The organism is Methanocaldococcus vulcanius M7, from assembly GCF_000024625.1.
GTDB lineage: Archaea > AGJL01 > Methanococci > Methanococcales > Methanocaldococcaceae > Methanocaldococcus > Methanocaldococcus vulcanius.
Genome location: NC_013407.1, coordinates 574,143 through 631,813 on the forward strand (window position 1 = coordinate 574,143; position 57,671 = coordinate 631,813).

The window sequence follows — 57,671 nt, forward strand, 5'->3', positions numbered from 1 at the left end:
TTAGTATATTTCCTCCAAAATACGTAAGAATTGCCCTTCTATGTGGAATTGTATATGATACGAAACACTTAAAACTTGCCAATCAAAAAACCTTTGATATAATAAGTTATCTGATAAAAGGAATTAGTTTTCAAAAAATACTATATCTCCTCTCTCAAGAGAGCGATTCCAGCAAAAGAACAGCCCACTTAAAAGCATGTAGTAGAATGGAGATCAGAGAAGTTGATGGAATAAAAGTAGCATTATCATACGTGAGTTCTCACGAGGCCTCCTGTGCAAAAACGATTGTAAGTATTGGGGCGGATGTTTCTTTTGTTGTGGCAGTTAGGAAGAAAGAGAAGGAGATAAGAGTAAGTGCAAGATGTAGAAAGCACGTTTCAAAGTATGTCCACATGGGAGATCTTATGGAAGAATTGGGAAAAGAGCTTAAAGGAAGCGGAGGGGGACATAGTGAAGCAGGGGGTTTAAATGCTCCTTATGATAGATCTAAGAGTAAAGATGAGATTATAAAGGAAGTGCTGGATCTCTGTTATAGAAGATTTGTGGAGAAGTATAAAACAGCAAAAACAAGAGATAATAAGATGTATAATAAGATGTAATTATAATAGGGATGTAATAAAAATATTTGAAAATGAAAAAATCAAATATATAATTTAGAATCTAAAATGTGATGACATTATCACTTTCCTTTACAAAGGCAATTAAATCATGCATTGTAGCTAATTTAGCCCCTTCAATTAAATCCTCTTCTTTTAGTCCTCTTGCCTTACAACATGGTCCACAAACTTTAACAACAGCTCCTAAGTCGATTGCATTTTTCAACAACTCTAAATAGTTAGGAACATCGGAAGGATTTTGTTCAGTTTTCGCAACATAAACACCATTTTCAAGTAAAAAAATGTTTACATCAACACCTTCCAATAAGGCAGTTAACGCAAATCTTAACGCTGAATAAGCTCTCTCTTTTCCATAAGGTGCCTCTGTGATAATTACAGTAAACTTCATCCCCTCACCTGATTTTTCTTTTTTTATTTATTTTTTGATTTAATTTCTTTTTTATTTTGTTTATTTCCTTTATTTTTTAATTACAATTCTGAATCCATCTTCGGTTTCTTCTGCTAATACAACAGTGTATCCGTTATTCTCAACGAATCTTTTTATATTCTCCAAAGCAGGTTTGTAATCACCTATCACTTCTAACTCCTCTCCTTCTTCTAACTCTTCTAACGCTTTTTTTGTTTTTAAAACTGGAACTGGACAAACATCTCCTTTAACATCAAGGGTTTTCATAAATCTCACCTTTCATTGAACAGCAATTAGTTGATTACATTCAATTTAAATATTCACATATATGTTTTGAATTATGACGTATAAATTCTATTAAATCAAGTTTAGTCAATAATCAATAGTTTTAATAAAAATATTTCTTATAAAAAATTAATCTGAAAAAAAATTAATCGCATATAGGTTATTTAATTTTTTAATATGATAGTTTTATAAGAAGGTAAAAATAAAAGATAAAAATATTAGAATACCCCATCGATCTTTTCACCACACACCTTGCATCTTCCAGTAGCAATATCTAACTCTATAATTTGAGTGTCAAATATATCTCTCTTTATCAGCAAAGCCCCACAGTTTGGGCAGTAGGTATTTTCCCCATCATGCCCGGGAACATTACCTATGTAAACGTATTTTAACCCCTCCTCGATAGCTAAATTTCTCGCTATCTCTAAGGTTTTTATAGGGGTTGGGGGAACGTTGGTTAATTTATAATCGGGATGAAATCTTGAAAAGTGAAGAGGAGTTTCTTTTCCTAATTCATCTCTTACAAAATGTATAATAAATAATAAATCATCTAAGTTATCATTATAACCCGGAACTACCAAATTGGTTATTTCTACCCAAATTCCCAATTTTTTTGCCAACTTGCATGTTTCTAAGACAGGATCTAATGTGGCTTTGCATATCTTTTTATAGAATTCAGCATTTCCTTTAATGTCGATATTCATTCCATCTATAGGGAGAGCTTTTAATGGATCTTTTTCAATATATCCGTTAGTGATCATAACATTAAATAATCCTTCCTCTCTTGCTATACTTGCAGTATCGTACATAAATTCATAGTAAACCGTTGGTTCTGTGTAAGTGTATGCTAAACCAGGACATTCATATTTTAGGGTAAGATCTACGATCTCTTCGGGAGTGGTTTCTCTATGTGGGATCTTATCTGGTGGAAATTGTGATATACTCCAATTTTGACAGTGCAAGCATCTAAAATTACAGCCACCAATTGCTAATGATAAAACACGACTTGTTGGATAGAAATGAAATAGGGGCTTTTTTTCTATGGGGTCTATTGCCAATGAACAGACCTTTCCATATCCAACAGCATATAATACCTCATTTATATTCTCTTTATTCCAGCAGAACCCCCTTTCTCCATTTTTTATAATACAATGCCTTGGGCAGATATTACATCTAACCTTATTTTCATCGATAACTTCATAAAACATTGCTTCTCTCATAGTTCTCCCTCTTAAAAATATTAAAGTTAAAAGAGTTAATTTGCATTGATTATTAAACAATTTAGTTAAAATTTTTTAATTTTATTTAATTATTTAATTTTACAACTTTCCTCGAATTGCAAATACTTCTGTTATTTCCATCAATATTTTATTTTTGTAAATTATATTATATGTCCTTTTTGGTAATCTGTTATGGCTGGTTTTTAGGATTTTTTTTAGGTCGCTATTTATTTCAGCGATCCCAATCTTGATTATCTCTCTTCTTGTTTCTAAGTTGTGTTTTCTTATAATCTTTCCAATGGGAATATCGGCAGAGAGAAGGTCTTTTTTTATCTCCTCTCTAAGATTTTCCTCCTCGATATTTTTAAATGGTGTTTTTGAAATTGCATAAACAAGAGGGATCTCATTAACTTTAAGAACCACTTCTCTATAATTTGTATTGTTAAGAATTACTTGCTTTATCGTCTCAACTGAACAAGCATCTTCAAATAATATCTCTAAAATGTTTGTTATGCTTCCATCAGTTCCTAATAGTATTTTTTCTTCGTTTAAGAGAGGAAATATTCTGTTTAATTTGGCAATCTCCTTATATACGATCATGATTATCTACCTTAAATGTGGTGAGATAATGAATAATAGAATCAGCAGATTTTTAAAGTATATGGAAAATGAGGGTATAAAAAAGGTAGTAGTTTTAAAGAAGGAAAACATTAACTATTTTTTAGGTAAGTATTTTACAAGCTTTTCAGCCCTGGTTTTTGAAGATCAGGCATATCTTTATGTTGGAAATCTTGATAAGGATTATGCAGAAGAACTCTTCAACTTTTTAGAGGTTAGAGAATTTAAGAGTTGGAGGGATCTGTTTAACGGATGTGATGGTGTTGAAGAGTACCTTCCTATTACATATTTAAAATACCTTAAAAAAGATTATAAAATAATATCTAAGAAAATAAAAGAGATGAGAATGATAAAAGACAGTGAAGAAGTAAAAAATATTGAAAAAGCTGCCAAGATTAGCGATAAAGCGATAGAGTGGATTTATAAAAATTTAGACGAAGTAAGAAAAATGACAGAAATAGATGTTGTGGCAGAGATCGAGTATATTATGAAAAAACATGGATCAATAAAGCCAGCATTTGATTCAATAGTAATATCTGGAAGAAAAACATCGTTTCCTCATGCATTACCAACAAACGATCGTATAAATGATATTTTATTAGTGGATATAGGGGCAGTTTATAATGGCTACTGTTCTGATATAACAAGAACATTTTTACTTGAAAATAAAAATACTGAATATAAAAATAGAGATTCTAACCTGAATATTGAAAAAACATATGAATTAGTTTACGAAGCGAAAAGATATGCAGAAGAGCATTTAAAAGATGGAATTTCAGCGAGATCTCTTGATTGTATGGTTAGGGAGTTTTTTGGAGAATATAAAGATCTGTTTATACATTCGTTAGGACATGGAGTTGGTTTAGAAGTCCACGAGGAGCCGAGAATATCTTGTAGGGTTAGCGATAAGGAAGATGTAATTTTAAAAGAAGGGATGATAATAACAATAGAGCCGGGATTGTATTTAAAAGATCATTTTGGTGTTAGGATAGAAGATCTCTACTTGGTAAAAAAACAGGGATTTAAAAAATTGTCCTCTGCCAAAATTCCAAAGTATTAAATTGAATCTAAATAAAAAAACATTAAAAAATTTTTTCAGTTTTTATAAGTTTTTAGTAAATCAAACACGCTTAACGTTCCAACAACCTCATCTTTATCATTAACTACTGGATAAGCAACATCTTCGTTTTTTATCATCTCATTTATAAGATCATCAGTTATCTCATCCTCCTCTTTCAAAACTTTTACCTCATCAATCAATAGCATTAAATCCTCTATCTTTGAGTGCTTACAACCCATAAGCAGATCAAGAGCAGTTATCCAGCCAACTAATTTCCCATCCTCAATAACTGGGGCGTAGTTTTTATGTTCCTCATATAAAAGTTGAACAACCTCTCCACCAATATCGTTCGGAGAGACGTTTATAAAGTTCTTATTCATAACCTCTTTAATTTTCATAATTTCACCAAATTTTTCTTTTATCTATTTTATTTTATTTCATTTTATTTCTTAGTATTTCTTATTTTACTTGCTTTACTCTTTTATCTTCTTATATATTTATTGAATATCTATTTACTCATTAAATTAAATTAGCAAATATGATGTGAATATCGTTTTTTCTAAATTTTATTAAGACGATTTCCAAACCGTTAAAGTTATTTATTCGTTCCTATATTAATGATTATCGAAAAAAATGTGTTCAAAAAAATAATAAAATAACATAATAAAACATCATGGTGATAGGTATGAAAAACTGCATTGCCAATATCCCAGAAGTTAGAGAGATGGTTGAAAAGGCAAAGTTGAAAGGCATTGAGACACCACACACAAGATTTCCAAACCAATTCCCAAAGTGTCCTTATGGGTTAAAGGGTGTTTACTGTATATTATGTGCTAACGGACCCTGTAGAATAACAGAAAAAACTCCTTACGGTGTTTGTGGAGCAACAGCAGATGTTATTGTAGCAAGAAACCTCTGTAGAGCAGTTGCTGCTGGAACATCATGTTATGTTCACTGTGCTGAAAACGCTGCAAGAGCTTTATTATCAGCTGGAAAAGGAGAAGGAAGCTATGAAATAAGAAATGAGAAAAAATTAAAGTTTTTAGCGAAAAAACTTGGATTTGATGCAAATAAAGACGCTAAGCAGTTAGCTGTTGAAGTAGCAGAGTTTGTATTAGATGATATGTACAAACCAAGATGGGAGAAGAGTGAATTAGTCCCAAAACTCTGTCCAGAGAAGAGATTGGAGGTATTTAAAAAATTAGATATTCTTCCAGGAGGAGCTAAGGGAGAGATTGTCGATGCATTAACAAAAACCTCAACAAACTTAAACAGCAATCCAATGGATTTATTGGTTCACTGCCTTAGATTAGGATTACATGCTGGCTTTACAGGGCTTTTAATGACTTGTTGGCTAAATGACATCTTATTTGGATCACCAAAGATTACAGTAGTTGAGAATGGGTTTAGCTCAGTTAAGCCAAACAACGTAAATATTATGATAACAGGGCATCAACATGCATTAATTCAGCCATTATGTGAGGTAGCGATGGAAGAGGACTTAATAAAAATGGCAAAAGAGGCAGGAGCTGATGAGATTAAAATCATTGGAGCTACATGTAACGGTCAGGATATGGAGACAAGAATTGCTCACTTACCAGAGAGTTTCGTTGGTTATATAGCAAACAACTTCACAACAGAGCCATTAGTTGCAACTGGATTAATTGATGCCGTTGTCTCAGAATTTAACTGCACATTCCATGGATTGAAGTTTGTTGCTGAAAAGACAAAGACAAAATTAATCTGTATTGATGATGTGGCTTATGTTGAAGGAGCAGAGTTTATAGAGTGGAAACCAGAAGATGCAAAAGAAAAGGCAAGAGAGATTATTAAGAAAGCAATTGAGGCATTTAAAGAGAGAAAAGGAATGCAAAAAGATTACTACGATGAGAAAGTTAAATCAGTTGTTGGAGTTGGAGAAGAATCATTAGTTGAGTTCTTAGGAGGAAGTGTCAAGCCGTTAATTGAATTGATTGCAAGTGGTAAAATCAAAGGGGTTGTTGGAGTCGTTGGATGTTCAAACTTGGCAAGTGGAGGACATGATAACATAATTGTTACATTAACAAAAGAACTCATAAAAAGAGATATTTTGGTCTTAGCAGGAGGTTGTGTAAATAGCCCATTGAAACACGCTGGTCTCTTTGATCCTGCAAGTGCTGAGTTAGCTGGAGAGAACTTAAAAGAGGTTTGTAAGAGTTTAGGAATTCCACCTGTCTTAAACTTTGGAGCATGTTTAAGTATTGCGAGAATTGAGCAGGTTGCAGTTGCAATCGCTGAAGAGTTAGGAGTTGATATTCCTGATCTGCCTGTCGCTGCCTCAGCACCACAGTGGTTAGAAGAGCAGGCATTGGCAGATGCAACCTATGCAGTTGATATGGGCTTTACTGTCCATGTTTCACCAGTTCCATTCGTTACTGGCAGTGAGTTGGTGACAAAGGTTTTAACTGAGGCAGTTGAGGGCTTAACGGGAGGTAAATTAATTCCAGAACCAAATCCATACAAAGCAGCTGATTTATTGGAAAAAACAATTATGGAGAAGAGGAAAAAACTTGGAATCTAATTGAATCTTTTTTAAATCTTTAATCTTTAAACATTCTTTAAATTAACTTTAAATTAAAACATTTTAAAAGGTGGAATTATGAGAATTAGGGGATTTGAGACCTCAATGATGGGGAGAGATATTGATTTTATTCCCCCAGCAATGTCAAGGTTATGCTGTTTAAATGAAATCTCCCATGCATTGGCAGGAGTTATGGCTGTTGAGAAAGCTCACAATATAACAGTTCCAAATGAGGGGCAGTATTTGAGAGAGATTGCACGATTGGGAGAGATTGTTGAGGTAGATGCAATTAAGTTGAGAGAATTTAAAAATACAGATGAGTTGGCAGATATTGGAAGCAAAATAAAATCAGTTTTGGGAAAGAAGGCAAAATATTTGACTGTTGGAGGGGTTTTAGAAAATATAAGCGACAAAAGAAAAGAAAAATTAATTAATTTAGCAAAAGAGGGATTAAACTTAGTTGATAAGGACTTTGTTAAATTGGTTGATGAGAGAAAGGCAAAGATTCCATTGCCAGATGTTGAGTTAATTGAGGCATATAACTTTGATGTTAATAAGGTAGAGATAAACGGCTTGCCAAAAACATCTTTTTATGATGGAAAGGTAGTTTATAGTGGGTCTTTGGCAAGAATGTATAAGGAGGGCTTAATAAATTCAAAAAACTTGTGGGATGTGTTATCTGCAAGAATGATTGAGATTGAAGTTTGCCTAAATAAGATTATAGAACTTTTAAACAAGTTAAAATTAACACAGCCATATATGGAGCCAATTATAAAGGATGGAAAGGCAGTTGGAGAGGTAGTTATAGAAGGAGGGGAAGGAATTGTTTATCACAAAGTTGAATTACTCGGAAGGGAGATTTTGGACTATACAATATTAACAAGTGAGAACTTTAACAAAGCAGTTTTGGATAATACAAATGAAGAAGAAGCAAAAAGAATCATCCAACTTTGTGAAAGATGCTACTATCTATAATCTAATTAATAACTATGAAAATGTATGGGGCTGAAAGCCCTTTAACTTAATGGACACGTTTTGATCAAGCTTTTACTAAAAAGGTTGAAGGTGATTTCTATGACCGGATGCGGTTCTTGTGGCAAGATTATCAAAAACATTGAAAAGAAGTATTATGACAAATTAAAAGAAAAGGGCATTGCACTGGTTGGAGGGGCTGTAAATTTAGATGATGAAAAAGAAGTAGAAAAAATAATGGAAATTAGAGAAAACTCAAAAATATTGATAGCAGTGGGTAGCTGTGCTGTAAGTGGTGGTTTCCAAAGAATGCTTATTGGTTTAGAAAACGGCTTTCCACAGAGATTCGTTAGGATTGGAGATGTTGTTAAGGTAGATTATGCAATAATCGGCTGTCCTCCTGATGAGAAGGAAGTTGAGAGAGTAGTTAAGGCAGTTATTGAAAAAGACAAAAACGTTGTTGATTCATACTTAATATTGAAACCTTATGAAGTTATTGCTGGAAAGCCAATTATTGAGGCATATATGAAAGTTAATGATGTTTTACTAACTTCAAATAAAGAACTCTGTTTAGGATGTGATGATAAACCAATAAATGATGAGTTCTGCACTGGTTGTGGGACTTGTGTAGCTAAATGTCCAGCAAACGCTCTAACAATAGATGAAAAACCAAAAGTCAATATAAGTAAGTGTATCAAATGCGGAACTTGTTTCTTCAACTGTATAAGAGTAAGAGAGGCATCATTACCATAAATTTAAAATTTTAAGAGGCATTGCCGAGCGAAGCGAGGCAATGCATCCCGGGTATACCAATAGGGCGGAGCCCTATGGTTATTAAAAGTTTCGAGGTGAGATGTATGAAATACCTTTCAGCAAAATCAAAATTAAACATCGAATCCCAAGATGGAGGATTTACCACGACATTTTTGGGCTACTGCTTGGAGAGAGAAATATTAGATGCAGTTGTGGTTGTTAAAAGTAAAAATTGGAAACCAATTGCTTATTTAGCAACAAACACAGTTGAGTTGTTAGAATCTCCAAAGAGTAAATACTCTATCTCTCCAAATAACAAGTTGTTAGAGTATGCAACAGAAAACTACGATAAAGTTGGTTTAGTTGGCTTGCCTTGCCATATATTGGGAGGATTGCAGTTTGATTTGACTTTAAAGGTTGGTTTATTCTGCACTAAAAACTTCTACTATGATACAATAAAGAGCATTATAAAAGAGAGATTTGGAGTAAATATTGATGAAGTGTATAAAATGAACATTACAAAAGGTAAGTTTGTTGTTGAAACATTAAAAAGAGAAGGATTTGCAAAAACTGAAAAAGTTGTTTATGAAATTCCAATAAAGGAGATTGAAAAACTCTGCAACTTAGGATGTAGGGTCTGCACTGACTTTTCAGCTAAATATGCCGATGTATCAGTTGGAAGTGTTGGAAGTGAAGACGGCTGGAATACAGTAATTGTAAGAAACAAGATGGCTGAAGAGATAATAAATGATATGGTTGATAAGGGGCTGATTGAGATTAAGGAAGAGGTAGATATTAAAGCAGTTGAAAAATTGGAGGACATTAAAAAGAAAAATGAAGAGATTAACAAATGCTCTGCATACTTTGCTGTATGCCCAGCCCTCTTTTAAAATATTTAAAATATGATGCTTTTTATCTGTTAGATCTTTGTTATTTTATTTTTCTATTTTTTTGAGATATAATTTTAAAGAATATAATTAATGTAATTTTAAGTTGTTTCAATAAATTAATAAAATTAATCAATAAAAAATAAAAAATTATGAAATTTCTTTTTTGTAAGTTTTTTATAAGATTGATGGTGATAAATATGCTGATTAAAAAGATTGAGGAATTGAAAAACTCTGAAATCAAAGATGTTATTGATAAGAGAATACAAGAATTCAAGTCATTTAAAAATAAATCTAATGAAGAGTGGTTTAAGGAGTTGTGTTTTTGCATTTTGACAGCTAATTTTACAGCTGAGGGGGGAATAAGGATTCAGAGAGAAATAGGAGATGGATTTTTGACACTATCAAAAGAGGAGTTAGAAGAAAAATTAAAAAAATTAGGGCATAGATTTTACAGAAAGAGAGCTGAATTTATAGTTTTAGCAAGAAGATTTAAAAATATTAAAGATATTGTTAAGAGTTTTGAAGATGAGAAAGTAGCGAGGGAGTTTTTGGTAAGAAACATAAAAGGGATTGGATATAAGGAGGCAAGCCACTTTTTAAGAAATGTTGGTTATGACGATGTTGCTATAATTGATAGGCATATTTTGAGAGAACTTTACGAAAACAACTACATTGATGAGATTCCAAAGACGTTGAGCAGGAAAAAATATTTAGAAATAGAAAATATATTGAGAGATATTGGAGAGAAAGTGGATTTAAAGCTCTCTGAATTGGATTTATATATTTGGTATTTAAGGACAGGGAAGGTTTTAAAATAAATACAATAAGTTTATTTCATTTGCTCTAAAATAATTGCTGGACAAATCTTTTTTATTCCTTCAATTTTGCCGATTTTATTAAATATTAAGTCAGAGAACTCTTTTCCATCCTTAGCCCAGATTTCAGTCATGATCATGTGGTCTCCTGTTGAGGTAAATACTTTTTTAACTTCCTCAAATTTGCAGAGTTCCTTAGCGACATTTAAGAATTTATCCGGCTCTGTGTCAAATCCAGTCAAGGCAACGACATTATATCCAATCTTTGAAGGATCAATTATTGCAGTATAGCCCTTAATAACTCCTTCCTCTTCTAATTTTTTTACTCTCTTTCTTATAGAACTCTCACTTGTGCCCAATTCTCTTGCAATATCTGTGTATGATCTTCTTCCATCTTTCATAAGAATTTCGATAATTTTTAAGTCCTTTTCATCCATATTTTCACCGAATTTCGTATAATTAATAATATAAAACATAACCAAAAAATATGCGAGTTAGTATTTATTTCGTTAAAATATATAAAAATTTTGGGGGAAGAGAATGGCGGTTGAGATAATCGTTGATAGAAACAAGTGTATCGGATGCGGAAGATGCTATGATGTCTGTCCAAAAGCTCCACTTATATGGAAAAAAGATGAAGATGGAAAATATTATGCTTATGATGTTGAATACTGCCACAACTGTAAATTTTGTGCCGGTAGATGCCCGACAAAAGCAATTTTAATTAAAGTAGTTAAACCAAAAAAAAGAAAAGAAGAAAAAAGGATGAAATAAGAAATGAATAAAATATAAAATAAAAAAGAATAAAAAAGTAAATATTATTAATTATTCTTTTATCTCAGCAAGAACATTATCTAATGCATCAATTAAAGCATCTATATGCTCTTTCTCCACAATAAGCGGAGGTAAAAATCTCAAAACTGTGTCAGAAGTGCAGTTGATTAAAAATCCTTTTTCAAGCATTTTTTTAACTATATCTGCCCCATTAAATTCAAGTTCTGCCCCAATCATTAATCCTAAGCCCCTAACATCTTTTATGAAGTTGTATCTCTCCACAAGGTTTTCGAGTTTTCGAATAAAGTATTTTCCTTTCTCTATAACTCTGTTATCTTTAATTAACTCCTCTATAACCTCAACTGATGCCAATGCAGCAGAACAAGCCAATGGATTTCCTCCAAAGGTTGTTCCATGATCTCCATAACTTAATGCCTTTGCTATCTCTTCTTTTAAAAGCACTGCTCCTATTGGAACTCCTCCTCCAAGGGCTTTTGCCAATGTTAAAATATCTGGTTCAACACCATAATGCTCAAAAGCAAACATCCTTCCAGTTCTTCCCATTCCACACTGCACTTCATCAAAGATTAAGATGATATTTTTATCATCACACAGATCTCTAACTGCCTTTAAATAATCTCTATCTGCTATATGAATACCCCCCTCTCCTTGAACTGGCTCAATCATTATAGCAGAGGTTTTGTTTGTTATTGCTTCTTTCAATGCCTCTATATCGTTGAATGGAACATATTTAAATCCTTCTGGTAAAGGATAAAAGCCCTCTTGATACTTTGGTTTTGGTGTAGCGGCTAATGTTGTTAAAGTTCTTCCGTGAAATGCGTTATACATACTGATTATCTCTCCTCCATCTCTTCCCAAAACCTTTGATACATACTTCCTTGCAAACTTTATAGCTCCTTCATTTGCCTCAGCTCCACTGTTGCAGAAAAACGCCTTATCTAAACCACTCAACTCAACCAACTTTTTAGCAAGTTTTATTTGAGGAATTGTGTAATAGATGTTTGATGTATGAATTAACGTCTCTGCCTGCTTTTTTATCGCTTCAACAACCTTAGGATGGCAATGCCCTACATTATTTACTCCAATGCCAGCCAAGAAATCAAGATATTTCTTTCCATCAATATCATAGACCTCCATTCCTTTACCTTCAACTAAAACAACTGGCAACCTTCCATAAATTTGGAGATGGTATTTTTTCTCTAAGTCAATCCAATTTTCGCTCATTTAATCACCAATTTTTATTTAATGTTAAATAATTTCAATCTCATTTTAGTTTTTAATTTAGTTTCAAGGTAATGATGTATATCCAAATTTTATACAATTTTTATTGTTTTGTTATGGTTTGTTAGTGTTTTGTTCTATACTTGCATTATCATTCGTTCTTATTCCTTCTTAATAAACTTTTAATTTTTAGATTAATAGTTTTTTTACTTAATTTACATTTGAAATATTAATGAAATATCATAGGGCTATTATCTTATAGTCCTTTGATTACCTAATCAAAAACATTTTTATTTAATATGCGGTTTATTATACTTTGCTGTTGATGATCATAAATAAGAATATAAAAAATAAAAATTTATAAAATCTTTTGGTGATACCATGCATAAGATATGTGTTATTGAAGGAGATGGAATAGGAAAAGAAGTAGTTCCAGCAACAATACAGGTTTTAGAGGCAACTGGCTTGCCGTTTGAGTTTGTCTATGCTGAGGCAGGAGATGAAGTTTATAAAAAAACTGGTAAGGCATTGCCAGAAGAAACGATAGAAACTGCCTTAGATTGTGAGGCAGTGTTATTTGGAGCTGCAGGAGAGACAGCTGCTGATGTAATCGTTAAATTGAGGCAGATATTAGATACCTACGCCAATGTTAGACCAGTTAAAGCATACAAAGGAGTCAAATGCCTAAGACCTGATATTGATTACGTTATAGTTAGGGAAAATACAGAAGGGCTTTATAAAGGAATAGAGGCAGAGATTGATGAAGGAATTACAATAGCTACAAGAGTTATAACAGAAAAAGCATGCGAGAGGATATTTAGATTTGCTTTTAATTTGGCAGAGGAGAGAAAGAAGATGGGCAAAGAAGGGAAGGTTACATGTGCCCACAAAGCAAATGTCTTAAAATTAACTGATGGATTATTTAAAAAGATATTTTATAAAGTTGCTGAGGAATACAACGATATAAAGGCAGAAGATTATTACATAGATGCAATGAACATGTATATTATAACAAAACCGCAAGTATTTGATGTTGTAGTTACTTCTAACTTATTTGGAGATATTCTTTCAGATGGGGCTGCGGGAACTGTTGGTGGTTTAGGTTTAGCTCCTTCAGCAAATATAGGAGATGAGCATGGATTGTTTGAGCCAGTTCATGGTTCAGCTCCAGATATTGCTGGAAAAAAGATAGCTAATCCAACAGCTACAATATTAAGCGCTGTTTTAATGCTTAGATATTTAGGGGAGTATGAATCAGCAGATAAAGTTGAAAATGCCTTGGAAGAAGTTTTATCATTAGGTTTAACAACACCTGACTTAGGAGGTAATTTAAATACCTTTGAAATGGCTGAGGAAGTTGCTAAGAGAGTAAGAGGAGAATAAATTAAACTATTTTTCTTTAGAAAACTTTTCTATTCTTTTATTTTAAAAATTTAAAATAAAATTAGGTTTTTATTTATTAGGAGGTGATTTTATGAGATTGGCTATCATTGATTATGATAGATGCCAGCCAAAGAAATGCTCTATGGAATGCATGAAATACTGCCCCGGAGTTAGAATGGGAGAAAAGACAATAGAGATTGATGAAAACACAGGAAAGCCAGTAATATCAGAGGTTTTATGTTCTGGTTGTGGAATATGTGTTAAGAGATGTCCATTTAAGGCAATATCAATTATTGGATTGCCTGAAGAGTTGAGTGAGGATAAGATAGTTCATTCCTATGGGCAGAATAGATTTAAGCTATTTGGTTTGGTTATTCCAAGAGAGGGCGTTGTTGGAGTTATAGGGCAGAATGGGATTGGTAAATCCACTGTTTTAAGAATTTTAGCTGGGGAATTAATTCCTAATTTAGGTAAGCATGATAAAGAGCCAAATTATGATGATGTCATAAAATACTTTAGAGGGACTGAATTGCAGGATTACTTTGAAAAATTAAAAAATAAAGGAGTAAAAGCCATCCATAAAGTTCAGTATGTTGATATATTACCAAAGGTTGTTAAGGGAAAGGTTGGAGATCTATTAAAGAAAGTTGATGAAAAGGGCAAGTTTGATGAGGTTGTTGAAAAATTGGAGTTAAAAAATATTTTAGATAGAGAGTTAAGCCAGTTATCGGGTGGAGAGTTGCAGAGAGTTGCTATTGCCGCGGCATATTTGAGGAATGGAGATATTTATTTCTTTGATGAGCCATCTTCATGGTTAGATATTAGGCAGAGATTTAATGCTGCGAGATTAATTAGGGATTTGAATAAAGTTGTTGTAGTTGAACATGATTTAATTGTTTTGGATTACCTATCTGATTATATTCACATTATGTATGGAGTTCCTTCTGCCTACGGTATTGTTTCAATGCCTAAGAGTGTTAGAGTGGGAATTAATGAATATCTTTACGGAGAGTTGAGAGAAGAAAATATAAAATTTAGAAAAGAGCCCATTATATTTGAGAAGAGGGCGGTAATTGACTTTAAAAACAGACCAATTTTGTTGAGCTATTTACAGATGAAAAAGACACTTGGGGACTTTAAATTAGAGGTTAGTGGAGGAACCATTTACAAAGGAGAAGTTATTGGTATTTTAGGGCCTAACGGTATTGGAAAAACAACATTTGTTAAGTTATTGGCAGGAGTAATTAAACCAGATGAAGGAGAAGTTATTAAGGAAGGAGATATAAAGGTCTCATATAAGCCACAGTATATTTCTCCAGATTATGATGGAACTGTTGAGGATTTATTGAGTTCAATAACCAATATTCACACTTCCTACTACAAATCAGAAATAATTAATCCTTTACAGTTAGAAAGAATTTTAGATATGAATGTTAAAGATCTCTCCGGAGGAGAGTTGCAGAGAGTAGCTATCGCTGCATGTTTGAGTAGGGATGCAGATATTTATTTGCTGGATGAGCCATCAGCATTCTTAGATGTTGAGCAGAGATTAATGGTTTCAAAAGTTATAAGAAGAATAGCAGATGAAAAAGAGGCAGGGATGTTTGTTGTTGATCATGATATTTTATTCCAGGACTATATCTCAGATAGATTTATTGTGTTCAGCGGAGAGCCCGGAAAGTTTGGTATAGGAAGTAGTCCGATGAATAAAAGAGAAGGAGCCAATAAATTCTTAAAAGAAATGCAAATTACATTTAGAAGAGATCCAGAAACAGGAAGACCAAGAGCCAATAAAGAAGGAAGCCAAAGAGATATTATGCAGAAGGAGAAAGGAGAATATTATTACGTTGATGAATAACCATAGAGGGGGCTACGCCCCCTCTCCCCCAAATAAGAAAATGAAGTTGCCAAAGGAACTGTTCGGAATGGGATAGAGTCCTATGGGTACGAAGGAGAAAGGAGAATACTATTATGTTGATGAATAACTAAGAGGCATCATCGAGCGAAGCGAGATGATGCATCCGGGTATCCTAATAGGGCGGAGCCCTATGGTTGTGGATACTTCCCCATTATGTTGATGAATGACTATCTATTTTTTATTTATCTTGTTGTTTGTTTCTGTTTTTTTGATTTTTAGGTTTTTAGTTGAGGTTTCTGTTTTTTATTTGTTTTTAGTTGGTTTCGAATGGGTGGTTTGTTTTATTATTTTGTATATTTAGATGTGTTTGATTATGGAGTTTTTTTAGAGTTTTTAATTGTTTGTAGTTGTTTTTAGAAATCCATGGTTGATTAATTATATTTTATGTTTTTATGTTTTATTTATTGTTATTTTTTAAATAGAAGTTTGAATTGTTTTGTTAAAAGGTTTATAAAGAAAAGGGGTTATTTATGGGTAGAAATTTTATAGTGTAGAAAAATATAAATATTAGTAAAAACATTAATAATAAAATAAAAAAAATTATCCTATTAAAATCAGCACGGATCGTGATGGAAACCGGACACACAACCAACGGCGGGTTCGGAGTAGGCGGATAATTAAAATCAGCACGGATCGTGATGGAAACCAGGATAACCTCATTGAGGGACCCCTTGGGTGTGATGTATTAAAATCAGCACGGATCGTGATGGAAACCTAAATAATTATATTTATTTATTCGAGAGATCTTCTATTAAAATCAGCACGGATCGTGATGGAAACTGATTCTTGTTGTTACTTCACCATACAACTCTTTTAATTAAAATCAGCACGGATCGTGATGGAAACAATCATTTATTTAAAAACATAAAAAATTATATAAAAAATTAAAATCAGCACGGATCGTGATGGAAACTGTTTTAGAAATGCTTCTTTTGCTTCTAACCTGCAATTAAAATCAGCACGGATCGTGATAAAAAAAGGATATTAAAATCATTTTTTAGATGTTGATCAACTCTAAAAGAGAGAACTCAATTAACGTTAGCATATCAATAGGGCAGAGTCATATAGAACTCAGACCTCTTTAAAGGAGGGGAATATTGCGTTATTTGCATTGAAGTTTTTTCTTTAATGGTTAAAATTGGGATGATGTTTTGAAATATTGGAAGATAAAATCTTCTTTCCATTTAACGAAATTATAGATTTTTGTTTTTGAGAATTTCGATTATCACATCGTCTACTGGGCTCATTGCGTTTGCGATTTTTCCTATATTTTTTATACATTCTTCGAAATTTTTTCCAACAATTCCGTTGTTGTATGGAACGTTTGAGAATAGAGAAAGGTAGATAGAGAAAACACCTGAGGCAATTTTTAAAGCACATCCGATTTTTCCACCATCACATACAATTCCTGGAAGATTGGCAGTAAAACTTTTTATACTTTCTTCTATTCTATTTTCTCCAAAGATATAGTATGATAATCCAGAAACTGCTCCAATTCCTCCTCTGTTTACACATCCACACATTGCAGAGATATAAGAGGAGTGGTAAGCTGAATATATGGTAGTTAGTGCTGATAATGTTAGTGCTTTAATTAGTTTCTCTTTGTCGTTTTCTGTTATTTCATCATAGGCGATTATTGGTAGTGTGGCAGTTAGACCCATGTTTCCGCTTCCTGCAATAGCCATGGCTGGTTTATTCATGCCGATCATTCTATTATAAACTGCGGACGTTGTTTTTTTAATCATATGGTTTAAAATATCGTCTTTTAAGTTTAACTTCATAAAGTCCTTTGGGAGTTCAGGAGTTGATAGGTTTTTATTAACCTCTATGGTTTGCTTAATAATATTAACAATATCCTCGGGAATATCTTCTATATACTCAATAAAATCTTTTAATTTTAGGGTTTTGTATGTGTTTTTTAACTCAGATGATATGGATTTGCCAGAATGACTACCTTTTGTTTCAGATTCATAGATTTTATCTGCTTTTATAATTGCTTTACAGTATACGTCTGAGTCGATTACTTCTATTTTTAATCTGTTTTTAATATAATCCTCTAAATTTTCGTCATATTTAATGTCTTTAAAAACCTCTAAGCCATTTTCTTTTTTTCCGAGCAATCCACCAACAACGGCAGGGATTATTCCAAATTTACCTGTATTTGGAACACCAACTGAGAAGGCATTTTTAAATGTTCCTTTATCTAAAATTAGTGTGATTTTCTCTATTGAGTAGGGATCTTTTGGCTTTGCCTTAGCAACTGTATGTCCTATTAAACCGACTTCTGTGCATCCGAGTGCTTTAACTATCTCATTTTTTAAAATCTGGGTTATTAACTCATCTTTCATTCTATCACTCCGAATATTTAAAATTGGGGCACATATTAATTAGTATTTTTTATTTTTTATTATCTTTTTTATATTGGTAGTGTATTTTTAGCATATTTTGCTTATTTTTGTATGATTTTTTATTTTGTTGTTTTATTGAAATGTTATCTCTTTCCCAACTCTTCAACCATTAACAAAGCACAATAATCCCCACAAATAGAGCAAGCTTTTTCTTCTTTTGATGGGATCTCATCCCTCATCTTTTTTGCTTTTTCTTTATCTATTGCCAATTCAAACTGTTTTTTCCAATCATGGTTTTTCCTTGCATATGCCATTTCTATCTCTTTCTTCCAAGCAAGTTTATTACCTTTTGCTACATCCGCAGCTTGTGCAGCTATTTTGGTGGCTATAACTCCTTCTTTTACATCATCAATATTTGGCAGTCGTAAATGTTCGCTTGGAGTTACGTAGCAGAGAAAGTCAGCTCCGTAATAACCAGCTAATGCTCCTCCAATGGCGGAGGTTATATGATCATACCCAGGAGCTATATCCGTAACTATCGGTCCCAAAACATAGAATGGAGCATTTTTACATAAGCTTTTTTGCAATTTTATGTTTGTTTCGATGTAGTTTATTGGAATGTGTCCTGGCCCCTCTACCATACATTGGACTCCTTTTTCTCTACACTTATCTACTAACTCTCCTAAGATGATGAGTTCTTCAATTTGAGCTCTATCTGTGTTGTCTGCCAAGCAACCGGGTCTCATTCCATCTCCTAAACTTATGGTTACATCATGTTCTTTAAGAATGTCTAAAAGATAATCAAAGTTTTTATATAATGGATTTTCTTCTCCGTGATATAATATATAAGCAGTCAAAAACGCTCCTCCTCTACTTACAACTCCCATTATCCTTCCACTTTTTTTTAATCTTTCAACAGAGTGTTTTGTGATTCCACAATGTAGTGTCATAAAATCGACTCCTTCTTTTGCCTGCTTTTCTATAACGTTAAATATTAAGTCCTCATCCATATCCACGACTTTTCCATATTTTTCTCTTGCTAATTTTCCAACTTCGTAAATTGGAACTGTTCCAATTGGTATTTTTACTGCGTTCATTATTGCTTCTCTAATTTTTTTTAAATTACCGCCGGTGCTTAGATCCATGATCGCATCTGCTCCGTATTTCTCTGCGGTTTTGGCTTTTTTTATCTCTAATTCAATATCTACACAATCAGGAGATGTTCCAATATTTGCATTTACTTTTGTTTTTAGATCTTTGCCTATTCCGATAGGTGTTGTATCTCTGTTTTTATTTTTTGGAATAACAACGTATCCCATAGCAATATATCTCCTAAGTTTTTCAGGATCTATTTTTTCTTTTTTTGATATTGTTTTCATTTCTTCTGTAATGATTCCTTTTTTTGCATCGTCCATTTGAGTCATTATCCTCACCACAAACAATTACTCTTGATTTGTATTTTGTTTATATTTTGTTTATACATTTTATTGAGTGTTAGAATAATTCTGATTTTTTTAATTTCGATTTGAATAAATTTAGTAAATATTTAGTTAATATTATTTAGATCGTTCTGATTTGATTTTAATTTTTTTAATTTTTATAGGGTAGATAACTTAAAATTTTGAACGACTTTTTAAATTACTCCACTTACTAATCTTATAAATAATTTGATCGGATTAGTTGTTAGATTATTATCTTCAAATTAACTATTAAGATATTTCTTTTCTCTACCTCATAATTAAAACAAAACTATATAAAAGGTTAAGGTAAATTATCATTATTAATTATGATAGATCTGGGATATTCACTAAATATTCATATCTATGGATTTATGTTTTGTTTGTTAGTTCTGTTAATATAAATTGCTATCATAAATGTTCGAATAATGAACTGTTCTCTGAACTATAAAAGTTTTGAATTAAATTAACCAAACATGTCTAAATATGAATGTAGGTGTTAAATTATGAAGTGTGAAGGAGAGATTGCCATTGGGCCTGTTCATCCAACAATGCTCGAACCGCATAGATTAAGATTGTTTATTGAAGATGAAATAATAAAAGAGGCAGAACTTGTTATCGGCGTTAATTATAGGGGAATTGAATTAATAATGGAAGGTCTTCCCCCTGAGAAGATAAGTATTATTTCTGAGAAGATCTGTGGAATATGTTCTCATATTCATGTGTGGTGTAATGTAACTGTTGCTGAAAGAGGAAGTGAAATAGAAGTGCCAGAGAGGGCAGAGTATATAAGGGCAATAGTTGAGGAATATGAGCGATTACACTCGCATATGTTGCTTTTTGGGCATGCATTTGAGGTTTTAGGATTTGAAACAATGGCATTTAGAGCATTTATGATCAGAGAACCGATTATGCAGATGTTGAAAGAGATCACTGGGGGAAGAGCTCAAAACTCATGTCCTATTATTGGAGGAATAAGACCAAGATGTAATATAAGAGATAGTATGATCCCCTCTTTATTGGAAAGATTAGAGAAATTTGAAGAAAAATTAAAAAAATTATTGGAAAGAACAGTAAATGATCCAATGATCATGTCAAGGATAAAGGATGTTGGTGTTTTGGATAAAAAAACCGCTAAAAAATTGCACGCTCTTGGACCAACTGCTCGGGGTTCTGGAGTGCATAGTGATATGAGAAAGATGGGACAAGTTCCTATCTATGATAATTTTGAATTTGAGGAGATTTTATTTGATGATGGAGATGTTTTTAGTAGATTGGCAGTTAGATTTTACGAATGTCTCGAAAGTGTTAAAATAATTAAACAAGGTCTAAATGATTTAAAAACTTTGGATAACAAAATATACAACCCAAACTATGAAATAAAGGAATTTAAACCAATAGATGTTTATAACGAAGCTCAAAGAGGGCAAGTTTACTACTCCTACGGTGTTGATGAGAATGGAAGAGTTAGACATGTAAAGATAAGAACTCCAACTGCTACGAACTTAGCGTGTATGGAAGCAATCTTACCAGATCATCACATTTCTGACGCTGAATTAATAATAGCAAGTTGTGATCCTTGCTTTACTTGCACGGATAGGATGATAGTTGTTGAAAAGAGGGATTAAATCCAAATATTAGCAATATCTCCTTTTTCACATCTTGTAATAATTGAAGCAACAATATTTCTTGAAAATACTACTGAATTGCTCTTTTTTATGAATGTAAAAACACCCTTAAAACCTTCATCTATCAGCCCAACATCTTTAATATTTAAAATTTTTGCATTGTTTATGGTTGCCATCCTCAAAATATCTTTTGGATCGAGATGATACAGTTTATAAATAAAGTCCATTTCCTTAAATAAAGATGGAGAATTTGCCATAAAGTTATCCGTCCCAATTCCTAAGAGCAAATTCTCACTCATCTTTTTTAAGTTTGGCATTCCAACATTAAAAGATAGATTCGCTCTAACACACACTACCACAGGGATTTTTTTATCATTAAGCAAGATAATATCTTCATCAGTTAAATGTGTGCCGTGAATTACAAAATCTGGTTTCACTCCAAGATTTATTAATCTCTCAACCTCTGTTTCTCCATAATTTTTTAAAGAAAAGTTAACCGCTCCCATATGCTCTGCAACGTGTATCGAAAATAATTTTTTATAGAGGTAGTTATTTTTTGTACTTTTTTCAAATTTTTTAAAGATTTTAAATATCATTTTAAGATCTTCATCCTTAAATTCATTTGCTCCACTCAATCCTAAACCATCAGAACTTTTTATAACCTCTTCCACATCCTTTTTTGTTAAGTTTGCTGGCCTACCCAGAATAATCCCTTTTGGACATCTCTCAATTCCCTCTTTTTTCATTGCTTTTTTCAATATGTTTATTCCTAAAATTCCGTTTTCTCTAAAATCACAAAAATATTTTATCCCGTTTTCTCTCATATCTCTTAATCCAAATCTTATTCCCTCTATTAACGTCTTTTCATCACAACCACTTAAATATTTATGTTTTAAACCGTTAGGTGGTTTAACTAACTCATCCAAACTTTTATTAATACCTATATCCTTTATACTATTGTCAGCAATATGGGTGTGGGCGTTTATAAGTGGTGGAATTACAAATCCTTTAAATTCAAATACATCATCTGAATTATATGCTTCGTTTGTAAATCCTTTAATCATTCCATCTTCAATTATTAGGACACCTTTCCTAAGTTTAAAATCTTCTCCATATAGGAAATTACTTTTTAGTAGCAAACTATCCCTCAAGAGAGGTTTTATTATGTCAGTAAGTAAGGTTAAGTTAGGAATTAAGATTTTACTACTTGTGTTTTTATTGCATTATTTAATCTCGATCTTTAATGTTGGGAGATATGTGGATATAATTGCAGAGTATCAAAACCAGATTATCATTGTGTTTGTTATTATATTGTCAGGTCTTATTTTTATTGATATTGCGTCTGAAATATTTAAAAAGTATGCAAGAAAGAAAGAGGAAAAAGCAGGGGAATATTTAACACTAAATTACATATTTAAATATATGGTCTACGTTGCTATTGCCTTAATGATATTTGGAGTTTTTTATAAAAATGTCTCTTCTCTGGTTGTCTCTGTTGGTTTAATTGGTGCTGCGATAACTTATGCATTGCAAAAGCCAATTTTGAACTTTGCTGGATGGGTAGTAATTTTATATACAAGAACGATAAAAATAGGAGATAGAATTTCTATAAAAAATATAGGGGCAGGAGATGTGTTTGATATAGACACACAGCATCTCTATCTAAGTGAACTAACTGCCGATAATTTTGAACCTACTGGAAAAGTTCTAATAATTCCAAATTCTTATATATTCACAACTGCAATAGAAAACTTAACAAAGGGATCACCATACGTTTGGGATAGTATTGTTCTCCATTTCACCCACGATAGTGATGTAGAAAAAGCCAAACAGATAGTTTTTGAGTCGACTAACGAAGTTGTAGGAAATTTAATGCTTAAATTGTATGAAAAATGGTCTAAAAGGAAGTATCTAATCTCAAGAAAGTTGGCAAATAAACCAGTTATTAGAGTGGGAATAACAAGAACTTCATTTTATATAAAAGTGTATTATTTAGTGAACGTCTATGAAAAGGCAGAAATTAAAACAAAAATACAAGAGAGAATATTGAAAGAAATAAACAAGGAGAGATCTGTTAAACTTTCCTATCCTCACGTAAAGGCCATTGTTGAATATGAAAAAACTTTAAATACTAAGAACTCGTGATAAATATGATAAAGTTATTTAAATACATAGATGAGTTTAAAGACCTGGATTTTTTAAATGCAGTGAAAACATACAAACTACCTATCCTCTCTAAACTTAGAAGTATTTTTGAAGAAGATATTAAATTTAAAAAAGAATATAACGAAGATTTACAGAATTATTCTACAATATATCAAACGGACATAGAAAAATTAGACGAATTAATAGATTTTCTTTTGATTGTTATTCTATCCCACACACCATACTTTAATGCATTCATCAGAAGATACTCCGAAATAAAAAAGAGCGAAATAGCCAAAGATCTTAAAAATTATGAAAGGGTCTGGGAGTTTATAAGAATAGCATCAAGATCTGGAAACAACGATTTGCATCTTGAAAGATTGGATTTAGAAAGGGGGGTAGTAAATATAAAAGATGTTAAAGAAATTTATGCAAGAGAGATGATCCGAGTAGAGTTAAAAGATCTTGGAGATATGGCAAAAAAAGTCCCTTTACCTGATGATTCTATTATAAAAAACATATTAGATGAGATTACAAGTTATCTCAAAGAAAAAATCAAATATAAAGCAGTTGAGAGCATACAAGCCCCGATCTATGAAGGAGAAATTCCTTTTGATTGGCATCCTCCATGTATTAGGGGAATTTTAAATGATATTCTAAGTGGAGGATCCCCATCTCACTATGCAAGAAGGAGTTTTGTGGTTTATTGGTTTTGTGCAAGATTCAATCCAAATTTAAGACCTCTTGATAAAGATGGGAATATAATAAATGTTTCTGCCACAGATATTGCCTCAGAAGAGGAAATAGAGAGATTTATTGATGAATTAATAGAAATGCTTTTTAAGAATGTAGAGGACTTTAACGAAAAAAAGACAAGATACTATATTATGCACAATATTGGCTATAAAGTAGGACATGGACGATTAACTCATTGCGAATACTGTAAAAACTGGAAAAATGACAATGGAAAAGGTCTGAATCACTACTGTAATCCAGACGAGATCTGCAAAAAAAGAGAAATTAAACACCCTTTAGATTATCTCTGCTATAACATAAATCTCCATCTTAAAAACGAAAAAATAAAAGAAAACCTAAAAATAGAGGAGAAAGCCCAGAAAGTAGAAGAGAGGGTTGAAAATGAAAATAGACAATAATAAAACAGTGAAAGAAAAAGAAATTATAAACCGATTTTTAGATGAGGAGGTTCTCTTATCTCCACAGGCATATGAGAAGATAAAAAATATTTCGAAGGAAAATTTAGAAACACTAATTAAAAAAATCAGTGAATTTAAAAAATACAATGATTCATTTATCTTACTTGATGAAAAATTTTTAGATGTGTTTTTAAATTCAAACCTCAATACAATAATAAAAGATTATAAAAATTTTGACTTTATTGAGTATTATACAGGAGAAAAAACGTCTTATGAGGAGAAGCAGGAAGAAAAGATAGAGGATAAAGATAAGAAAAAAGAAGAGAAAAATAAAGAATCTGAATTTTTAACATATCCTTTAGATCATAAAAAAGAGCAGTTTGTAAAGAGATCTGAAGAAGATTTAGAAGAAAAACTAAAAAATTTACTTGAAAAAGAAAAAGACAAATCCAATACTGATATAGAAAACGAAAGAAAAAAACGTTATATTGAAATCTCAAAAATAAGAGAAAGTGTAAATAATAAAATAAATTGGGTTGCAAAAGATATTGAAGAGAGAATAAAAATATACGATGATTCTGATGTTTCAGGGAAATCTACGTGCACAGGAACTATTGAGGACTTTGTAAAATACTTTAAAGACAGATTCGAGCGACTTAAAGTTTTTATAGAAAGAAGAGCTCAAAGAAAGGGTTATCCATTAAAAAACATCAGAAAAATGAGGGGGCAGAAGGATGTCTTTGTAGTTGGGATAGTTAGTGATATAGACACTACAAGAAACGGAAACGTGATAGTGAGAATAGAAGATACAGAAGATGAAATAACCCTTATAATACCAAAAGATAAGATAGACAAGATACTGAAAGATGAACTACTCTTGGATGAAGTTATAGGAGTTAAAGGAATGGTAAGTAAGTCGGGAACATCCATCTACGTGGATGAGATAATAAGACCTGCTCTACCACCAAAAACAATAAAGAAAATAGATGAAGAGATATACATGGCATTTCTTTCTGATATTCACATCGGAAGTAAAGAATTTTTACATAAAGAGTTTGGAAAATTTATTAGATTTTTAAATGGAGATGTCGATAACGAATTAGAAGAAAAAGTTGTAAGTAGATTAAAATATATATGCATAGCGGGAGATTTAGTTGATGGAGTTGGTGTTTATCCAGGGCAGGAGGACGATCTCTACGAAGTTGATATTATAGAGCAGTATCGAGAGATTGCAATGTATTTGGAACAAATTCCAGAGCATATTAGCATTATCATCTCTCCCGGAAACCACGATGCAGTTAGACCAGCAGAACCACAACCAAAACTTCCAGAAAAGATAACGAAATTGTTTAATAGAGATAATATTTACTTTGTAGGAAATCCATCCACCATAAATATACATGGATTTGATACTCTCCTATACCACGGAAGGAGTTTTGACGATTTAGTAGGACAAATAAAAAATGCAAGTTATGAAAATCCAGTAACCATTATGAAAGAACTTGTAAAAAGGAGATTACTCTGCCCTACATACGGAGGAAGATGCCCCATAGCTCCAGAACATAAGGATTATCTTGTTATAGATAGGGATATAGATATTCTACACACTGGACATATCCATATAAACGGTTATGGTCTTTATAGGGGTGTGGTTTTAGTTAACAGTGGAACGTTTCAAGAGCAAACAGATTTTCAGAAGAGAATGGGGATAAATCCAACACCTGCGATAGTTCCAATAATAAACATGTCAAAAGTTGGAGAAAAGGGGCATTATTTAGAATGGGATAGGGGTATTTTGGAAGTTAGATATTAAGTTTTTATTTTTTTTATTTTTTTAAAAATTTTTAAATAGAGATATAATGTTTAAATACTTTTAATTAAGGTTTTTAAAACTTTTATATCGGAAGTGAAAATATGTAATATGTGCCATACTGAAAATATTATACTAACTTAAAATTAAATATTTAAAATTGGGTATTATAAATATCTCATACTAACGTATTAAAATGTTCTAATGCAAATACTTTCTTTTATGAAAACTGGGAGGGAAATTATGAGAAAAATTTTAGCTATACTACTGGCAATTTTCATACTAAACTCAGTAAGTGCCGTAATAATAAAAGCTCCTGCCGTTTCTTTAACAGACATGGGTTATGTAGGTGTTCCAATAAACATACAAATAAATGTGAGTAAAGGAACAGGACACGTTTTTATGGATACCCTTCCCTTAACTGAACTGGATATGCAAGGATCTGCAAGAATCGCTGCAAAAGTTGCAGGAGAAATAACAGGAAAAGATATGAACAAATATAATGTATATATAACGGTTAGAAGCGATGTACCGGTTGTTGGCGGGCCATCTGCAGGAGGAACTATGACAATAGGAATAATATGCGATCTAATGAATTGGAGCTTAAACAAACATGTTATGATGACAGGAATGATAAATCCTGACGGTAGTATAGGGCCCGTTGGAGGAATTCTTGAAAAAATCGAGGCAGCTAAAAAAGCAAACTGCACGATTATGTTGATTCCAAAAGGGCAGAGATATATTAATGTGGATGGAAATAAAGTTGATGCAGTTGCTTTTGGTAAAAAACTTGGAGTTAAAGTTATAGAAGTTGGAAGTATCTACGATGCGATTCCCTACTTTACAGGAAAGAAAATAGTTATGAAGCAATATCCTGAGAATCCTGCGATAGAAGAGAAATACAAAGAGATAATGAAGCATTTATGTGATAAGATATTAAAAATAGCCAATGAAAAATATAACTATCTCTCAAATGCACTAAATACTCCATATATCGGTTATGAATATCAAAAAATGCTACTAAGTGAACTATCTTCTTCAAAAGCACTTTTAGATAAAGCAAACGATGAATACTTAAAAAATGATTACTACTCTGCAACATGCTCAGCATTTAATGCCCTAATTAAACTTGAAACCATAGAACATACCCTAAACTATTTGACAGGAGATGAAGATGTTAAAACATTTTTAAATAGGGTTCAATTAGACATCAATCATGATAAAGAAATTGTCTACTCAAAGAACGTAACTACCTCCAATTTTGAAGAAGTGTTGGCAGGAAGAATAAGAATTGCAGAAGCAGAAAAACTATTAGACAATGCATGGAAATCTTACTATCTTGGAAACTATGAAAATGCAATAAAATACGGAAGTTTTGCTAAGTTAAGAGGGGAGAGTGCAGTTTGGTGGGTTTCTTTAAAAGAGAATAATACTGGAAAAGAGATAAACAACTCCACACTAAAACCACTTGCTCAGCAGTATTTAGATAATGCAGAAACAATATCTACATATGTAGAAACAGTATTTCCGAACTTGCCAACAGATGAACTTGAAAATGATTTAGAAGCAGCTAAAAAAGCATACAAAGAGGGGGATTATTTACTAACAATTGCTGAAAGTATAGACACATGTGTAAAGGCCGAAATTCCATTAGTGATGTTTGGAGATATTGATTATTCCAAAAAATATGCAAGAAATAAAATAAACTTGGCTGAAAGTTTGGGAATAACTCCAATATCAGCTCTCGGATATTATGAATATGCAAATACATTAAATGACACAATATCAAAAGTTATGTATTATAAATACAGTTCATACTATGCACAAATGGACATAGACGTTATGAGATGTTTAAATAAAACAAATTGTAGCGGAATTAGCGAAATTGCAGTAGAAAATAGTGGTAGTGAAGAACAAACAACAGTAAGTTGTGAAGGAAATTCGAATGGAAATTTCACAACCACAGTTCTTTCAGCAGTAATCGGAGGAATCGTTGGATTTGCTGGAGGTTATTTCAGCAGAAAAGTTAAAAGTTAACATATAAATTAAAAAGGTTTAAATATTTTAAACTCCTCTTTTTATTATTTATATTTAATTATTATTTAATTACATTTATGATTTTCAAGTCAATTTTACATCGCTAATACTACATTTATTGGAATTTAATACCTAATCTTCTTTAATGTTCCTATTGTTAGACATTTATTTATTAAGAAAACCATTAAAAACAGAATTCATAAAAATAAAAACATCCGAGGGATAGATATGGGAGTGCAATTTGGAGATTTTATTCCAAAAAGACAAATATCCTTAGACGATTTAAAAGGAAAAAAAGTGGCTATTGATGGAATGAATGCTCTTTATCAATTTTTAACCTCAATTCGATTAAAAGATGGATCTCCACTAAAAAATAAAAAAGGAGAAATTACATCCGCCTACAACGGAATCTTCTATAAAACAATACATTTATTAGAAAATGATATAACTCCAATATGGGTTTTTGATGGAGAACCACCGAAATTAAAAGAAAAAACCAGAAAAATGAGAAGACATATGAAAGAACAAGCAGAAGAAAAAATGAAAGAAGCAATGAAAAAAGAAAATTTGGATGAAGTGGCTAAATTTGCAAAGAGGGCAAGTTATCTAACCCCAAAAATTGTGGATAATTGCAAATACTTACTTGGATTAATGGGTATTCCATACGTAAATGCTCCATCAGAAGGAGAAGCACAAGCCAGTTATATGGCAAAAAAAGGAGACGTATGGGCAGTAGTAAGTCAAGATTATGATTCTTTGTTATATGGGGCTCCAAGAGTCGTTAGAAACTTAACAACAACTAAGGAAATGCCCGAATTGATAAACTTAGATGATGTATTGGAAGAGTTAAGAATATCCTTGGATGATCTTATTGATATAGCGATATTGATGGGAACCGACTACAACCCCGGAGGAGTTAAAGGAATAGGATTTAAAAGAGCTTATGAACTTGTTAAAAGCGGAGTTGCTAAGGATGTTTTAAAAAAGGAGGTGGAAAACTACGAAGAAATAAGAAAAATATTTAAAGAACCAAAAATCACTGATGAATACTCTGTAAATTTGAGATTACCAAATAAGGAAGGGATAATTAAATTTTTAGTAGATGAAAATGATTTTAACTATGAAAGGGTAAAAAAGCACGTTGATAGATTATATACTTTAATCGCAAATAAAACAAAGCAAAAAACATTAGATGCATGGTTTAAATAACTTCTTTATTTATAAATAAATCATCAATCTTTTTAATATTCTGCTTTTCTTTTTTTATCAATTTTATAATAAGATCTAAACTAATTGGCATGTAGTTAACAACTTCCACGGATACGTTTATTCTTTTCTCTTTCCAATTAAAAAAAGGATACTTATCCAAAAAATTTCCATGATGATGTCCATGAATAACCCATCCCTCAAAGTTTAAAGCATTACAGCTATCAGGATTGTGGATTAACATGAATCTAATATCTTTATGAGATATTATTTTAAATTTATCTCCTATTTTATCATGATTTCCCCTTATGAATATAATTTCTCCATTCAATTGCTCGCAATACTCTCTAACTCTTTCTTTTTTATTTTTACTAAGAACAAAATCCCCCAAAAAATAAACTAAGTCCTTATCTCTAACAACCTTATTCCAATTTTTGATTATTGTTTCATTCATCTCCTCAACACTGGAAAACGGCCTATTACAGTATTTTATTATATTTACATGATCAAAATGAGTATCTGAGATAAAATAGATCTTTCTCATACTCTCACAAAAAGTGTTGTTTATCATGGCTGTTTTTATAAGTTTATAGATTATTTATATATGCCATATAAATATAAATTTGATCCGATACATATTAAGGTATAATAACAATATATTAACACATTGCAATATTATGGGGCTAAGGATTATGTAATATATTCATTTATAACTATTTATAGTAAAAGAATCAATACAGATCAAAGATTGAATAATTGGTGATCATTTTGGAAAAAATAACCATATTCAATGGAATTAATAAATGTGATATTTATCTCATCGGAACGGCCCACGTCTCAAAAAAGAGTATTGAAGAAGTAGAAGAGGCGGTCTCAACTTTACATCCCGAAGGGATCGCAGTAGAACTTGATAATAAAAGATTTCTCTCCCTTTTATCTAATGAGGAGAAGAATATAGATCTAAAAAAAGTTCTAAAAGAAGGTAATTTCATAAGATTTTTTATATATTTGATTTTAGCAAATTCTCAGAAAAAAATAGGGGAGGGTCTTGGAATAAAACCAGGTAGCGAGATGAAAAAAGCTATTGAAATTGCAGGAGAGTATGGTTTACCAATATTTTTGATTGATAGAGACATTGATATAACATTATCGAGATTAATTTCCAGAATGTCTTTTAAAGAGAAGATAAAAATTCTTTGGGATCTTTTAAATGCCAGCGAAGATGATCTTGAAGTAGATAGCGATCTCTTAAAGGAGATGGTAGAAAATCCAGAAAAATTTATAAAATTATTAAAGGAGATCTCACCAACTATCTATGAAGTTTTAGTAGATGAAAGAGATAGATTTATGGCTAAAAAATTGTTTGAATTAAGCAAGGGGAAAAATTCACTGCTTGCAGTTGTAGGAGCAGGACACGTTAATGGAATAAAACAATATTTAAAGAAATTAGAAGAAGGGGAGGATATAGATTTAATAGAACTTATAAGGGTTCCAAGAAAAAAATTTTCGGTAATGAAACTCTCAACCTATGTTGTTTCAATAATTATAATAGGAATTTTTATCTATGCAGTTTATTATGCAATTAACAATCCCGATCTTTTAAAGATGATAACATTCCAGTGGATTCTATTTACAGGGGGTTTATCAGCCCTCGGGGTCTTGTTGGCAAGAGGGAAAATAATAACTGCAATTGTTGCATTTCTATCAGCACCGATAACCACACTTGTTCCCCTACCTCTTGCAGCCGTTGGAACAATTGCTGGTTTAGTTGAATTAAAATATAGAGAAATAACAGATAAGGACTTAATTGGAATAATAAACGCTGATTCAATAAAGGAATTAATAAACAATAACTTATTTAGAGTATTGCTTGTAGCAACTCTGTCAAATATTGGAGCATCGATAGGGGTGTTTTATTGCTTGGGAAAATTTATTGGATTTTTAGGATAACGTATAGAATCAATCAAAATAGAGAAATTAAAAAGATAATAATAAGATTAATAACAAAAATAAAAAACATATCTGAAAAAATAAAAAAGAAATCCTATTAATTTATTAATTTTATTCTTTCTCCAATCCACACATTTTCCTTAAATCCTTTCCGACCTTTTCTATTAAATGTTCTTTTTCTAATCTTCTTAAAGCATTTAAGTGAGGGAAGCCCGCTTCTCTCTCTAAACTCCATTCTTTTGCAAATCTTCCGTCTTGTATTTCTTTTAAAATCTCTTTCATCGCTTTTCTTGATTCTTCATTTATAACTCTTTCTCTTCTTGTTAAACCGCCATATTCAGCAGTATTTGAAACATTTTCCCACATTCCTTGCAGACCTTTCTGATAGATCAGATCAACTATCAACTTCAACTCGTGGCATGTTTCAAAGTAAGCCATCTCTGGAGCGTAGCCCGCTTCAACCAATGTTTCAAACGCTGCCTTAATTAACTCAGTAACTCCTCCACATAAAACAACCTGCTCTCCAAATAAGTCCGTTTCTGTCTCTTCCTTAAATGTTGTTTGTATTACTCCAACTCTTGTTAATCCAATACCCTTGGCCATTCCTAATGCAATTTGCAAAGCATCTCCTGTATAGTCCCTCTCAACAGCTACTAAACCAGGAACTCCAAAGCCCTCTTCATATGTTTTCCTAACCATTGCTCCTGGGCTTTTTGGAGCTACCATTGTTATATTAACATTTTCTGGTGGTTTTATAAACCCATAGTGGATGTTGTATCCATGAGAGAAGCTTATTGTTTTTCCTTCTGTTAGGTAGGGTTCAATCTGCTTTTTGTAAACTGCTGGTTGAACCTCATCTGGAATTAGAATGTGGATAATATCTGCCTTTTCTGCTGCTTCTTCTATACTCATTACTTCATGTCCATCCTTTTTGGCTTTTTCCCATGAAGATCCATTTGGTCTTAATCCAACTACAACATTCAACCCACTGTCCTTCATATTAAGTGCCTGAGCTCTTCCCTGACTTCCGTATCCGATAACTGCTATTATTTTGTCTTTAACTGCATTGAAGTCAACATCTTTATCATAGAATATCTTAACCATTTTTTCACCAACAGAACTTTTTTAATTTTAATTTTAGAGATTAATTATTTAAGCGTTTTGTATTTTATATATTTGGGGTTTCATGTATAACTTGTGTTTTATGGTTTTCTCTTTTAATAATAAAAGTTTAGGGTATATAAAAATGTGTTGAAATAGATCAAAGATTTAAAAAATTGAAAATTCATGAAATTAAAATTATAAGATAAAAATCGTTCCAAATTTGACGATTACCGAAAGCATAAATAATAAATAGTTTTAAAATAATCAAAAAATAAATAATAATGTAGTTAATCTAATAACACAACAATATAACGCTCTATAATTAAAAGACACAAATGAATAAATTTGATCAATTAAAATTTAGAAAAATTTAGATTTGATACATAACATCAACTACGGTGAAATAATGAAGATAACCTCCGTTAAAGCTAAAAATTTATTATCTTTTGAAGATTTCGAAATAGAGTTTGGGGAGGGGAATGTTGTTATAATCTTTGGGCCAAACAACGTCGGAAAGACAAACTTATTTAGGATCTTAAAACTTTTAAAAAATATAATCAATGAAAAAATGACAATTCAGGAATTGGAATTGTATTTGCATGACAAACAGAAAAAATCAATGAGTATTGAAATTGGAGTCGAATTTGATAACCTCGATAAAAATCTCATCTCAAGATTTTTGAAGGTCTTTTTCAAACTATATGCTCCAAACTTAGTAAAGACCTGCAACAACATGAACATCAACATAATAGATGTAATAATCGATTACTTTTCCTCTGGATCATATATTTGGGAATGTTCTCAACTAAATTGCCATAAACCTCACTTTTTAGTGCAATTAAATAATTTAGAAAGAGATATTGAAGAGATAAAATCCTACTTAAAAGAGAAAGGATATTCAACAATGATTCCTGACTTAATAGATCATTCTAAAATCCTTCAAGAATTAGATAGAAATGTAGAAGTGATCTCTGCAATAAATGAGTTAAAAAACATAATAACTTCTACAATAAATTCAATAATTGACGCTTATGAAAAAGGAGGGAGGATATTTTTTACAACATTGATTGAGGGAAGAAATTCTGCAATTTTAATTGAAAAAGATAAGAGTTATGAGGAGTTTAATACTGCAATAGGAGAGAATATAGAAAAGTATGGAGGATACTTTAAGCGTTTAAAAATGGAATATGTATTTTTAAAACTTTTTATTGTTCTTATTGCTCTAAAAAAATTGACAGCAAATAACATGACCATATCTCTTAAAAAAGTAGTTGAATATTCAAAAGAAAATCCTTGGGATGATGAGATCCTCGAAGATCTTAAATATATAGCAGAATTTTTTGGTTATGAGATCACAGAGATGAATGATGTATCTTTAAATGATATTTTATTAAAAATATATGAAAATGGGCTTATATTTTATGAAGATTACCTTCCAAATAAGGGAAAGGTCTCGATTCCAGATGGTATGATCGTTGATCTACTTGCAAGTATTGAAAATAGCACTGAAAACTCAAAAATGAAATCAAAAATTCTTGAACTTTTTAAAAACTCGACAGTTAATAGTATGCAATTAGGCCTTTTAACAGACGATTGGGTTAGTAGTTATCTATTTTTTTTAAAAAACAACGCTGACATAAAACTTAGAAAGAAATTTTTAAAGATCAAAGAGATGTTTGAATTCATGTTTAACGGAGGAAAACTAAGCTTTGATGTGATTTTAGATGACAATAAGCCAGATATTGTAATATACTCTGAAGAAATAGAAGTCCCATTAAACATGGCTGGCTTAGGAGTTAAAAAGATCTTAGAGATACTTACATTAATATATGGCTATGATTCGAAAGTTGTGCTATTAGATGCTCCGTTTATTCAACTTTATCAAAAATATCAGAAAAGATTTTCAAAAATATTTAGGGATATTAAAAACATCGAATCGCAGACGATCATTATACTCCACTCACTACACTTCATAGATGAAAAGATAACCTCAGATATATTTAGATTCTATCGACCTAAAAAGTGCACAAGATATGTCCACATAGGAAATACAATAAAAAAACTTGAAAAAGAAATAAATACAAAAATTTTAGATAGAACTACAAGAAAAATGTTATTATCTGATGCAGTGATTTTACTAAGCTCCGCTTTAAGAGATCTGCCACTCTTTGATTTAGCCGACTACTTCAACATACCAATGGATGAATTTAACATAGAAGTGGTAAGGCCCCAAAACACCCTCTGTTTCGAAAAATACTACTCTCTATTACAATACACCTCAATACCTTATTTAATAATCGTAAGGAGCTCAATACTTTACAACCTTTATGAACCCACTGAGGATGGAAAATACCGCTTACTTGAAAAAGGAAAGTTCCATAAATTAGTTGAAGAAAGATTAAAATTCTTTAAAACAAGACATCCATTCTGGCTAATTAAAGAGGAGTTTGATGAAGTTATAAGCCAGTATATAAAGACATTAGAAACTCACAGAGAAAAATTAAATGAATTGGGATACAACTACCTATCATCAGAAGAAGATGTTGCAAAATACTGCATAAACCCACTTAGAGAGAAATTAGATCCTCTCCTAAGGAAAAAATTATTTATATTTACAGTTCCTCACGACTTTATACTTCCTGCAAATGAAAACAAAGATCCTCAGATAAAAGAGCGTTATATATTACACAACTACTTAGCATATAAAAAAGAGACATTAGAGGAGTTTAAAGAATTTTTCGATTACTTTATTAAATTTCACAACTTGCAGTAAAAAGAGGTGAAATGTTGATACTGATAAAAAATGTTTATGTAAATGGAAAAAGGCAGGATATTTTAATAGAGGATAATATCATCAAAAAAATTGGAGAAATTAAAAAAGAAGAAGAGATGGAAATTATAGATGGGACAAAAAAAATAGCAATCCCTGGATTAATAAATACTCACACTCACATTCCAATGACCTTATTTAGAGGAGTAGCTGATGACTTACCATTAATGGAGTGGTTAAATAATCACATATGGAAGATGGAAGCGAAATTAAATGAAGAAATAGTTTACTGGGGAACACTACTTGGCTGTGTTGAAATGATAAAAACAGGAACTACGACCTTCAATGACATGTATTTTTTCTTGGAAGGGATTGCAAAAGCAGTTGACGAAAGTGGAATGAGGGCAGTGTTAGCGTATGGAATGATAGATCTATTTGATGAAGAAAAAAGAGAGAAAGAAATTAAAAACGCTGAAAAATATATTAATTATATAAAAGATTTAAACAATAGGAGAATAACTCCTGCTCTTGGTCCACACGCTCCCTATACTTGCTCCAAAGAACTACTCCTCGAGGTTAACAAACTGGCAAAAAAATATAAAATTCCAATACACATACATATGAATGAAACCTTAGATGAGATAAAAATGATAAAAGAAAAGTTCGGAAAGGAACCATTTCTCTATTTAAATGAGTTTGGATTTTTTGATGGAGTTGATGTTATCGCAGCACACTGCGTTCATCTAAGCGAAGAAGAAATAAAGATAATAAAAGAGAAAAATATCTCCGTATCCCATAACCCAATAAGCAACCTAAAACTTGCTTCTGGAATCGCTCCAATTCCAAAACTTTTAAACGAAGGAATTAATACAACATTGGGAACAGACGGATGTGGAAGCAATAATAATCTAAATCTATTTGAAGAGATTAAATGCTCAGCAATACTGCACAAAGGAACAACATTAGATCCAACAATAGTTAAAGCAGAGGAGGCGTTTAATTTTGCAACAAAAAACGGAGCAAAAGCTCTGAATGTAAAAGCAGGAGATATAAGAGAAGGATATTTAGCAGATTTAGTTCTTATTAACGTTAATAAACCACAACTACGGCCAATTAGTAATATAAAATCGCATCTTGTTTATTCTTTCAATGGATGCGTAGATGATGTTATAATTGATGGAAAAATAGTGATGAGAGAAGGAGATATAATTACCTTAGATGAAGAAGAGATCTACGAAAAAGCAGAGGAAATGTATGCTATTCTTTCAGCATAAACTTTTTTAACTTTTTAATTCGTTTATCATCTTTATTAGCATTATTTTGTTGACTATTTTTATGTTTTTGAAAAATAATCCTCCCCTAACTTCATAGCCAATTATTAAAACATCTCTTCCCCTATACTTTAAAATAAACGTTTTTTTATATTTAACAAAAAGATCTGCGATTTTTGAAAGATTATTCAAAAAATATTTTAAGTCATCAATCTTATCAAAAAGAGATTTAAATTTTTTAAATTTTTCAGATTCCTTTGAAAATTGAAAAATATTAAAAAATTCTTTTAATAAGGAGAGATCTTTAACATCGACAGTTAAACGATGACTTTCGATGGTTATTGTTAAGATATTTCCAAGTATCAGAGATAGATCTCCCCCTTTTATTAAGTCCTGGAATAAAATTAAATAAGTTAGGTAATAAAAAACATCTTCGTCCAAGATTCTCACTTTTTATTTTCTTTTTTTATTTTTTATTTTTAATCAATTATCTCTCGCTTTTTTCTTTTTTTAGAGGAATTATTTTTAGTCCAACTTCTCCATCGATCGTTAGGTTGTTAAATACGACTTTAACTTCACTTCCGCTACCCTCTAAGATCTTGGCTAATTTTTCAACATCAATATTCAGTTTTGGCAATTTATCTTTAACTTCATCAATAAGTTTTAACATTTCTTCAACTTTCTCTTTAGAAACCAACTCTTTTTTATCTTTTAAAGAGTTTAAAAATCCTGTAATTTTCTCTATTTTCTCAGCAATTTCTTTAGGAACTTCAACTTTTATCTCTTTAACGTCTTTTTCTTCTGTCATAGTTAAAACCCCACTTTTATGTTATTTTACTTTTAATTATCTTAATAGTTTTATTTAACATTTAATTTAACTTATCTTAGTTGTGAATATTGCACAAATTATTATTATGATATTGGGGATATTTATAGTTATCCTTCTTCTTCAAGCAACCTCTTAAACTCTATTATGGCCTTGGAAACATCAATATCCTCTTCATTTTTAAGATTTTTTATAAATCTTTTTCTGAGTTTTATTATACGATCTATCTCCTTATTTTTTGGTTTAATACGTTTTATATATTCCCCAACGATCTTCCTTGTTTCCTTATCTATCTCGTTTATAATACTGTAATCTTTACTTATGCTATTTTCAACCCGATCTCTAACTTTCTCATCCTTTTTTTTGGATTTTTCAATTAAACGCATTGCAATCTCATAATAATCGATCTCTTTGGTAGTGTCAACGGTCAAAAACGGCTCATCCCATCGATACTTTCTTCCCGGTTCATCAAATTTCTTATACATTTCAACAATCACTTCATTTGGTATCTTCTCCCCTCTTTTTACGTTTCTTTGAAGAAGAGTATTTAAAGGAGCTCTTAAATAAATGATTGCATAATTTTTTTCATTTTTCTTGGCAATATTTATTAGATCTCTTCTCATAGAGTTGTAGTAGTTTGTATCATCCACGATTACCCAATACTCTTTCAAAGCGTTTTCTATGAGATATAGCGTGTTTTTTCTTATAAATTCCTCATAACTTTCTCTCCACGCTGGAAAAGATTCTCTCAACATATCACTACCTAACACAATAACATCGATCCCAAGTTTGTTTAAAATTTCTGCTAATTTTTTTGAAAAAGTAGATTTTCCAACGCTTGGAAGTCCTGTCAGTATTATGAGCATACTCTCTACCGTAATTTAATTTTATGATGGTTTTTGGGATTATCTAATCGTTATTTATGGCATTACTTTATAAAATAAGTTTAGCAATTATTAAGTTAATCTTGCTAATTTTATTTTTACTTCTTTATTTAATTCATTTTATAATAATTTTTGATTTTTTAAATTATTTTTAAATATTTTGAAATTATCTTAAAATTTTTCTGTTTTAGGGATCTATCATGATTATTCATTATAAATTTCAAAAATTTGTCATGATTTTTCATTAAAAACATTTATCATGATTTTTCATGAGCAAAAAAGCATATATATGACTTCTTTTAATTATAACATTGGGAACAAAAAAATTGGAGGTGAAAATATGAATGTTAAAGTTCAACACATCCAAACAAATAATGAGGGACTTGAAGAACTTGCTCAAATAAAAAGAGATTTAACAAGATCATATACCGGAAGTAGATTAACCAAAATTATGGGGTATGTGTTAACTGCTTTAATCTTTGCATCTCTTTTATTTTAAATTACACAATTGAAATTTAAAGATTAAAAAATTTAAAATTAGAAAACTATTATGGCCTATCCCAATGCAACGTCCAAATACTTTATAAATTCTCTTTTATCGCTTGGAATATATGCTCCACTGGCAAATTTATGCCCTCCACCACTTCCACCAACCTTCTCAGAAGCATACTTTATTGCACTTGCTAAGTTTACATTTTCAGCAAAACATAACAGTTTAGGACATCTTGCAGAAACTTTATATCCCTCCTCTCCCTCAGAAATTGCAAATATCGGCTTCATCCAATCAACGTCCTCGATAGAATAACTCATTCCAGCAACTATTCCCACAATGTTTGGCATAATCTTATCCGTCTCAAAGTACTGGAATTTTTCTTTTTTAATAATATCTACATCGTTCTTAACGTGTTCTAATGCTTTTCTTAAATTGTTTCTATGCCTTCTTAAATTTGATAACATCTTTTTGTAGTATTTGTCTCTATCTCCCATTAAAACATTTAGAGCAGTTTCATAATCCCCGTATCTTGAACATGCATTGATACAAGTTGAAAACTCCTCTAAATCCCTCAAAGGAGAACCAAAATCCTCCCCTTTGAACTCATAAACCTCTCCAAATATGACCTTTGGAATATAAGAAGTCCAATGATTTGGAACATAGTTTAGACACTTTATCAAAAGTTCACTACCTATAATTCGTTTATGCTCAAAAGGAATTTCAGCCAACCTCAACGATGGATCGATCTCTATATCATACTTTTTGCTTATATTTTGGAGATATTTTATTATTCTTGAATCATTATTAAGGAGATCCGTTCTAACATCTGCCCAATATCTCATAGACACAAACAAAGGCCTCGTCTGTCTGCCATACATTTGCAGGTCTGATTTTATTAAAATATCTCCTCTTAATCTTGCATCTTCAAGAATCAACCTATTTAAACCTATTAACTTACCTTCGATATTTTGAACATCTCCAACAGCCCCTAAAACAGCATATTTAGCCAGATCAGTCCACTCTCTATTTACCTCTCTTGCAAAAAGATATGATACTCCTGCACCACATATTTCTCCTCCACTTTTTCCAATTGTTAGAGGATTTATGTGAATAATACTCCTTGGAAGCTTTATGCTTTCTGGTTGATGATGATCTAAAATTATTACTTTGCTGTCTTTATCCGCTAACTTTAATTCCTCTAATTTATTTTTTATCATCCTTAATTGTCCGCTTCCGAGATCTGCAAATATTGTAAGATCGTATTCGTTAAATGGGATCTCTTCAATACTCCGCTGAGTAATCTGTTTTAAAAACATAAAATCAGCATCTAATTCCAATCTTTCAGATAATTTTTGCAGAATAGCTCTCGAAGTTAAACCATCTGTATCTATGTGAGTAGCTATCAATACTTTTCCATTAATTTTACTTTTTAAAGCATTGACTCCTTTTTTCAATTCGATCCAACTTTCCATAGTTTCCCATAACTCGTTTTTATCTATCGTTAATTTATTTATTATTTTATTTTATAAAGCTTAAAGTTTTATTAATTCTATTTTTTATTTCTATTTTTATATTGTCTTCTACTTCTACATATCTTTTAATTTATTTTTTAAAAAGTAGTTAATGAGTTTATATAAATATACATTTGTAAATATATTGCAATATACTATAACCATAATTAAATATTAGATCTTCATAATAAAAAAGTAAAATTAAGAGTAAAGATAGGAAAACATATAAAACTAATAAATCTTTTTTTAAAACTCTCTTTCTGTTGAAAACTTAAACTCCTCTTCTCCAAATAATTTTTTAACCATCCAATCGGCATTAAACTCAACTAAATCCGAATATCTCTGCCCCACACCTAAGTAAAGTATTGGTTTTCCAATTGCATAACCGATAGAAAGAGCAGCCCCTCCCTTAGCATCAGCATCAACCTTAGTTAAGATTATTCCGTCAATATTAACTGCTCTGTTAAATTCTTCTGCTTGATAAACTGCATCGTTTCCGGTTAAAGCATCTCCTACAAATATTACTAAATCCGGCTTTGTCACTCTAACTACTTTTTTGATCTCCTCCATTAAATTGGCATTTGTTGCCTGCCTTCCTGCGGTATCTGCCAAAACAACATCAATCCCCCTTGCCTTAGCATGCTGTATGGCATCGTATATAACAGCAGCAGAATCCGCTCCCTGTTTATGTTTTATAACTTTAACACCAATATTTTTGGCATGCTGTTCTAACTGCTCTATTGCACCTGCCCTAAACGTGTCCCCTGCTGCCAAAACTACACTATATCCCTTCTGTTTTAGTTTATAAGCTAATTTTGCAATTGTTGTTGTTTTTCCAGTTCCATTTATTCCTACAAAAACTATAACTGTGGGTTTTCCTTTCGCTTTGTTGGCTTTTATTATTTCTTCAAGATCGATTTTTTTCTGAGATAATATGTTTTTTATAGCAGTTCTAATCGCGTTTATTGTTATTTCTTCTACATCATCGTCAGGAGTTATTTTTCTTCCAACTAACTCTTTTTTAATATTCTCAATTAACTTTTCAACAACATCTAATGCAACATCCGCTTCTAATAATTCAATTTCCAACTCTTCAAGAATATCTTCAATGTCATCCTCCAAGATCACAATTTCCTTTTTTATTGCCTTCTTAATAGCCCTTGTTAATCCAAATCTATCAAAAAAACTTATCTTTTTTTCTTTCTTATGTTCATCCATTTTTTCTGATTTTTTAACCTCTTCTATTTTTTCTTCAATTTTATCAACTTTATCCTCTTTTATTTTTTCTTCTATTTTTTCTTCTTCACCACCTTTTTTATAGATCCTTTCAGTGATCTTTGATGTTGTTTCTAAAAGTTTCTCTTTTAATTTTCCAAACATCTTTAATCCCTCTCTTAATTGTGATGATTTAATTGAGGATTTAATAATTTTAAATAACTTTGAAGTTGGAAGTAGAAAACAATACTACGATAATTCTTATGGTAATTTTAATATATAATTGGCACTAAATCTAATATTAGTGATCTAATATTGTGTAATACTATTTTGTATTTATTTCTGTTTCTGATCTTTTGAAAAGGTGGAATTATGGAAAAAGATCCGAGAATGCGGATATTAAAGGACTTAATTGAGAGGGGTAGGATAAATGATGCAATAAAACTTATAGAAATGGAAGAAGGGTTAATGGATTTAATTCATCCTTTTTTAGTATCAAAAAACGCTAAGTTAAAAATAAATTGTATTATAGTTTTAGGAAATCTTTATTTGAATGGAAAAATTGATGATTCCTGCTTTATAAAGTATCTTGAAGATCTATTTTTAGAAGAAGATCGAAATCTGGTTTTCAAAGCTTTTTTAACATTAAAAGAAATTCCCGAAATATATCGAGATGATAGTGCATGTAAATTAATCATGAAGTATATAATAAATTATGAAAAATATAAAAGGGATTTAAGAAAGTATAGCACTTTACCAAATATGAAACGAGACAAAATAATGATAATTTTTGACATATTAAGAACTATAAAGAATAATGATTTAAAAAAGACAAATATAATGTATGCCACAAATTTGGACTGGAGAACACTTAACAACTATATGAGCTATTTAATAAAAAACGAGTTTATTAAAGAAGAAAGAGAAAAATTTTCTTTGACCGAAAGGGGAAGACAATTATTAGAAAAGATCGAAAATGTGCTTAGATTAATTTATTTTAACGAGTAAACGTTATCTTTATATAGGGGACTATAAACTTTGCTATATGTGGGCATTTACTATTAATTTTTTTATTATCCTATTTACTTTATTTATTTTATTTTTTACTTTTCATAAAAAATTTAAAAAACAAGTGGGTATTACATCTATTTTCACTCTGTGCTTTACATTCATAAACTATATTAGTATATTTTGTAATATATTATAATCAGAAAACAAAAACGAGGTGATAGTAAAGGAAGTAAAATAATGGAGTAAAATAAATAGATTGCTAAACTCGATATACGTATGGGGTGATACATATGGCTATCGAAGGAGGCATAATATCGTGGTTATTATCTTTAATATTCTCTCTAATGGGATGCTTTTAATTTATTCCAATTAATAACCATCTTAAATTAAAGAAAGAGGTGTCCAAAATGAATAATTTCAAAAAATACCTGCTTTCGTTGCTACTATCTGTAATAATGGGAATTGCAATTTTGGGCTCTGCCTCTGCAATCTCCACAACCTACGGGACAGGACAAACAACTGCAACTGTAAGCAACCTACCTCCCGTAGTCAATAGTAGTAGTTACGAAATGACTATAAAAACTGTGCAGGGAGTTACTGTATATGAATATAGAAATACATCAGGAGTAGCTCCTAACCTATTAAGAAGTGATGCATACGTTCCATACGCTTACACTGGAGAAGGAATAACCTTCTATGTAAATGTTAGTGATCCAAATGGAGAACAGGACTTACAAACAAACGGAGCAGGAGTTGACTTCTTATTAGTTCCAGAAGGTCAAAATCCAGCAAATCCAGCTTATGTAATACATGCAGGATTCGATCCAACAACAAGCGGAGACAGTGATTTATCCACTTTAAAATTCTACGCACAATGGACAGTCCCTGCAGGATCACACGGATGCTTTGATGTCTATGTAACTGCAAGAGATAAACATGGAGTTTGCACCGGTCCAATCTACAAAGGAAAAGTATTCCTAAACCCAATGATCGGAATAAACGTAACAAAAGATAACGATGCAACACCAGCACCGTTCACAGGACTAAGCTTCGGAAACGTAACCCCAGGACAACAAAACGTTTCAGCAGAAGAGAACGTAGTTTCAGTCCACAACCTTGATCCTGATAATGTAGGAACAAAAGTAGGTGTATTTGTATCTGCGACCTCATTAGCACAAGTAGGAGGAACAGGAATAATTCCAGCTGAGAATATCGAGGCAGATGTTATCAAAGTCAACAACGCAACTATCCACCACGAAATAACACTTCAAAATAACGTGAAAATATTATTATTCGAACCATTAAAACCAGGAAATGCAAATGCATTAGAAGTTAACTTCACCCTTGATGTTCCAGAACCATTACCAAGCGGATGCTACGGCGGATCAATTACATTCTACGGAATTGGATTATAATTCCCAAATCCTTTTAAATTTTTCGTCCATTTAAAATCAAACAAAAATCAAAATAATCTAACAAACTTACAAAAAAATTAAATTAATTTGTAATTAAATTAAAGAAGCCATAAATTAAATTTAGCAATACAATAGAAAATTAAAGATGACTAATTTACGCATAATAATTAATTAAAAAGTTTTTATTACAATTTTTACAGTTTTTATCCTTGATTATATTGTTGATCCTCTGTTAATATTGAACGCTATATGTGGCGTTTATTGTTTATTGCATTATAATCTTATTAATCACAAATATTCTCCAATTACTAATTTGAAGGTGAAACTATGAAAAAATTGGCATTATTTGCAGGGCTCATACTTGCACTCTCTATACTAATCCTTCCGCAAGTTAGCGGGCTGAGTGGGGCAATATCTCCCCCAAAAATAGACATCATGGTAAATTCAAGCAACGGTCTTCCTCAAGATGTGAATAGTGTTATGTATATAAAGAACCCAAATAATTTTCCTGTTAGGGTAGAACTCACACCTACAGGAGATCTAAATAATACAAAAAAAATTGAAATTATTATCTCCAAAAATAACTTTACACTAAAACCAGGAGAGACCGTAAGGGATAATTTAACATTTATCATAAAAGAATCGGGAAAGTATAAAGGAACAATTCTGACAAAAATTAGTCCTTTAACCTACGACAACAATCAAACCGTATTATTAAAAGCGAGCGTAGTTCTTCCAACAGAAGTAATGATAATGGCAGTTGACAGTTCTTTACCAACAAATGAGATAATAATTGCCATATTTTTGATAATAAGCATAATAGGATTAAGTGCGGTCTTAATAAGGAAAATATAAACATATAAATAACTACAAAGAAAAAAGAAGTGATTAATATGATGAAAGTCCCCCCTCCGATTGTAAATGGAAAAAATAATAGAAGAAGATATAAACGCTCCCAATTTGAAGTTATATTCGAGATATTACACATCATAAAAGAAGGAGAGAAAGTAAAGACAAGAATTATGTATGCAGCAAATTTGGACTGGAGAAACTTTTCAAAATATATGGATTTTTTAATCGGCCATGGATTTATAAAGAAAGATAAAAATGAAAAATTCGAACTTACAGAATTGGGTTGTAAATTATACAATTCTTTATACGATTTATTTACAATAATAGGTTCTAAGCCATAACTGAGGGGTTTTTATGAGACGATTTGGTTCAGTGTTGATTTCAGATATTGTAAAAGAATGTTTAAGTGGGGATGAGTTTGCAAAAGAGATAATAGAGGATTTACTAAACTTTTTGATAAAAATACGACTTTGGAGATGGAAATATCTTCTATCGATGAATGGAGAAAAAAACATAGATAGTTCAGATTTAATGATGTTAATAAAAGAAGAAAAAGAAGGGATAAATAAATTATTCTCATTCGTTTATAGAACGGACATTCCAACGGAGAATAGGATAGAAATCCTCTTACTTATTAAAGAGTTTATAAAAGACGAGATTAAATGGATCTCAATGGATATAAACGATATTCCTTTACAAAAAAGATAATATTTTATTTTTTTATTTTTAATTTTTTATATTTTTTCTTTTTCTATTTTTTATTTCGCAACATTGATTTATCTTCTCATAAATATTTACTTTTATGAATTATAGAAAAATTTATATAGAACTTCAAAAACATTAAATAAATAGACGGAGTAAAAAAAGAGGTGATAACAATGATAGGAAGAGATCCATTTGACTCACTATTTGAAAGGATGTTTAAAGAGTTATTTACAACCCCAATGGCAGGAACTACAATGATACAAAGTTCAACAGGAGTTCAAATATCAGGAAAGGGCTTTATGCCAATATCTATTATTGAAGGAGACCAACATATAAAAGTTATTGCATGGTTGCCAGGAGTTAACAAAGAGGATATAATCTTGAACGCAGTTGGGGACACCTTAGAAATAAGAGCCAAAAGAAGTCCACTGATGATAACCGAAAGCGAAAGGATTATCTACTCAGAGATTCCTGAGGATGAAGAGATATATAGAAACATAAAACTTCCTGCAACAGTTAAAGAAGAAAACGCATCAGCTAAATTTGAAAACGGGGTCTTATCAGTAATTTTACCAAAAGCAGAGTCATCAATTAAAAAAGGAATTAACATTGAATAATCTCCGTTTTTAATATTTATTTAAATTCCTCAACTTTTAAATTTTTATAATTTTATATTATTTATTTTTTAATTACATATATTTGTATATACTTATACATAGATTTGAATATGAATATAAAAATTAAAATTATTAAATATAAAAATAACATCTCTAAAAAGGATATAGGTAAATCAATAAACAAGATAATCATGGATTTAATCCAATATCTAATAAACCCTCTTCCTCTCTAAAACCGCACATAATATTCATGTTTTGGATAGCTTGTCCACTTGCCCCCTTTACCAAATTATCAATACAAGAAACCACCACAACCCTTCCATGACAATCAACTTCAAAACCCCCAATATCACAAAAATTCGTCCCCCTAACATAAGTCAACCTCGGAATATCATCAGAGAATATTCTTACGAAAAACTCCCTTCCATAAAACTCGTTATAAATATCAATTATGTCATTATCAGATATATCCTCAGTTAAAAATGCATGAGCAGTTGTTAATATTCCCCTTGTTATGGGAGCCAAATGAGGTGTAAACGAAACCTTCACCCTCCCGATCTTGTTTAACTCTTTTTCAATCTCAGGAGCATGCCTATGTTTTGTTATCTTGTAAGGCGTGATATTTTCATTCACATTTGGAAAATGCGTTGTCTCAGTAGGATTAACTCCCGCTCCACTAACTCCTGTTTTAGAATCAAATATTACTCTCTCCTCTATCAAACCCTCTTTAACCAGAGGAGCAATTGCTAAAATAGCTCCCGTTGGGAAACATCCGGGATTTGCTACAAGTTGAGCTTTTTTTATATTTTCTCGATTTAGTTCAGGAAGACCATATGCAATCTTTACATCAGGCAAACCGACATGTTTAATATTATAATATTTTTCATACAAACTCAGATCTTCAAATCTATAATCTCCACTGAGATCTATTACTCTAACCCCCCTCTCCAAAAACTTAGGGACTACACTCATAGAAACGCCGTGCGGAGTTGCAGTAAAAACTATATCAGCATCGACTTTATCAACATCTCCAACAAAATAAAGTTCTTTATACTTATCAACACCCTTTAAATGAGGATGAACCTTAAAAACATGCTTTCCTGCTTCTCTTCGTGAGGTTATATAGCAAACATCAACATCATCATGCCTCGCTAACAACCTTAATAACTCAGCCCCAGTATATCCCGTAGCACCAACTATCGCAACATCCATCAACATCACCAAGATCTTTTTTGTTATCATATTAAAATTATATCGAAAATGATAAATTAATTTAAAATCATGTCAAATAAAAATAAATTATTAAAAAAGTTATGAAATGTTTATCCTGCACCACATGCATCTCCTAAATCCATATCAATCAATTTTCCTTCCTCCAACTCTTCCTCCTCAATTTCTTTAACCGCCTCTTCAATCTCATCTCTCTTTTTAATTACTTCCGATTTATCTATGACCCTTAAAAGATGAGGTCTATACATTAAATTATTATCTAAAACAACCCACACATCTCCATTTTCATCCTTTACAATATCAACAACCCTACCCTTAGTCCCAGTGTTAATATATACAACATAATCTCCAACTTTTATATTAAGATCTTCCATAATTTCACCACCTAACTTGATAAATAAACTCTTTGATCCTAACCCCTATTAATATCTTGCTTCCTTTCTTTCACCACTGCCTCATCTGCTCTGATAACGATAATCTTAACTTATTGCCAATAATTTTAAAACCCGTCTTTTTTCCATTTAACTGGAAAATATTTATCTTTCGGTTGGAGTATTTGGCCTCTTTGTATATTGTTTGAAAAAATTATTATAAAACCTTGATATTAAGTTCTTTGCACGTGTAAGTATCATAATTATTACTTATATTTTTGAATTTTTTATTTTAGTTTGATTGTTTTTTTCCTAAAAACGTTTCAGTTGACAAGTTCTTCTTATTGGATGCACTTGAAGGTGCGTTCCCAATCCGAGAGGATTGGGACTAAGGCAAGCCCACGACTGGTGGTGAAACTCCACAGCAACCAGCCGCAAGAAAGGTTTATCCTTTCTTGCGACCGTATCTCCCACTTAATTCCGGTTGATCCTGCCGGAGGCCACTGCTATCGGGGTCCGACTAAGCCATGCGAGTCAAGGGGCTCCTTCGGGAGCACCGGCGCACGGCTCAGTAACACGTGGCTAACCTACCCTCGGGAGGGGGATAACCTCGGGAAACTGAGGCTAATCCCCCATAGGGGAGGAGGTCTGGAACGATCCCTCCCCGAAAGCTCCGGCGCCCGAGGATGGGGCTGCGGCGGATTAGGTAGTTGGTGGGGTAACGGCCCACCAAGCCGACGATCCGTACGGGCCCTGAGAGGGGGAGCCCGGAGATGGACACTGAGACACGGGTCCAGGCCCTACGGGGCGCAGCAGGCGCGAAACCTCCGCAATGCACGAAAGTGCGACGGGGGGACCCCGAGTGCCATCCCAACGGGATGGCTTTTCCGGAGTGTAAACAGCTCCGGGAATAAGGGCTGGGCAAGTCCGGTGCCAGCAGCCGCGGTAATACCGGCGGCCCAAGTGGTGGCCACTATTATTGGGCCTAAAGCGTCCGTAGCCGGCCCAGTAAGTCTCTGCTTAAATCCTGCGGCTCAACCGCAGGGCTGGCAGAGATACTGCTGGGCTTGGGACCGGGAGAGGCCGGGGGTACCCCAGGGGTAGCGGTGAAATGCGTTGATCCCTGGGGGACCACCTGTGGCGAAGGCGCCCGGCTGGAACGGGTCCGACGGTGAGGGACGAAGGCCAGGGGAGCAAACCGGATTAGATACCCGGGTAGTCCTGGCTGTAAACTCTGCGGACTAGGTGTCGCGTCGGCTTCGGGCCGACGCGGTGCCGAAGGGAAGCCGTTAAGTCCGCCGCCTGGGGAGTACGGTCGCAAGACTGAAACTTAAAGGAATTGGCGGGGGAGCACTACAACGGGTGGAGCCTGCGGTTTAATTGGATTCAACGCCGGGCATCTCACCAGGGGCGACGGCAGGATGAAGGCCAGGTTGACGACCTTGCCAGACGCGCCGAGAGGTGGTGCATGGCCGTCGTCAGCTCGTACCGTGAGGCGTCCTGTTAAGTCAGGTAACGAGCGAGACCCGTGCCCCATGTTGCAACCTCCTCCTCCGGGAGGAGGGCACTCATGGGGGACCGCCGGCGCTAAGCCGGAGGAAGGTGCGGGCAACGACAGGTCCGCATGCCCCGAATCCCCTGGGCTACACGCGGGCTACAATGGCCGGGACAATGGGAAGCGACCCCGAAAGGGGGAGCGAATCCCCTAAACCCGGTCGTAGTCCGGATCGAGGGCTGTAACTCGCCCTCGTGAAGCCGGAATCCGTAGTAATCGCGCCTCACCATGGCGCGGTGAATGCGTCCCTGCTCCTTGCACACACCGCCCGTCACGCCACCCGAGTTGAGCCCAAGTGAGGCCCTGTCCGCAAGGGCAGGGTCGAACTTGGGTTCAGCAAGGGGGGCGAAGTCGTAACAAGGTAGCCGTAGGGGAACCTGCGGCTGGATCACCTCCTGAGAAAAAAGAGCTGGTTGCTGTGGAGCACCAAACCAGTCGTGGGCTTGCCACATAGGCCAAAGTGGGCCCGTAGCTCAGCTGGGAGAGCGCCGGCCTTGCAAGCCGGAGGCCGTGGGTTCAAATCCCACCGGGTCCACTAAAACACGTGCAGCCTGCAACTCCAAAGAGTTGCAGGTGAAGGGCCTGACTAATGATGAGGGCCATGCATAGGTCTCCGCATCCCGGTGAAATCTGGATGCTCTGCCGGGCTATCACCCCGTCTGGTGGATGGCTCGGCTCGGGGCGCCGAGGAAGGGCGTGGCAAGCTGCGATAAGCCCGGGGGAGGCGCAGGCAGCCGTAGAACCCGGGATCCCCGAATGGGACTTCCTGCCCCATTTGGGGCGCTCCCGTTAGGGAGCGGGAACGCGGGGAAAAGAAGCATCCGAGTACCCGCAGGAAAAGAAACCAACAGGGATGCCGGGAGTAGGGGCGACCGAAACCGGCACAGGGCAAACCGAACCCTTATCCGTAAGGGTAAGGGGATGTGGTGTTGCAGGGCCCTCATATAAACCCCCACCGGGAAGCCGAAGTCCCCTGGAACGGGGCGCCATAGAGGGTGAAAGCCCCGTAGGCGTAACCGGTTGGGGGTTTTGAGGTGTCCCTGAGTACCGCGCGTTGGATATCGCGCGGGAAGCTGGGAGACATTAGGCTTCCAACCCTAAATACGTCCCGAGACCGATAGCGAACTAGTACCGTGAGGGAAAGCTGAAAAGCACCCCTTGCGGGGGGTGAAAAGAGCCTGAAACCAGACGGGTGCGGTATGGCACGGCTCGAAAGGTAACCACCCCGAAGGAAACTCCCGCGAGGGAGGAGTACGAGGGGTGGCATGCCGGAGTCGTGTCGTCCGTTTCGAAAAACGGGCCGGGGAGTGTACGGGTGTGGCGAGCCTAAGACCTTCAAGGTCGAAGGCGTAGGGAAACCGACGTGCCCGCAGCCCTTTTTGGGTGAGGGGCGAGGTCTTTGTGGGCCTGGAGTCACACTCGTACGACCCGAAACCGGGCGATCTAGGCCGGGGTAGGGTGAAGCCCCTCGCCAGAGGGGTGGAGGCCCGCAGGGGTGTTACCGCGCAAAGTGCTCCTCTGACCTCGGTCTAGGGGTGAAATGCCAATCGAGCCCGGAGATAGCTGGTTCCCTCCGAAATAACTCGCAGGTTAGCCGGGAGTTAGGTAGATGGCGGGGTAGAGCCACTGATAGGGTGTTTAGGGGGCGAGAGCCCTCGGCACCCTGTCAAACTCCGAACCCGTCATCGCCGTAGCTCCCGAGTGAGGGCATACGGGTAAGCCGTATGTCCGAGAGGGGAACAACCCGGACCCGGGTTAAGGCCCCTAAGTGCCGGCTAAGTGTAAATGGAAGGGAGTCCCTGGCCTAAGACAGCGGGGAGGTTGGCTTAGAAGCAGCCATCCTTTAAAGAGTGCGTAACAGCTCACCCGTCGAGGTCAGGGGCCCCGAAGATAATGGGGGCTAAGCCGGCCGCCGAGACCCGGGGGCACCGTTATGGTGATCCGGTAGGAGGGCGTCCCGCGAGGGTAGAAGCTCGGCTGTGAAGTCGAGTGGACCTCGTGGGAACGAGGATCCCGGCAGTAGTAACAGCAAAGTGGGGTGAGAATCCCCACCGCCGAAGGGGCAAGGTTTCCACAGCAACGGTCGTCAGCTGTGGGTTAGCCGGTCCTAACCCTCGGGGTAATTCCCTATGAGGGGAAAGGGAAGCGGGTTAATATTCCCGCGCCATCGGGGTACGTGCGGCAACGCAGGGCCAACTCCTGACGCTTCGGGGTAGGCCGACCACCCCCGTCGGGGTGGCCAAGCGTATAAGCCCGGGGAGTGCCGTAATGGCGAGAACCGGGCAAAAGCGTGATGGGCCCTCCGTTAGGAGGGTTCGGCTGAGCCCTGGAGCCCGTGAAAAGGGAGTTGGTAAGGATCCCCGATGACCGTACCCAGAACCGACACTGGTGCCCCTAGGCGAGTATCCTAAGGCGTGTCGGGTGAATCCGGCCCAGGGAAGTCGGCAAATTGGCCCCGTAACTTCGGGAGAAGGGGTGCCTGCGGTCTTCTCTATATGGGGGGGACCGCAGGTCGCAGTGGCCAGGGGGGTCCGACTGTTTAATAAAAACACAGGTCTTGGCTAGCCCGTAAGGGTGTGTACCAAGGCCGACGCCTGCCCAGTGCCGGTACGTGAAACCCGGGTACAACCGGGCGAAGCGCCGGTAAACGGCGGGGGTAACTATAACCCTCTTAAGGTAGCGAAATTCCTTGTCGGGTAAGTTCCGACCTGCATGAATGGCGTAACGAGACCCCCACTGTCCCGGGCCGGAGCCCGGTGAACCTACCTTTCCGGTGCAAAGGCCGGAGACCCCCAGTGGGAAGCGAAGACCCCGTGGAGCTTTACTGCAGCCTGTCGTTGGGGCATGGCCGTGGGTGCACAGTGTAGGTGGGAGCCGTCGAAGCCACCCCTCCGGGGGTGGTGGAGGCGTCCATGGGACACCACCCACCCATGGCCATGTCCCTAACCCCGTGTGGGGGACACCGGCAGGTGGGCAGTTTGGCTGGGGCGGCACCCCCCTGAAAATGCATCAGGGGGGCCCAAAGGTCGGCTCAGGCGGGTCAGAACTCCGCCGTGGAGTGCAAGGGCAAAAGCCGGCCTGACTTGGTCGGTAAAAGAGGCCGACCAAGAGGCGAAAGCCGGGCCTAGCGAACCCCTGTGCCTCACCAATGGGGGCCAGGGATAACAGAAAAGCTACCCCGGGGATAACAGAGTTGTCGCGGGCAAGAGCCCATATCGACCCCGCGGCTTGCTACATCGATGTCGGTTCTTCCCATCCTGGGCCTGCAGCAGGGCCCAAGGGTGGGGCTGTTCGCCCATTAAAGGGGATCGTGAGCTGGGTTTAAACCGTCGTGAGACAGGTTGGTTGCTATCTGCTGGGGGTGTTGGTCGCCTGAGGGGAAGGTGGCTCTAGTACGAGAGGAACGAGCCGCCGGTGCCTCTGGTTTACCGGTTGTCCGACAGGGCATTGCCGGGCAGCTACGCACTAAGGGATAAGGGCTGAAGGCATCTAAGCCCGAAACCCTCCCCGAAAATAGGCGGCCAGTCCCTTTGGGGACGAGGGCTCTCCTAGAAGAGGAGGTTGATAGGTCGGGGGTGTAAGCGCCGAGGGTTCTGCCCGAGGCGTTCAGCCCGCCGACACTAACCGCCCGAGAGCCCGGCAGGGCATCCAGACACTAAGCGGATGCGGAGGCCTATGCATGGCCTAATTTGTAGGTTGAGGTTTATTTTTTATTATAGACATAAATATCCATAAATTTAAATATACTAACTTATAACCTGAAATAAATTTAAATAGTAATGTGGTATCAAAGATATTCGGAATAATCTTTAAGGTTTGGAGTATGGGGGTTTGTAGCTTAACGAGGAAAGATATTGAAGGTATTTTACATATCTTAGGAGGGATAACTCAAATAATCGGAATATTTACATTAATACCTTGTATTGTTGCATTTTATTTTAATGAAAACACAGTGTTGGATTTTTTGATTCCCGGTATTTGTTCTATCGTTTTAGGATCTCTTATAAAAAAATTTACTAAGCCAAAAAATTTAAAATTACATCAAACTATGGTTGCCTCTGCCCTATCTTGGTTAGTTGCTTCTTTTATTGGGGCAGTGCCTCTATATTTATCTATCCATTATTTTTCGTATGTTGATGCTGTTTATGAAAGTATGTCTGCATGGACAACAACTGGAATGACGTTAATTCCAAATGTTGAAGTGTTGCCAAAATCTGTTCTATTTTGGAGGAGTTTTCAACAGTGGATTGGAGGAGTTGGAATATTGGTCTTATCAGCCCTTGTTTTAGCTCGGTCTGGAACTGTTGCTTATCTTTTATATGCCTCTGAGGCGAGACAGGAGCGAATTATGCCGAGTGCTATTGGAACAATAAAGACAATTGTTTGGATATATGTGTTGTATACGATTTTAGGAGTTCTTTTATTATATGTTTCTGGTTTAAGTTTTTGGGAGGCAGTAAATTTAACTATGACTGGTATTTCTACTGGAGGGATGAGCATAAGCAATTACAGCTTTCCTTATAATGATTTTGCAAAGATCGTTATGATTGGAATAATGATGGTTGGAGGGGTTATGTCTTTTTCTATTCATCATAAGTTGTTAACTGGAAAGTATTTTAATGATATTCAAACGAAGTATGCATTGGTTGTGATAGCAATAATATCAGTTATTATTTCTTTTAAGGATCATATTCCATTTATTGATTCTTTATTTACTGTGGTTTCAGCAATGACTTCTACGGGGTTCACAACCATTAATGTTTCACTTTTATCGAATTTCTCTTTATTTTTGATAATTTTTTTAATGTTAATTGGTGGGGGTGCTGGAACAACCACTGGAGGGGTTAAGATAATTAGATTTTTAGTTATATTGAAGGCACTTGTATATGAGATAAAAGAGGTTCTCTATCCAAAATCTGCTGTTATATATGAGCATCTTGAGGATATTGATTTGAATTATAAGATCATTAGAGAGGCATTTGTGGTCTTTTTCTTGTATTGTTTTTCTTCGTTTTTAGTGGCGTTGATTTTTATATATCTTGGTTATAAGCCGTATGATTCTATTTTTGATGCAGTTTCTTTTACATCAAATATTGGAATCTCTCTTGGTGTAGTGACGTTAAAGACCCCTGTTATTGGAAAGATCGCGGGTATTGTTGCTATGTGGATCGGTAGGTTAGAGATAATTCCTGTTTTGGTTTTGTTTGCAACTTTGTATTTGAAGATTCGTAGGATGTTGAGAAAGAATAAAAAGTGAATTTATAATGAGAGAAATATAAAAGATGAATATATAAAAGTGGATTAATCGTTGTCTTTGTTTTTGGATTTATTTTCTATTCTAAAAATTATAACCGGAATATTTACAACCTTTTTCTTATGAAAGGAATACGTTGCAGGAATTTTAAAACTTGCCTCGTATTCGTGGGTTATTTCTCCTCCTTTACTTTCTATATAATTTTTAATAAAGTTTTTAGTTGGTTTATTATGAATCGTGTAAACAACATCTCCTATTTCGAGGGCTTTGTCTACAAATATTCTATCTGCCTGTTTTTTCTGTGCTCCAAAAGGGGGGTTTTGGATTATAATCTTTTTTAGATATTTATCTTCTTTTAATTTTTCATTTATGAATTGTCTATCGATCTCTCTTATATCTTTGCAGTAAAATTCAACATCAGCGTTTACTTTTTTTGCGTTTTCTTTTGCCACTTTTATACTCTCTTTATCTATATCAATACCAATGGCTCTTTTTGCTCCGAGTAATTTGCTTCCGATTGCGAGTTTTCCAGTTCCACAGCCGAGGTCGATAACTACATTTCCGTAAAAGTCGTTTATTGCAAAGTATAATATATCTCCGGCAAGTTTTCCATCTATTGTATATTGCTCCAATTCAATTTTTGGATTTGGATGGCGTTTTAGAGAGTCGAGGATCATTTCTAAGTGTTTTCTTTTTAACATAGTCCCACCTTTTAGGCGATTCTCGATTTTTTATAGTTTTTATTTTTTTATTATCTTTTAAATTTGGTTTTAGTAAATTTTAAATATCAAAAGGTTAAGATAAAATCATCAGATAATTTATGAATATGCATCTATAAAAGGTAAATCATTTTGTTGTTTGTTGCCTTTGATAAAACAATAAATAAAAAATAGGCAAGATTAATAAACTTTTGTTCAAGGAGGGAGATAATGAGCAAAAATCTTTTAAATATTAAAAATGTTGGGATTTTTACAATAATTGGAATGATTTTTGGAGCTTTATTTGGGTATTTTTGTATGGTTTATTATTTATTGTTCATAGATCCTTATTTAAAAATACCTAATAAATTTTATCCATTAAAATCATCTACTTTATTTTTATTTATATTTTTAATGATTTTTTTATTTGGTTTCTTTGGAGCATGCTTAGATGGTAATCCAAAAACTATCAAAGAATTTAAAATATCCACCATTTCCATAATTGTCGGAATATTTATATATTCCATAATATTGTTAATTATTATATTAGTAAGTGGGGATGCACTATCTACATATATATCATATAAAAATCAAGGCGTATTATGGATAGGAGGGATAATTGTAATCCTTTGCAGTTATTTCCTTATCAAAAAATATTTATTTAAAGTATCTTGGTGAAATAATGTCCAATCCTCTAATTAAAAAAATTTTCATAGTAATTTTTCCATTTATAATTTATTCTTTCTTAAATTTAATATTTTCCGTTAAAAATTTTGAATTAAATTATGAAATAGGTTCATTGTTTTTAGTTTGGTATTTGGGATATATTGTTTTAATTTTTGATGATAATTTTAAAATAAAGTTGAAAAATTTAATGAGTTTGTTTCTATATTCCTTGTTTGTAATATCTTGGATTATCCTTTCATTAATAATGCATCAGAATCCTGTATATGGATTTTTTGGAGAGTTCATAAATTATTGGTTATTCTTAACTATAATAATGATTTTAGCTTATTTCACTGTTTGGAGGGATAAAGAGAATGAAAATAATGCCCTTAAATTTGGATTGTTATTTTCAATTGTTTATTTGTTCATTCTTATACTCTTAAATTTAAATAACATATATATTTGCAATTGGAGGAATTTTATTAATACTATTAATTAAAACTATCAATAATCAATTATAAGTTTCAAATATTCAAGTTGGCTATCAGTTAATTTTAGTTATTTAGTTAATAATTATTAACTGATTTAACTACCAAGGGTTGTCTTTATTATGTCTAATGCTTTTTCTATATCTTCATATTTTGTGGCATAGCTGAATCTGATGTAGTTTTTTCCATTTTCTCCAAAGGCAATTCCGGGAACACATAGAACTTTATTTTCTATTAATTTTTTGGCAATTTCTGTTCCGTCTCCAAATTCTGAAACATCTGGAAAGATATAAAATGCACCTTCTGGTTTATTGACTTTAAAAATATCTTTTAGGCCTTTATAAATTAAATCCCTTCTTCTTTTAAATTCATCTACCATTTCTTTAACACATTTTTGGTCTCCTTTGAGGGCAGATAAAGCTCCATACTGAGCAAAGGTTGTGGCACATGCGAAGCTGTATTGGTGTATTTTTATCATATGATCGATTAAGTTTAACTCCTCATTTAGATTTTCTGAAACTGCTAAGTAGCCGAGTCGCCATCCTGTCATTGCGTAGGTTTTTGAAAATCCGTTGATCATTATGCATCTATCAGTAAATTGCATCGGAGTGTAATGTTTTTTTTCATATATGATTTTATCGTAAACTTCGTCTGAAAGGATAATCAAATTGTAGTCCTCTGCTATTTCTGCGAGGCCTTTTATTGTGTCTTTATCATAAACTTTTCCTGTTGGGTTTGAAGGGGTGTTTATCACTATCAATTTAGTTTTTTTTGTTATTAGGTTTTTAATATGTTCTAAATCGGGGTCGAAGTTTTCGTTTAATGGAGTGGTTTTAATTTTTCCTTCTGCGAATGCTGATAAGGAGTGATAGGAAACAAAGGATGGATCTGGAATTATTACATCATCTCCTCTATCTATTAATGTCATTATTGAAAGCATTAACGCTTCTGAAGCACCGCAGGTTATTATAACATTGTCTTTGTCAATTTCTAAGTTATAGTCCTTTTTTATTTTATTTGCTATTTCTTCTCTAAGTTCTGGAATTCCATTGTTTGGAGAGTAGTGAGTTTTTCCTTCTTCAAGTGCTTTTTTGGCCCCTTCAATTATATGTTTTGGTGTTTTAAAGTCGGGTTCTCCTATACCAAGGTTTATACAATCTGAGGTAGCTAAGTTAAATATCTCTCTTATTGCCGAGGGTTTTATGTTTTTGCATCTATTACTTATCACGTTTTCACCTTATTATTGCTCGTTTTCTACTATCTCTACTATTGCTTTTTTTAAGGATTTTCCTTTTGGACAGTTTATTTTTTCATTAATAACTTGCTTTATTTTGTATTTTTCTCCATCCTTTATTCCTTTTGGATTACAAAACGTATAGTATTCGCATTCAAAATTATCGCAGTTTATTGGGTGATGATTTAACACAACCCCTTCAAGTGCTTTTTTTGTGTCGATCATTATTGTTATATCTGATAAAACTACTTCA

50 protein-coding genes, 1 tRNA gene, 2 rRNA genes and 1 CRISPR repeat array (2 of these 54 cut by a window edge) are annotated in these 57,671 nt (G+C 33.8%); of the genes, 31 read left to right on the forward strand and 22 right to left on the reverse strand.

Features of this window, described 5'->3' with window-relative positions:
- Positions 1-599: the 3' portion of a DHH family phosphoesterase gene (locus tag METVU_RS03030; protein WP_048196753.1), read on the forward strand. It extends 427 nt beyond the left edge of the window; only the last 599 of its 1,026 coding nucleotides appear in the window; its start codon lies beyond the left edge, outside the window; its stop codon occupies positions 597-599.
- A gap of 61 nt (positions 600-660) precedes the next feature.
- On the opposite strand, the gene METVU_RS03035 is transcribed toward METVU_RS03030, so the two are convergent.
- From METVU_RS03035 to METVU_RS03050, 4 genes are all read right to left on the reverse strand, one after another.
- Complete coding sequence (locus METVU_RS03035) at positions 661-1,005, reverse strand: DsrE/DsrF/TusD sulfur relay family protein (protein WP_015732702.1); 345 nt, start codon at positions 1,003-1,005, stop codon at positions 661-663.
- Positions 1,006-1,074: 69 nt separating this feature from the next.
- A complete protein-coding gene (locus METVU_RS03040) occupies positions 1,075-1,290 on the reverse strand; it encodes a sulfurtransferase TusA family protein (RefSeq protein WP_015732703.1) in 216 nt (71 codons plus the stop codon).
- A gap of 236 nt (positions 1,291-1,526) precedes the next feature.
- A complete protein-coding gene (gene amrS / locus METVU_RS03045) occupies positions 1,527-2,528 on the reverse strand; it encodes an AmmeMemoRadiSam system radical SAM enzyme (protein ID WP_015732704.1) in 1,002 nt (333 codons plus the stop codon).
- 99 nt (positions 2,529-2,627) lie between these two features.
- The gene (locus tag METVU_RS03050; protein WP_015732705.1) at positions 2,628-3,128 is read right to left on the reverse strand and encodes a chorismate pyruvate-lyase family protein; all 501 of its coding nucleotides are present in this window, start codon (positions 3,126-3,128) and stop codon (positions 2,628-2,630) included.
- Between the two features lie 28 nt (positions 3,129-3,156).
- Between METVU_RS03050 and METVU_RS03055 the strand changes: the two genes are divergently transcribed.
- Positions 3,157-4,206 (forward strand): M24 family metallopeptidase, encoded by a 1,050-nt coding sequence (locus METVU_RS03055; RefSeq protein ID WP_015732706.1) that lies wholly within the window; start codon positions 3,157-3,159, stop codon positions 4,204-4,206.
- Between the two features lie 35 nt (positions 4,207-4,241).
- On the opposite strand, the gene METVU_RS03060 is transcribed toward METVU_RS03055, so the two are convergent.
- Positions 4,242-4,604 carry a CBS domain-containing protein gene (locus METVU_RS03060; protein ID WP_015732707.1) on the reverse strand — a complete coding sequence of 121 codons (363 nt, stop codon included), beginning with the start codon at positions 4,602-4,604 and terminating at the stop codon, positions 4,242-4,244.
- A 287-nt stretch (positions 4,605-4,891) separates the two neighbouring features.
- Here METVU_RS03060 and cooS point away from each other — a divergent pair, with 287 nt between their 5' ends.
- From cooS to METVU_RS03085, 5 genes are all read left to right on the forward strand, one after another.
- Positions 4,892-6,766, forward strand: a complete 1,875-nt coding sequence (cooS, locus tag METVU_RS03065) for an anaerobic carbon-monoxide dehydrogenase catalytic subunit (protein WP_048196754.1) — start codon at positions 4,892-4,894, stop codon at positions 6,764-6,766.
- Positions 6,767-6,844: 78 nt separating this feature from the next.
- Positions 6,845-7,741, forward strand: a complete 897-nt coding sequence (locus tag METVU_RS03070) for a nickel-dependent hydrogenase large subunit (RefSeq protein WP_015732709.1) — start codon at positions 6,845-6,847, stop codon at positions 7,739-7,741.
- A 99-nt stretch (positions 7,742-7,840) separates the two neighbouring features.
- On the forward strand, positions 7,841-8,491 hold the full coding sequence (locus METVU_RS03075; protein WP_015732710.1) for an NADH-quinone oxidoreductase subunit B family protein: 651 nt from the start codon (positions 7,841-7,843) through the stop codon (positions 8,489-8,491).
- Between the two features lie 104 nt (positions 8,492-8,595).
- Positions 8,596-9,381: a Coenzyme F420 hydrogenase/dehydrogenase, beta subunit C-terminal domain gene (locus METVU_RS03080; protein WP_048196755.1), complete on the forward strand. Its 786-nt coding sequence runs from the start codon at positions 8,596-8,598 to the stop codon at positions 9,379-9,381.
- Between the two features lie 197 nt (positions 9,382-9,578).
- The gene (locus METVU_RS03085; RefSeq protein WP_048196757.1) at positions 9,579-10,199 is read left to right on the forward strand and encodes an N-glycosylase/DNA lyase; all 621 of its coding nucleotides are present in this window, start codon (positions 9,579-9,581) and stop codon (positions 10,197-10,199) included.
- An 11-nt stretch (positions 10,200-10,210) separates the two neighbouring features.
- Here the strand turns inward: METVU_RS03085 and ptr2 are convergent, their stop codons facing one another.
- A complete protein-coding gene (gene ptr2 / locus METVU_RS03090) occupies positions 10,211-10,633 on the reverse strand; it encodes an HTH-type transcriptional regulator Ptr2 (RefSeq protein WP_015732713.1) in 423 nt (140 codons plus the stop codon).
- 103 nt (positions 10,634-10,736) lie between these two features.
- On the opposite strand from ptr2, the gene METVU_RS03095 reads away from it, so the two are divergent.
- The gene (locus tag METVU_RS03095) at positions 10,737-10,970 is read left to right on the forward strand and encodes a 4Fe-4S dicluster domain-containing protein (RefSeq protein WP_015732714.1); all 234 of its coding nucleotides are present in this window, start codon (positions 10,737-10,739) and stop codon (positions 10,968-10,970) included.
- 51 nt (positions 10,971-11,021) lie between these two features.
- On the opposite strand, the gene METVU_RS03100 is transcribed toward METVU_RS03095, so the two are convergent.
- Positions 11,022-12,215, reverse strand: a complete 1,194-nt coding sequence (locus METVU_RS03100; RefSeq protein WP_015732715.1) for an aspartate aminotransferase family protein — start codon at positions 12,213-12,215, stop codon at positions 11,022-11,024.
- A 378-nt stretch (positions 12,216-12,593) separates the two neighbouring features.
- Between METVU_RS03100 and leuB the strand changes: the two genes are divergently transcribed.
- Together leuB and METVU_RS03110 are read left to right on the forward strand one after the other, a co-directional pair.
- A complete protein-coding gene (leuB, locus tag METVU_RS03105; protein ID WP_015732716.1) occupies positions 12,594-13,595 on the forward strand; it encodes a bifunctional 3-isopropylmalate/3-methylmalate dehydrogenase in 1,002 nt (333 codons plus the stop codon).
- Between the two features lie 91 nt (positions 13,596-13,686).
- The gene (locus METVU_RS03110) at positions 13,687-15,453 is read left to right on the forward strand and encodes a ribosome biogenesis/translation initiation ATPase RLI (protein WP_015732717.1); all 1,767 of its coding nucleotides are present in this window, start codon (positions 13,687-13,689) and stop codon (positions 15,451-15,453) included.
- Positions 15,454-16,060: 607 nt separating this feature from the next.
- Positions 16,061-16,491: a CRISPR direct-repeat array (repeat unit 30 nt; unit sequence ATTAAAATCAGCACGGATCGTGATGGAAAC).
- A 215-nt stretch (positions 16,492-16,706) separates the two neighbouring features.
- Here METVU_RS03110 and METVU_RS03115 read toward each other — a convergent pair.
- Positions 16,707-17,861, reverse strand: a complete 1,155-nt coding sequence (locus METVU_RS03115) for an L-serine ammonia-lyase, iron-sulfur-dependent, subunit alpha (RefSeq protein WP_015732718.1) — start codon at positions 17,859-17,861, stop codon at positions 16,707-16,709.
- Positions 17,862-18,004: 143 nt separating this feature from the next.
- Positions 18,005-19,285, reverse strand: coding sequence for a phosphomethylpyrimidine synthase (thiC, locus tag METVU_RS03120; RefSeq protein ID WP_015732719.1), 1,281 nt, complete (start codon positions 19,283-19,285; stop codon positions 18,005-18,007).
- Between the two features lie 539 nt (positions 19,286-19,824).
- Here thiC and METVU_RS03125 point away from each other — a divergent pair.
- Positions 19,825-20,946: a hydrogenase large subunit gene (locus tag METVU_RS03125; protein WP_015732720.1), complete on the forward strand. Its 1,122-nt coding sequence runs from the start codon at positions 19,825-19,827 to the stop codon at positions 20,944-20,946.
- On the opposite strand, the gene METVU_RS03130 is transcribed toward METVU_RS03125, so the two are convergent.
- The gene (locus tag METVU_RS03130; protein WP_015732721.1) at positions 20,943-22,085 is read right to left on the reverse strand and encodes an amidohydrolase family protein; all 1,143 of its coding nucleotides are present in this window, start codon (positions 22,083-22,085) and stop codon (positions 20,943-20,945) included. The two genes, METVU_RS03125 and METVU_RS03130, sit on opposite strands and share 4 nt — an antisense overlap.
- A 25-nt stretch (positions 22,086-22,110) precedes the next feature.
- Between METVU_RS03130 and METVU_RS03135 the strand changes: the two genes are divergently transcribed.
- From METVU_RS03135 to fen, 5 genes are all read left to right on the forward strand, one after another.
- Positions 22,111-23,091 (forward strand): mechanosensitive ion channel family protein, encoded by a 981-nt coding sequence (locus tag METVU_RS03135; protein WP_015732722.1) that lies wholly within the window; start codon positions 22,111-22,113, stop codon positions 23,089-23,091.
- A 5-nt stretch (positions 23,092-23,096) separates the two neighbouring features.
- A complete protein-coding gene (locus METVU_RS03140) occupies positions 23,097-24,245 on the forward strand; it encodes a hypothetical protein (RefSeq protein ID WP_015732723.1) in 1,149 nt (382 codons plus the stop codon).
- The gene (locus METVU_RS03145; protein ID WP_015732724.1) at positions 24,229-26,058 is read left to right on the forward strand and encodes a DNA-directed DNA polymerase II small subunit; all 1,830 of its coding nucleotides are present in this window, start codon (positions 24,229-24,231) and stop codon (positions 26,056-26,058) included. Before METVU_RS03140 ends, METVU_RS03145 begins: the two co-directional genes overlap by 17 nt.
- Before the next feature lie 240 nt (positions 26,059-26,298).
- Positions 26,299-28,092: a S16 family serine protease gene (locus METVU_RS03150; RefSeq protein WP_015732725.1), complete on the forward strand. Its 1,794-nt coding sequence runs from the start codon at positions 26,299-26,301 to the stop codon at positions 28,090-28,092.
- Positions 28,093-28,320: 228 nt separating this feature from the next.
- Positions 28,321-29,301 carry a flap endonuclease-1 gene (gene fen / locus METVU_RS03155; RefSeq protein WP_015732726.1) on the forward strand — a complete coding sequence of 327 codons (981 nt, stop codon included), beginning with the start codon at positions 28,321-28,323 and terminating at the stop codon, positions 29,299-29,301.
- Here the strand turns inward: fen and METVU_RS03160 are convergent.
- A complete protein-coding gene (locus tag METVU_RS03160) occupies positions 29,294-29,842 on the reverse strand; it encodes a metallophosphoesterase (RefSeq protein ID WP_048196759.1) in 549 nt (182 codons plus the stop codon). The two genes, fen and METVU_RS03160, sit on opposite strands and share 8 nt — an antisense overlap.
- A gap of 215 nt (positions 29,843-30,057) precedes the next feature.
- Between METVU_RS03160 and METVU_RS03165 the strand changes: the two genes are divergently transcribed.
- Positions 30,058-31,248, forward strand: a complete 1,191-nt coding sequence (locus METVU_RS03165; RefSeq protein ID WP_015732728.1) for a TraB family protein — start codon at positions 30,058-30,060, stop codon at positions 31,246-31,248.
- Between the two features lie 111 nt (positions 31,249-31,359).
- Here METVU_RS03165 and ilvC read toward each other — a convergent pair whose 3' ends face one another.
- Positions 31,360-32,352, reverse strand: a complete 993-nt coding sequence (gene ilvC / locus METVU_RS03170; protein ID WP_015732729.1) for a ketol-acid reductoisomerase — start codon at positions 32,350-32,352, stop codon at positions 31,360-31,362.
- Positions 32,353-32,758: 406 nt separating this feature from the next.
- Here ilvC and METVU_RS03175 point away from each other — a divergent pair, with 406 nt between their 5' ends.
- Together METVU_RS03175 and dadD are read left to right on the forward strand one after the other, a co-directional pair.
- Positions 32,759-35,125 (forward strand): AAA family ATPase, encoded by a 2,367-nt coding sequence (locus METVU_RS03175; RefSeq protein WP_015732730.1) that lies wholly within the window; start codon positions 32,759-32,761, stop codon positions 35,123-35,125.
- Positions 35,126-35,139: 14 nt separating this feature from the next.
- Positions 35,140-36,396 (forward strand): multifunctional 5'-deoxyadenosine/S-adenosyl-L-homocysteine/5'-methylthioadenosine deaminase, encoded by a 1,257-nt coding sequence (dadD, locus tag METVU_RS03180; RefSeq protein ID WP_048196762.1) that lies wholly within the window; start codon positions 35,140-35,142, stop codon positions 36,394-36,396.
- Between the two features lie 6 nt (positions 36,397-36,402).
- On the opposite strand, the gene METVU_RS03185 is transcribed toward dadD, so the two are convergent.
- The 3 genes from METVU_RS03185 to pstK form a co-directional block, all read right to left on the reverse strand.
- Positions 36,403-36,843: a hypothetical protein gene (locus METVU_RS03185; protein ID WP_015732732.1), complete on the reverse strand. Its 441-nt coding sequence runs from the start codon at positions 36,841-36,843 to the stop codon at positions 36,403-36,405.
- A gap of 37 nt (positions 36,844-36,880) precedes the next feature.
- Complete coding sequence (locus METVU_RS03190) at positions 36,881-37,201, reverse strand: hypothetical protein (protein WP_015732733.1); 321 nt, start codon at positions 37,199-37,201, stop codon at positions 36,881-36,883.
- Positions 37,202-37,329: 128 nt separating this feature from the next.
- The gene (pstK, locus tag METVU_RS03195; protein ID WP_015732734.1) at positions 37,330-38,085 is read right to left on the reverse strand and encodes an L-seryl-tRNA(Sec) kinase; all 756 of its coding nucleotides are present in this window, start codon (positions 38,083-38,085) and stop codon (positions 37,330-37,332) included.
- A 358-nt stretch (positions 38,086-38,443) separates the two neighbouring features.
- Here pstK and METVU_RS09060 point away from each other — a divergent pair, with 358 nt between their 5' ends.
- Positions 38,444-38,602 (forward strand): hypothetical protein, encoded by a 159-nt coding sequence (locus METVU_RS09060; protein WP_015732735.1) that lies wholly within the window; start codon positions 38,444-38,446, stop codon positions 38,600-38,602.
- Positions 38,603-38,658: 56 nt separating this feature from the next.
- On the opposite strand, the gene recJ is transcribed toward METVU_RS09060, so the two are convergent.
- Both recJ and ftsY read right to left on the reverse strand, forming a co-directional pair.
- Positions 38,659-40,068, reverse strand: a complete 1,410-nt coding sequence (gene recJ, locus METVU_RS03200; RefSeq protein ID WP_015732736.1) for a single-stranded-DNA-specific exonuclease RecJ — start codon at positions 40,066-40,068, stop codon at positions 38,659-38,661.
- 285 nt (positions 40,069-40,353) lie between these two features.
- Complete coding sequence (gene ftsY, locus METVU_RS03205) at positions 40,354-41,487, reverse strand: signal recognition particle-docking protein FtsY (protein ID WP_015732737.1); 1,134 nt, start codon at positions 41,485-41,487, stop codon at positions 40,354-40,356.
- 207 nt (positions 41,488-41,694) lie between these two features.
- Here ftsY and METVU_RS03210 point away from each other — a divergent pair, with 207 nt between their 5' ends.
- From METVU_RS03210 to METVU_RS03235, 6 genes are all read left to right on the forward strand, one after another.
- Positions 41,695-42,330 (forward strand): winged helix-turn-helix domain-containing protein, encoded by a 636-nt coding sequence (locus METVU_RS03210; protein WP_015732738.1) that lies wholly within the window; start codon positions 41,695-41,697, stop codon positions 42,328-42,330.
- Positions 42,331-42,740: 410 nt separating this feature from the next.
- Positions 42,741-43,748, forward strand: coding sequence for a hypothetical protein (locus METVU_RS03215; protein WP_015732739.1), 1,008 nt, complete (start codon positions 42,741-42,743; stop codon positions 43,746-43,748).
- A gap of 327 nt (positions 43,749-44,075) precedes the next feature.
- Positions 44,076-44,603, forward strand: coding sequence for a hypothetical protein (locus METVU_RS03220; protein ID WP_015732740.1), 528 nt, complete (start codon positions 44,076-44,078; stop codon positions 44,601-44,603).
- A 38-nt stretch (positions 44,604-44,641) separates the two neighbouring features.
- Entirely contained in the window at positions 44,642-44,941 is a 300-nt protein-coding gene (locus tag METVU_RS03225) for a winged helix-turn-helix domain-containing protein (protein ID WP_015732741.1), read from the forward strand.
- Between the two features lie 13 nt (positions 44,942-44,954).
- Positions 44,955-45,308: a hypothetical protein gene (locus METVU_RS03230; protein ID WP_015732742.1), complete on the forward strand. Its 354-nt coding sequence runs from the start codon at positions 44,955-44,957 to the stop codon at positions 45,306-45,308.
- Between the two features lie 170 nt (positions 45,309-45,478).
- Positions 45,479-45,922: a heat shock protein HSP16.5 gene (locus METVU_RS03235; protein WP_015732743.1), complete on the forward strand. Its 444-nt coding sequence runs from the start codon at positions 45,479-45,481 to the stop codon at positions 45,920-45,922.
- A 189-nt stretch (positions 45,923-46,111) separates the two neighbouring features.
- Here the strand turns inward: METVU_RS03235 and argC are convergent, their stop codons facing one another.
- Both argC and METVU_RS03245 read right to left on the reverse strand, forming a co-directional pair.
- Complete coding sequence (gene argC / locus METVU_RS03240) at positions 46,112-47,137, reverse strand: N-acetyl-gamma-glutamyl-phosphate reductase (protein ID WP_048196763.1); 1,026 nt, start codon at positions 47,135-47,137, stop codon at positions 46,112-46,114.
- Between the two features lie 107 nt (positions 47,138-47,244).
- The gene (locus METVU_RS03245) at positions 47,245-47,526 is read right to left on the reverse strand and encodes a DUF2098 domain-containing protein (RefSeq protein ID WP_015732745.1); all 282 of its coding nucleotides are present in this window, start codon (positions 47,524-47,526) and stop codon (positions 47,245-47,247) included.
- A 474-nt stretch (positions 47,527-48,000) separates the two neighbouring features.
- Here METVU_RS03245 and METVU_RS03250 point away from each other — a divergent pair.
- The 4 genes from METVU_RS03250 (at position 48,001) to METVU_RS03265 (ending at position 54,335) form a co-directional block, all read left to right on the forward strand.
- Positions 48,001-49,475 (forward strand): 16S ribosomal RNA (locus METVU_RS03250).
- A gap of 65 nt (positions 49,476-49,540) precedes the next feature.
- A tRNA-Ala gene (locus METVU_RS03255) sits at positions 49,541-49,613 on the forward strand.
- Positions 49,614-49,716: 103 nt separating this feature from the next.
- Positions 49,717-52,722: ribosomal RNA gene (locus tag METVU_RS03260) — 23S ribosomal RNA — on the forward strand.
- The 16S and 23S rRNA genes sit together here with 1 tRNA gene alongside, the layout of an rRNA operon.
- Positions 52,723-52,901: 179 nt before the next feature.
- Positions 52,902-54,335: a TrkH family potassium uptake protein gene (locus tag METVU_RS03265; RefSeq protein WP_015732746.1), complete on the forward strand. Its 1,434-nt coding sequence runs from the start codon at positions 52,902-52,904 to the stop codon at positions 54,333-54,335.
- A 44-nt stretch (positions 54,336-54,379) separates the two neighbouring features.
- On the opposite strand, the gene METVU_RS03270 is transcribed toward METVU_RS03265, so the two are convergent.
- Positions 54,380-55,033: an METTL5 family protein gene (locus METVU_RS03270; RefSeq protein WP_015732747.1), complete on the reverse strand. Its 654-nt coding sequence runs from the start codon at positions 55,031-55,033 to the stop codon at positions 54,380-54,382.
- 228 nt (positions 55,034-55,261) lie between these two features.
- Between METVU_RS03270 and METVU_RS03275 the strand changes: the two genes are divergently transcribed.
- A complete protein-coding gene (locus METVU_RS03275) occupies positions 55,262-55,708 on the forward strand; it encodes a hypothetical protein (protein ID WP_015732748.1) in 447 nt (148 codons plus the stop codon).
- Positions 55,709-56,281: 573 nt separating this feature from the next.
- On the opposite strand, the gene METVU_RS03285 is transcribed toward METVU_RS03275, so the two are convergent.
- Both METVU_RS03285 and METVU_RS03290 read right to left on the reverse strand, forming a co-directional pair.
- The gene (locus METVU_RS03285; RefSeq protein ID WP_015732750.1) at positions 56,282-57,412 is read right to left on the reverse strand and encodes a pyridoxal phosphate-dependent aminotransferase; all 1,131 of its coding nucleotides are present in this window, start codon (positions 57,410-57,412) and stop codon (positions 56,282-56,284) included.
- Between the two features lie 12 nt (positions 57,413-57,424).
- A protein-coding gene (locus METVU_RS03290; RefSeq protein ID WP_015732751.1) for a UPF0179 family protein crosses the window boundary here: on the reverse strand, positions 57,425-57,671 show its 3' portion. It continues 212 nt past the right edge of the window; 247 of the gene's 459 nt are visible here — the last part of the coding sequence; the start codon falls outside the window, past its right edge; it ends in the stop codon at positions 57,425-57,427.

Bases quoted from the DNA above. Each gene is read 5' to 3' on its own strand.
- METVU_RS03265 (WP_015732746.1), top strand. From the start codon at position 52,902: ATGGGGGTTTGTAGCTTAACGAGGAAAGATATTGAAGGTATTTTACAT.
- METVU_RS03220 (WP_015732740.1), top strand. From the start codon at position 44,076: ATGAAAAAATTGGCATTATTTGCAGGGCTCATACTTGCACTCTCTATA.
- METVU_RS03230 (WP_015732742.1), top strand. From the start codon at position 44,955: ATGAGACGATTTGGTTCAGTGTTGATTTCAGATATTGTAAAAGAATGT.
- METVU_RS03080 (WP_048196755.1), top strand. From the start codon at position 8,596: ATGAAATACCTTTCAGCAAAATCAAAATTAAACATCGAATCCCAAGAT.
- METVU_RS03070 (WP_015732709.1), top strand. From the start codon at position 6,845: ATGAGAATTAGGGGATTTGAGACCTCAATGATGGGGAGAGATATTGAT.
- METVU_RS03110 (WP_015732717.1), top strand. From the start codon at position 13,687: ATGAGATTGGCTATCATTGATTATGATAGATGCCAGCCAAAGAAATGC.
- METVU_RS03140 (WP_015732723.1), top strand. From the start codon at position 23,097: ATGATAAAGTTATTTAAATACATAGATGAGTTTAAAGACCTGGATTTT.
- cooS (WP_048196754.1), top strand. From the start codon at position 4,892: ATGAAAAACTGCATTGCCAATATCCCAGAAGTTAGAGAGATGGTTGAA.
- METVU_RS03150 (WP_015732725.1), top strand. From the start codon at position 26,299: ATGAGAAAAATTTTAGCTATACTACTGGCAATTTTCATACTAAACTCA.
- METVU_RS03050 (WP_015732705.1), bottom strand. From the start codon at position 3,128: ATGATCGTATATAAGGAGATTGCCAAATTAAACAGAATATTTCCTCTC.
- METVU_RS03215 (WP_015732739.1), top strand. From the start codon at position 42,741: ATGAATAATTTCAAAAAATACCTGCTTTCGTTGCTACTATCTGTAATA.
- METVU_RS03235 (WP_015732743.1), top strand. From the start codon at position 45,479: ATGATAGGAAGAGATCCATTTGACTCACTATTTGAAAGGATGTTTAAA.
- fen (WP_015732726.1), top strand. From the start codon at position 28,321: ATGGGAGTGCAATTTGGAGATTTTATTCCAAAAAGACAAATATCCTTA.
- METVU_RS03085 (WP_048196757.1), top strand. From the start codon at position 9,579: ATGCTGATTAAAAAGATTGAGGAATTGAAAAACTCTGAAATCAAAGAT.
- METVU_RS03275 (WP_015732748.1), top strand. From the start codon at position 55,262: ATGAGCAAAAATCTTTTAAATATTAAAAATGTTGGGATTTTTACAATA.
- METVU_RS03160 (WP_048196759.1), bottom strand. From the start codon at position 29,842: ATGAGAAAGATCTATTTTATCTCAGATACTCATTTTGATCATGTAAAT.
- METVU_RS03270 (WP_015732747.1), bottom strand. From the start codon at position 55,033: ATGTTAAAAAGAAAACACTTAGAAATGATCCTCGACTCTCTAAAACGC.
- thiC (WP_015732719.1), bottom strand. From the start codon at position 19,285: ATGACTCAAATGGACGATGCAAAAAAAGGAATCATTACAGAAGAAATG.
- METVU_RS03075 (WP_015732710.1), top strand. From the start codon at position 7,841: ATGACCGGATGCGGTTCTTGTGGCAAGATTATCAAAAACATTGAAAAG.
- METVU_RS03175 (WP_015732730.1), top strand. From the start codon at position 32,759: ATGAAGATAACCTCCGTTAAAGCTAAAAATTTATTATCTTTTGAAGAT.
- pstK (WP_015732734.1), bottom strand. From the start codon at position 38,085: ATGCTCATAATACTGACAGGACTTCCAAGCGTTGGAAAATCTACTTTT.
- METVU_RS03225 (WP_015732741.1), top strand. From the start codon at position 44,642: ATGATGAAAGTCCCCCCTCCGATTGTAAATGGAAAAAATAATAGAAGA.
- METVU_RS03190 (WP_015732733.1), bottom strand. From the start codon at position 37,201: ATGACAGAAGAAAAAGACGTTAAAGAGATAAAAGTTGAAGTTCCTAAA.
- METVU_RS03095 (WP_015732714.1), top strand. From the start codon at position 10,737: ATGGCGGTTGAGATAATCGTTGATAGAAACAAGTGTATCGGATGCGGA.
- METVU_RS03115 (WP_015732718.1), bottom strand. From the start codon at position 17,861: ATGAAAGATGAGTTAATAACCCAGATTTTAAAAAATGAGATAGTTAAA.
- METVU_RS03040 (WP_015732703.1), bottom strand. From the start codon at position 1,290: ATGAAAACCCTTGATGTTAAAGGAGATGTTTGTCCAGTTCCAGTTTTA.
- ptr2 (WP_015732713.1), bottom strand. From the start codon at position 10,633: ATGGATGAAAAGGACTTAAAAATTATCGAAATTCTTATGAAAGATGGA.
- METVU_RS03125 (WP_015732720.1), top strand. From the start codon at position 19,825: ATGAAGTGTGAAGGAGAGATTGCCATTGGGCCTGTTCATCCAACAATG.
- METVU_RS03245 (WP_015732745.1), bottom strand. From the start codon at position 47,526: ATGGAAGATCTTAATATAAAAGTTGGAGATTATGTTGTATATATTAAC.
- METVU_RS03100 (WP_015732715.1), bottom strand. From the start codon at position 12,215: ATGAGCGAAAATTGGATTGACTTAGAGAAAAAATACCATCTCCAAATT.
- ilvC (WP_015732729.1), bottom strand. From the start codon at position 32,352: ATGGTTAAGATATTCTATGATAAAGATGTTGACTTCAATGCAGTTAAA.
- METVU_RS09060 (WP_015732735.1), top strand. From the start codon at position 38,444: ATGAATGTTAAAGTTCAACACATCCAAACAAATAATGAGGGACTTGAA.
- METVU_RS03135 (WP_015732722.1), top strand. From the start codon at position 22,111: ATGTCAGTAAGTAAGGTTAAGTTAGGAATTAAGATTTTACTACTTGTG.
- recJ (WP_015732736.1), bottom strand. From the start codon at position 40,068: ATGGAAAGTTGGATCGAATTGAAAAAAGGAGTCAATGCTTTAAAAAGT.
- METVU_RS03210 (WP_015732738.1), top strand. From the start codon at position 41,695: ATGGAAAAAGATCCGAGAATGCGGATATTAAAGGACTTAATTGAGAGG.
- leuB (WP_015732716.1), top strand. From the start codon at position 12,594: ATGCATAAGATATGTGTTATTGAAGGAGATGGAATAGGAAAAGAAGTA.
- amrS (WP_015732704.1), bottom strand. From the start codon at position 2,528: ATGAGAGAAGCAATGTTTTATGAAGTTATCGATGAAAATAAGGTTAGA.
- METVU_RS03055 (WP_015732706.1), top strand. From the start codon at position 3,157: ATGAATAATAGAATCAGCAGATTTTTAAAGTATATGGAAAATGAGGGT.
- ftsY (WP_015732737.1), bottom strand. From the start codon at position 41,487: ATGTTTGGAAAATTAAAAGAGAAACTTTTAGAAACAACATCAAAGATC.
- METVU_RS03060 (WP_015732707.1), bottom strand. From the start codon at position 4,604: ATGAAAATTAAAGAGGTTATGAATAAGAACTTTATAAACGTCTCTCCG.
- METVU_RS03035 (WP_015732702.1), bottom strand. From the start codon at position 1,005: ATGAAGTTTACTGTAATTATCACAGAGGCACCTTATGGAAAAGAGAGA.
- METVU_RS03145 (WP_015732724.1), top strand. From the start codon at position 24,229: ATGAAAATAGACAATAATAAAACAGTGAAAGAAAAAGAAATTATAAAC.